This is a genomic window from Streptococcus sp. 1F3 (assembly GCF_054968985.1).
In genome coordinates this window covers 1-44041 of record NZ_JBUEQR010000093.1, presented here as the reverse complement: position 1 = coordinate 44041, position 44041 = coordinate 1, and the positions used below count along the sequence as shown (strand labels likewise).

Genomic DNA, 44041 nt, shown 5'->3' with positions numbered 1-44041 from the left:
ATATGGGACTTTTTTTCTATACTCAAAAAGGCTCCATAATCTCTACAGTGGATTTACCCACTACAGAAATTATAGAGCCAATGTTTAATGGACACAAGAAGCGCCCTTGCTAAACAGCAAGAGGCGCTTCTTTTCTACAGCTAAACAACTATATTAAAAATATGAAGTTATTTTTTCAGACTATCCGGATCTTTTTCCCAACCTAGTCCTTACTTCTACTCCAAGTCTTTTCAATATAACCAACCATATTTTCTAGAACTTCTTCACTTCCTTCAAAAACAATCAAATGAACCCGGTCTCCATCTTTAAAGAGCCAGCAAATGACATACTGATTCGACTTCAGAATAACGTTGACTTGAAAAGCTTCATTTCCTGATACAGTCGTTTTAGCACCCCATACCTTGCTCGCCTCAGGATTGTTTTCCCAGCGATACAGTATGCGGTTAGCAATTGTTTCAGCTGTTAGCTCTTCATCAGGCTTAATATCAGCATTTTCCTTGGTGAAAGCATTCATAGTAATAATATTGTAGCCAGTCCCATCGGTATATTGAATATTATCACCACCATTTATATCAGTAAAGCGAACCCAGTCTTTAGGAACATCAATATAACCATACTCATCTGAACCAATCCGCTGCTTGTCGCTACCTGTCTTTTGCTCTGTTGAGGTTGATGTCGAGGACGAGGTTGTTGTTGAAGTTGACACGGAACTTGTAGACGAAGAACTAGAAGATGTCTGACTGCTCGTAGCTGGTGTTGAATCCGTCTTTCCACACCCACTTAAGGAAATGATAGCAAGTGCAGCTAGGGTTATTATATATGTTTTCTTTTTCATCGTGTTCTCCTTTTAAGGTTTACAGTTATACTACTGTCAATAGTCTTTGAGGCGTTCTCCTTTCGCAATCTAGAAATGAAGAAAGATATATAGGGAACCTACTCCACTCTATCATTCCTAAACTTGGCACTTAGACCACTCACTGAACCTATTAAATACAGTAAAGAGGCTTTCTCTTATCATGTTCTCCTTTCTAAGTTTTAGAATGTTACTCTTCAAAAATCAAATCCTGACCTCGTTAACTCACCTGACTGAACTTCAGTTCAATCTGCGGTTTCGTAACCTAGTCAGCTATTGATGTGTATAGAGTATTAAAACTCGTTTTAATAGCCTGGGCATGCGTTTTCAAGGTCTAGGTCTAGAAACAGTCCCGTGTAGATATCTCACTATTTTTAAACTTACTACCTAAAGGATAAAACGACTACCCGGCGCTTTCTTAATGCTTGGCTTGGGGATAAAACAGTCCAATGGACTACCCGGCGCTTTCTTAATACTAGGCCTGGGGATAAAACAGTCCACTGGACTGTTTTATTCCTCGTCCATGCTCAACACGCTTAAGAAAGCTTCTTGAGGGACTTCGACGCTTCCAATCGCTTTCATGCGTTTTTTTCCAGCTTTTTGTTTTTCGAGGAGTTTGCGTTTTCGTGAGACATCTCCTCCGTAACACTTCGCTAAGACATTTTTGCGAAGGGCTTTGATATCACTACGTGCCACGATTTTTTGTCCGATTGCAGCTTGAATTGGAACTTCAAATTGCTGACGAGGAATGATTTTTTTCAGTTTATCCACGATCAACTTTCCTCGTTCATAGGCAAATTCTTTATGGACAATGAAACTGAGGGCATCAACCTTATCACCGTTTAGGAGAATGTCCATCTTCACTAATTTCGATGGACGATATTCTGAAATTTCATAGTCAAAACTTGCATATCCACGAGTAGAAGATTTCAATTTGTCAAAGAAATCAAAGACAATTTCAGCCAGTGGAATTTGGTAGATGACATTGACACGATTGTCGTCAATATAATCCATGGTCACAAAATCACCACGTTTGCGCTGGGCTAATTCCATCACAGCTCCAACATATTCCTGCGGTACCATAATTTGAGCCTTGACATAAGGTTCTTCAATCTTATCAATCTTGGTTGGATCTGGAAATTCAGACGGGTTCGATACTTCAACGGTCTCACCATCCGTCATCTTCACATGATAGACTACCGACGGAGCAGTCATAATCAAATCAATGTTAAACTCCCGCTCAATCCGTTCCTGAATGACATCCATATGCAATAGCCCTAAGAATCCACAGCGAAAACCAAAGCCTAGAGCCTGAGAAGTCTCTGGTTCAAACTGCAAGCTGGCATCATTGAGCTGTAACTTCTCTAAGGCCTCCCGTAAGTCATTATATTTATTAGAATCAATCGGGTAAATTCCTGCAAAGACCATCGGATTCATCTGCTTATAGCCCTCAAGTGGGGCATCTGCTGGATTGCTTGCAAGGGTTACGGTATCCCCAACCCGAGTATCAGCAACCGTCTTAATCGAAGCCGCAATATAACCAACATCCCCTGTTGCAAGATAATCACGACCTACAGCTTTTGGTGTGAAAATCCCCACTTCTGTCACATCGAAGGTCTTTCCATTACTCATCATTTGAATCGTGTCACCAGGCTTGACCAAGCCGTCCATGACACGTACTTGGAGGATCACACCACGATAAGCATCATAAACAGAGTCAAAAATCAAGGCTTTAAGCGGTGCTGTTACATCTCCTGCTGGAGCAGGGACCTTCTCGACGATTTGCTCTAAAATCTCCTCAATCCCAATTCCAGCCTTGGCAGAAGTCGGTACTGCCTCACTAGCATCAAGACCGATTACATCTTCAATTTCCTGACGAACACGCTCTGGATCTGCTGCAGGTAGGTCAATCTTATTGATAATAGGCAGAATCTCCAAATCATTATCCAAGGCAAGGTAGACATTTGCCAGAGTTTGAGCTTCAATTCCCTGCGCTGCATCCACGACCAAAATCGCACCCTCACAAGCAGCGAGTGAGCGCGATACCTCATAAGTAAAATCGACATGTCCCGGAGTATCAATCAGATGAAAAATATAGCTTTCACCGTCTTTAGCAGTATAGTTCAATTCAATAGCGTTGAGCTTAATCGTGATCCCACGCTCCCGTTCCAAGTCCATACTGTCCAATAACTGTGCCTGCATTTCACGACTTGACACTGTCTCTGTCTTTTCCAAAATACGGTCTGCCAAAGTTGACTTTCCATGGTCAATGTGGGCAATGATAGAGAAATTTCGAATCTTCTCTTGACGCTTTTTTAAATCTTCTACGTTCATATCTCTTCCTTTAAAAGTCTTCTATTCATTATACCAAAAATTCACCAAATTAGCACACTTGACCACATCAGATAAGCGGGTTTTTCAGCCAACATTGCTTTTATATACTACTGTTTCTTTGATTTCAAAATAGGATGTACAAATAAGTAACAAAATAAGTGGGGAAACGATACAGTCAGGAAAATTGACAAAAGATATATTGACAAGCCTCTCTTTCTATGGTATAGTGAAAACATCATATTCGGAGGTAAGGAGACATGAACAACTAAGTCTATTTGTTAAAGTTTGCAAGCGTAAATAGGCAGTTTCACTGCATTCTTTTGCGTATCACCATGCTTTACCAGTAGGCTTTTAGTTGACTTGTATCTCCTTTTTGTGCGGACTTTTGGACACATAGTAATACCACCATTCTCCAAACAGATACCCCCTCCCCACTTCTCTATAGCTTTGAGGGGATAGAAAAAGGTTCTCTGATACAAGTAAATAGCCCTACTGGTGTAGCGAGGGCTATTTGGTATAAGGAGTATCTATGTTACAAATAACACATCTAACCCTGACCCATAAAAAGGACTTAACCAACTTAGTTTGCGACCTATCTCTGATAATCAACAGAGGGGATAAAGTCGCACTCATCGGAGAAGAGGGAAATGGTAAATCCAGCCTCCTTAAATGGATGATGAAAGAAGAATCCGTCTCCTCCTATCTTCAGTTCAGTGGAAACATTCAGCGGGACTTCGTCTCCTACAGCTACATCCCCCAACACTTACCGCCAAAGCTAGAGCAACTCTCACTCAACGACTATTTCTTTGCTACAGACGAGGGAACTATCGATTATGCAGCCCTCTATCGCTACGCCAGGGAATTGCACTTTGATAGCCAGCGTTTTTCAGATTCACAATTATTAGCAAACCTATCAGGAGGTGAAAAATTAAAAATTCAGCTCATCAAAGAACTGGCAAAAGAAACAGATATTCTCTTTCTTGATGAACCCTCCAATGATTTAGATCTAGCAACCCTCAAATGGTTGGAAAACTTCATTCATCAGTCCGATAAAACCGTGGTCTTTATTTCCCACGATGAAACGTTTTTGAGCCGGACTGCAAGCAAAATCGTACATTTGGAACGCATCAAAAAACGTCAGGTCGCACGAACTACTGTTCAAGCTCTGCCTTATACGAACTATGTTCAGAACCGAGAAGCACAGTTTGAGCGCCAACTCCAGCAAGCACGCAACGAACACCTGAATCACCAAAAGAAGATAGACCGTCACCATCGCCTTCATCAAAGTGTCGAATATACAGTCCGCAATACCCATGATGCAACTGCAGGGAGACTGGTGGCTAAAAAGATGAAATCAGTCCTGGCTCAAGAAAAACGCTATGAGAAGGAAGCTGGCAATCTGACTGAAATGCCTAGCAAGGAAGATAGGATAGAGCTCTGTTTTAAAGATATTGTACCACTTCCAGCCCGCAAACTTCTTCTGAAGCTAGAGAAATTCACCTTGCAAGTAGAGCAAAAGCTCTTGGTTCCTAGCTTAAACTTCCAGTTTTTAGCCCAAGAAAAGATCGGGATTATTGGAAAAAATGGTGCTGGCAAATCGAGCCTGCTCAAGCAAGTCTATACTCTCTTACAACAGCAGGCCAGCTATCCTATCGGCTATATGCCCCAGCATTATCAGGAACTACTCGATGGGAATGCTTCTCCCCTCCAATTTCTGACATCTTCTCCCGATACAAAAGAAGGAGAACGGGCTCTCACTCACCTTGCTGGTCTGCAATTGACCCACCAAGAGGCTCAACACCCTATTTCCTCCTTATCTGGTGGACAACAAGCCAAGCTCCTACTCCTAAAAATGGTCTTAGAAGCCTGTCCCGTTTTATTATTAGATGAGCCAACACGAAACTTTTCACCGACTTCACAGCCCCAAGTTCGCAAGCTCTTTTCTGATTTCCCAGGTGCAATCCTTACTGTCTCTCATGATCGAGCCTTTCTAAAAGCAGTCTGCGATAAGATTTACCACCTAGATGAAACAGGCTTACAAGAAATCCAGATAGAAGAGTTTTAAGCACACAATCAGTAAGAAAAGTATCTACTATCATGATGTTGATTCTTGAATGCTTTGACCTATCTCCTCACAATTAGGGAATGGCTCTGCAAGCCGAACTCAGACACAGGAAAAATAAGAAAGTAGCAAACTTCTATCTACAGCTACATCGCCTAATCTGGATGTGATGTTCATTAGGTAGGAACAATTTCCTTTTGAACGGATATAGGTAATCGATACATTTAAACTAAACAACTATAAAAGAGAGGGAGGAATCGTGATCTTAAAGTCACGATTCCTCCCTCTCCTTCTTCTTACTCCTTGGTTTGCTGGTGCAATTTTTCCCGTTCCAAGCGGAATTTACGATTTGGGTTCAGCTTATTAAAGAGCTCCTCTAGTTTTTCAGCATTCCAAATATCAGCTGCTGAAACAAAATTTCCGTCCTTATCCTTATAGGATATTGGTTTATCTCCCATAGTAAAATCTCCAATTCTCTTCAATTATACAATGAACAGATGAACATTGGTCGCATTATCATAAAATCACTATCTAAAGACACCTAAACCGTGGATAGGGTAGGGCTCTACAAGTACCGGCACTCATTGGGATGAATTGGCTATCAATGATAGTCACTCATCAATCTACAAATTCAAATTCAAATGTACCAATGCGGACAATATCCCCATCCTTAGCTCCGCGAGCACGTAAGGCCTCGTCCACTCCCATGCCACGCAACTGGCGGGCAAATTTCATAACTGATTCGTCACGGTCAAAGTTGGTCATCGTAAAGAGTTTTTCCAGTTTCTCACCCGACAAAATCCAGCTGGCATCGTCAGCACGACTAATGTCAAATTCCGGCTCGTCTGGACTAAAGCCATAGTAAACTTCTTCTGCTTCAAACTCTGCTTCATCGTATAAAAGAAATTCTGGTGTCTTGTCAAGCAATTCAGCCGTAGCCTCTAGCAGATTCTCTAGTCCTTGATGTGCTAGTCCAGAAATCGGGAAAATCTGTGGTAATTCATCAAATTCATCATAGCTAGCTGCTAACTTTTTCTTAAACTCTTTGAGATGTTCTTCTGCATCGGGCATGTCCATCTTATTTGCGACAATAATCTGCGGACGTTCCATAAGGCGAAGATTGTAGGTTTCAAGTTCATGATTGATGGCAAGGTAATCTTCATAAGGATCCCGCCCCTCACTGGCAGACATATCTAGAACGTGCAGGATAACCCGCGTGCGTTCAATGTGGCGGAGAAACTGGGTTCCAAGCCCAACTCCCTGGCTCGCTCCCTCAATCAGTCCCGGTAAATCTGCGACTGCAAAAGATTCACCTGATTTGGTACGGACCATTCCCAAATTTGGCACAATGGTTGTGAAGTGGTAAGCACCAATCTTGGGCTTAGCTGCTGTAATTACACTGAGCAAGGTTGATTTTCCAACGGAAGGAAAGCCGACCAAGCCCACATCTGCCAAAACTTTTAATTCCAATTCGAGCTGACGTTCTTCGCCCGGCTCTCCATTTTCCGAAATTTCAGGTGCAGGATTCTTCGGCGTTGCAAAGCGGATATTTCCACGGCCACCACGACCTCCATGTGCTACGATAAACTCTTGACCATGCTCAACTAAGTCAGTAATGAGCCTACCAGTCTCTGCATCACGAACAGTCGTTCCCTGCGGTACACGGACAAATAAATCTTCTGCCCCGCGACCGTGCATACCCTTGGTCATCCCTTTCTCACCAGAAGCTGCCTTAAATTGGCGATTATAGCGGAAGTCCATTAAGGTACGCAAGCCCTCATCTACAACAAAGACTACATTCCCACCATGACCTCCGTCCCCACCCCATGGACCACCATTGGGCACGTATTTCTCACGGCGAAAGGCTACCATGCCATCTCCGCCCTTACCAGCCTTGACCTTAATCTTGGCTGTATCTAAAAACATACTCATCTTTTTACCTATTTCCTCCTAATCGTTCATGTCATAAAAGAAGGGCTAGAGGAATCCTCCCAGCCCCGCTACTTACATAATGGCACTGATGGCTGGCAAAATCAATCCAGCTACGGTTGCCAACACCATCACAATGACAACAATAAGGGTTATTTTCTCAAACGTATTTTTCTTGTGTTGTTTTTCTCCAAACGCCATGGCTTCTCCTTTTGATAAGAACCTGTATTCACTAGCAAAGTGCTTTTATATAAAAGATCGTTTTCATTCATCAAGGTCGTTTTTTGAGGAAATACCGACTGTACGTAAAAAACAAACGATGAACAACTTAAAAACGAGCCTTAGATGGAAGTGCTGAACTGTGAATAAAGGTTCTAACTATTCTTTCAGTATGTTCCCTCATTCTATCATGAATGACGGAATTTTTCAACGTTGACTATCCTCATTTAATTTTTCTTTTACAGATTGAGCGACTTCATAGGGAATCCCTGCTTCTGCAATCTCCTGGAAACTCGCTTCTTGGATCTTACTTAGAGATTTGAAATGCTTCAAGAGTGCCTGCTTGCGTTTCGGTCCAAGACCTTTAATGCCGTCCAATTTAGAAGAAAAAGAATTTTTTGATCGCACTTGACGATGAAAGGTAATCGCAAAACGGTGCACCTCGTCTTGAATCCGTTGCAAGAGAAAGAACTCCTGTGAATTGCGCGAGAGTGGAATCACCTGCAAGGGTTGGCCAAAGAGCAAGTCATGGGTCTGATGCCTGTCATTTTTTTGAAGCCCAGCAATGGGAATACTCATGCCAAGCTCCTGCTCAAGTACCTCCTTAGCCACATGAACTTGCCCCTGACCACCATCGATGATAATGAGATCAGGCGGAGTTAAGCCCTCTTTCTGGACACGACGATAGCGACGATAGAGCACTTCACGCATCGAAGCATAATCATCGGGACCTTCTACCGTCTTGATTTTGTATTTACGGTACTCTTTTTTATTCGGAAGCCCCTGTTCAAAGACCACCATCGCTGATACAGGGCTAGTTCCCATAATATTGGAATTATCAAAGGCCTCAATCCGAACGGGGGTCGGAATTCCCAACAACTGACCGATATTTTCAATTGCTCCTTGTGTCTTTTCTAGATTCTTCTCCAGTAAGTTAAATTTCTGCTGCAGGCTGACACGCGCATTTTTCGTCGCCAGCTGTAAGAGCTGCTTTTTCTCCCCCCGTTGTGGCTTGACAATCTTAGTATCTACCAAACTCTTCACCGCTTCTTCATCGATCCCCGATGGAATGAGCACCTCTTTAGGAATTAAATGTTGCTGGTTGCGGTAAAACTGTCCCAAATAGGTCAAGAAATCCTCTTCAGCTTCATTGTAATAAGGAAAGAGATTGACATTGCGCTCAATCAATTTTCCCTGACGAACAAAAAATACCTGCACACACATCCAACCTTTTTCGACATAGTAGCCAAATACATCCCGATCCTGCAAGTCCTTAGCCATAACCCGTTGCTTGGTGCGAAGAGTAGAGATGGATTGCAGGAGGTCACGGTATTCAGCAGCTTTTTCAAATTCCAGATTGCTAGCAGCCATCTGCATTTTTTCCTGTAATTGATGGACAATCTTATCATCATGCCCCGTCAAAAACTGGCTGACTTCGGTCACCATTTGGGCGTAATCCTTGCGACTAGGCATCTGATCACCATGTGCTAGACATTGTCCCAAGTGGTAGTACAGACAGTATTTATTTTCTGGCAACTTACATTTCCGAAAAGGATAGAGACGCTCCAGTAGTTTCAGGGTCTGATTAGCAGCTCCCACATCTGGATAGGGACCAAAATACTGCCCTCCGTCCTTGCGAACCTGACGCGTAATCATCAGACGAGGGTGACGCTCATTGCTAATCTTGATAAAGGGATAGGACTTGTCGTCCTTGAGCATGATATTGTAGCGTGGCTTGTTTTCTTGAATTAAGTTGATTTCCAACAGTAGGGCTTCAATATTGGACTCGGTCACGATAAATTCAAAGTCAGCAATTTCTGATACCAGAGCCGTTGTCTTAGTATCATGACTACCACGAAAATAAGAGCGAACACGACTGCGCAGATTTTTCGCCTTTCCAACATAGATAATCTTACCATATCGGTTCTTATGCAGATAGCATCCTGGGCTATCCGGAAGCAATTCTAGTTTATGTCTTATCAAATCATTCATCATCTTTATTGTAACAAAAAAAGCAGGACTAGCCCACTTTTTTTCTCTAAAAACTCCCTTTCTTATGTGCAATGCTTCAGCTCTAAACTAAGCAGGACTGAAAAGAACCCTTTTAGAACTTGTATTCAACTGACTGTATCTTGAAAAATGAATGATGAGGAGCTTAAAGACGAGTATTAGATGGAAGTGCTGAACTGTGAATACCGGTTCTCAATCTTCATATCCCCCACCTGACACGCCAAAGTATTCCTCTAGTGTTTGACCAGATTGATAAATATCACTGGCTTCCCTTCCGATATAGCGGATATGCCAGGATTCAGGCATATAGCCTGTAATAGCTTCTTTTCCCGATGGGTAACGGACAATAAAGCCATAGGAATGGGCATGTTCAGCCAACCATGTAGTTGCACTGGGCTCCGTTAGAAGCGCTCCACTGCTGTCTAGAATATCATAAGCCAGTCCTGTCTGGTGTTCACTGTAGCCTGCCCTTGCTGAATAGCGATCCGCCCTTTCTTTACCATCATTTGCGACATAGGATTGATAGAGACCCGCCTGCATGTCATAAGAACGAAAACCACTATATTGGGTCCTTGATACATCATAGCCCAAGGACTGCATCTGGGTTACAAGATCCTGAAAGGCAGATACTGCTTCAGGAATTTCTCCCGGAGCATAGTCGCTTGAAAGAGGATACCGTTTATTGACAACGATGACCTCCCCATACTTGCCTTCAACACTGTAATAGGAACCATTATAAGTCGGTTGGACCGAAATCGAGGCAGGTGCTGTAGACTGACTAGAGGAGGATCCTGTCTCTGCCATAGCTTGTGAATGGACAGAGCTACTAGCAAGGCTTGCCCCAGTTGAACTGGCTACTTCTTTTTCAGCTGTAGATGTTGCACAAGCTACAAGAAAGAGTAAGAAAAGACTAGATAAGATACATCTTATTTTCATAAACACACCATTTTCTATTACGAACTTGCAATCATTTGCCACGCTCACCTGTAACAAACATGGTAAACCTTGCTTTGACCATTTCTTCCTGCTTTTGATTGGTTACGGTCACATCCACTACCTTGGTCGTACGACCATCATGAACACATCTGCCATCGATGACGAGAGTATCCCCCAGTTGCCCTGGCTTAAAGTAGTTGATACTGGACTGGAGGGTCACCGCATCATAGCCTGTCGAAATCACCACCAAACCACTGATTTGATCACAGAGGGTAAAAAGATAACCTCCATGAGCAAAGCCATAGTAGTTCAAGGACTTGTCCACCACTTCCGTCGTTACCACAAGATACCCTTTTTCAGATGACAGCACCTTAACATTTTCAAAGAGGTGAATATCCTGTAAAAACTTGTCCTTCATGTTTTCCTCCTACTTTTTCTGTAATAGGGCTAGTAATTCTTGGTAATTGTTTACTTCATAAGTGGGAAGAGCCCTGGTTCGATTTTCTAGAGAAGAAGGATTGTACCAAACGGTATCAATTCCTGCATGATTGCCACCTTGAATATCTGCCGTCAAGCTATCACCAATCATCAAAGCCTGTTCTTTCGTAAAGCCTGCAATCTGCTCAGCTATTTTTTCAAAAAAGAAGGCCTCGGGCTTCTTCGTCCCCATTTGCTCTGAAATAAATATATTCTTGAAAAAGGGGTGAATCGGGGAATGTGCTAAGCGTTTTTCCTGAATATAGGTCACCCCATTCGTCGCTCCATATAACTCATACCCCTGCTCTGTCAACTCCTGCAATAGTTCAACTGCACCATCAAAGGTCTGTCCCTGCTGACTGATATACTCCTGATAAAGAAGTGCCATTTTAGCCCCATCTACTGTATGTCCAAAATGGGCAAAAGAGCGCGAAAAACGCGTATTGATAAGCTCTTGCTTGCTGATCTTCCCTTGCTCCAAATCCTTCCACATCGCTAGATTCATCGGCTTATAGTAAGCCTTAAATGCCTCTTTATCTTCCACAGCCATCGCTTCTAACAACTGCGTCAAAGCAAGCTCCTCAGCAGCTGCAAAGTCTAGTAAGGTATGGTCAAGATCGAATAATAAAAATTTGTAGTCCACCTAATTATCTCCTTGTAATCCGTTCTACTATTAGTATAGCATATTGACGCACCATCTGTTCAAAGAGTAGCTTTTCATTTAGACAAGCCTAGCTACTTCCCAAAATGACCTCATACTCAATAAAAATCAAAAGTAGACTAGCTTTCACAATGAAGAATTGTGAAAGGTTGGAAATGAGAGTAGCACCGCTCATTTCCTTATAATCGAAGCCGAAGGGAGAACGAGCCTTCACCAAGGCAAGTTGACCAAGTATCCTTTTAACTTTTAAAGAGTACAAGGCTGTGATAATGGCTACTTCTCTACCAGTCCTAAGAGTAGGTTGGATAGCGGGTGCGAATTTAGGATTGTGGTTAGCATTTGTCCAATGGCAAGTTCCATAAATCTATTATCAGTTTGTTTTTGTCTTTTGAATAGTATAACATTTAAGAAATTCGCTACTGGATCGTTTCTTCCGTATCCATAAAGTGAGTGAAGTTCACAACAGTTACCACAAAAAATATGGAATCAGACGAAGAAGTATAAACTTTGAACTGCACCTCAAAAGCTAGACACAAAATCTAACGATTGGGGTACAGTTCAAATGGACTCTTTTTCTAATCTGGATAAGCTCTAGCTTCTATGCCACTCCCTCTTATAAACACTTTTTTAGCTTCTCCACAAAGAGATAGGCTGCTGGACAATCTTATCCAAATTTTTGGGAGCTTTTTTCTTTAACATCGCTAAAAATTTGCGGTGTTCCCCTTGTTTCTGCTGGGCTAATTGCTTGTAATATTCAATGTCAATCCTTGTCTGATTCATCCTTATGTTACTTCCTTTTCTCGCCCTATTATATCACAAATAGTACGGGTAAAAAAGAACTATAAAAATAGACCTGCACCCTAATATTTTTTTGTACAGCAAGGAGCTTCTATTGCATGAAGCATGGCCGAACCGTATGCCTTAAAAGTTCTTCCATTCTGTAAAAAGAAGGGCTAGAAGTTACTTCGCTGTGACGAGGGCTGTTTACTTTAAGGCAATGAAACAACTTCAATCTTAGCACCACCTAGTAAAATGAGGTATTTTTCCACTAGATCAACCTGGTAGGCTTGTTTGAGAGCATCTGCATAGAGCTCCATTTGACCACGATAGCGTTGGACTAGCTGGCTTGGATGCTGGTAGTGATCGGTCTTATAATCAAAGAGGAGTATCCGATCTGGGTACTGGATAAATCCATCAATAATACCACGTAAAACATAGTCTTCTTCTGCATGTGTATCAGGTCGCAAGATAGCAAAAGGCTGCTCTCTACGAACCCGCTTATGCTGGGTCAATAGCTCCTGACCTAGGGGCAGTTCAAAAAAAGCAACAATCTTACTCACGTCAATCTTTTCTTTGACAGCTTCTTCTGCATGCACTTGTGCAAGTGTATCAATCACCGTGTCGGCTGTAATAGGAGATACAAGGGGCAAGCGTTGCATCAATTCATGTACAGCAGAACCAATCTGGCTTCCTGTCACCTTCTGCTTGTGGTCAAAATCAGGCAGGAGAAATTTCCGATTGGGAACATAGGTTTCCATGATTTCAAGGCCATCATCTGCGAGAACTGGCTCATAGAGTTTCTTAATTTGACTAGGGGTTCGAACACTCGGTAAATCGATGGCAGCACGGTACTGGTGGTTGATTTTCTCAACAGCTGACAGCCGATCCAGAGCAGCTAGAATATCTTCTGACTGGCGGTTGTCTTTCACATTATCTGCCGGCATATACGCCGGTACAGCCAATCGACCAATCTTTTCTGGTGTCAGTTCTTCTGCCTCTACAAAAGTCTTTTTGAAATGGAGATCCTGTCCCTGAAAGGCTTCTTCAATCGCCAAAATCCAATCTTGGAAATTGGTCATGGATTCCCGTGTAGACTGGGCTAACACACCGAAACGAGATTTACCGTCATATTTATTGGACAATTTTTCCCGACTTCCTTTTCCAACCAGATAGAGCTTTTGTTCAGCCCGCGTCATGGCAACATAGAGCAGACGCATCTGCTCAGATAAACTCAAGCGTTTTAATTCTTCTTGATTGAGCTGATAGGGTAGAGTATTCATCTGAACGCGGACATGGGGCAAGGGCGTTTCAAATTTATCTTTCATATCAGCCAAATACTGGGCCCCAATTCCATTTTCCCTGCTAAGGACAATCGGGCTCCTACTTTCTTGACGACTAAAATCCTTGTCCATATTGAGAAGAAAGACATATTTAAATTCTAAGCCCTTACTCTTGTGAATGGTCATGAGCTGAACCGCATTTTCTGGAAGGGCAAGCTCTACATCAGCCAAATCATTGTCGCTCGCAATCAGCTTGTCAATCATGGTAATGAATCTCGCCAAGCCTTTAAAGCCTGTCTTTTCAAACTGATTTGCCCGCAGACCGAGAGCGTATAGATTTGCTTGGCGCTTGTCACCATTTGGCAGGGCACCGACATAATCATAGTAAAACTTCTCATTGAAAATCTTCCAAATCAGGTCATAGATCGAATGGTTCCTAGCATAGGCCCTCCAATTGACCAGATAGGTTTCAATATGCGCTAGCTTTTTCTTTAATCTAGGAGAGATCAAGTGAGGATGATCACCACTAGCACTCAAAGCCTGCTGCAATTTCTGATAAAAATAAGCCGAATCAGCCTGCAAGGCAATCCGTGTCAGTTCATCTTCTGTCAAACGAAACATCGGTGATTTCAAAAGGGCAATGAAGGGATAGTCGTTGAGCGGATTGTTAATAACGCGCAAGGTATCAAGCATAAGCATGACTTCCAATGACTTCAGATAGTGGGCCTCCCCGCCGTCAGATACCAAGGGAATCCCATGTTGCTCAAAACTGGTCAAAATACGCTCATTGCGAGTCCTTGAAGATACAAGTAAGGTGATGTCTGAAAACGCAACCTGTTCTTCATTGTGCAAACGGATGATTTCCTTAGCGACTAACTCTACCTCTCCAGCACTGACTTCCCCCTGCTCTAGCCTTTCTTCCTCTTCCACATCGGTATTGTAAATCAAATACTCCATTTGATGATGAGGCTGTTGTATTTTCTGACGGTCACTGCCTGCAACTAGACAATGGGTCTCATCGTAAGTGATTTGACCAACCTCCTTGTCCATGAGGCGGGTAAAAATGGCATTGGTTGCATCCAGTACCTCGCACTGGCTTCTAAAATTCTCTTTAAGAAGAATCAATTTACCAGCAGTTGGATCTGATTGATAGAGTTCAAATTTCTCTTGGAAAATACGCGGATCTGCCTGACGAAAACGATAGATAGACTGCTTGATATCTCCTACCATGAAACGATTATAACCGTTTGATAACAAATCTAGCATTCGCTCTTGAATATGGTTGTTGTCCTGATACTCATCAACCATGACCTCGTGATAGGTCGACTGGTAGAGCTTACGAATCTCTGGATACTCTTCCAAGATTTGAATAGCAAAATGGCTAATATCTGTAAATTCATAGCTATTTTCCTGCATCTTCCGCTGCAGATATTGGCTTGAAAAATCAAGGACAAAATCTCGCAAAAGACGAAGAAGAGGAACTAGCTGAGGCTGGTAGGTTAAAACAGTTTTCAGGTGCTTTAAATTGGTCAAGCGTGCCTGCAAGTCCTTAAAGACTGGGTATTTTTCACCTGCCACTGTCACTTCTGCACCTGACGGTAAAATGTCTACCACCTGTGCAACTACTGCTAAGAGTTGCTCCATTTCCCTATAGTTAGTATGTGCTACCAGTAATTCCCTCAATTGACCAATGATTGCTAGGTGCTTGGTATAGTTTGCCGTTGGCTTACCTGCCTTGGTCTCTTTTTTATAGGTAGGTAAGTCTGTCACATCCTGCAAGTCATTCGCAGCCCGCTCCATACTATCTAAGAGTCCTTCAAAAGTCGAAGCTGGAAGACTGGCAAGGCTCGTAAACTGCTCATACCCCTTTAAAAAGGTTGTCCTTAACCACTCCTTAGGATTGCTTGTCGATTGACTAAAGGTATGAACCTGATAGACAACCTCCTGAAATCCTTTCATGTCCTTACGATTACTCGAAAAATTTCGCACCAATTGCTGAAAGACTACCTGATCTTTTCCAGCCATATAATCGCTTACTAAGTCCGAAAACACTTCCTGCTTGAGCAAGTCCTGCTCATTTTTATCCTGCAAAATCCGGAAAGTCGGTGCAATTCCCAAAAGATAGCCATAGGTCACCACTAATTGTTGGCTAAAGGCGTCCATGGTTCCAATAGCAGCATTGGGAAGATTGGTCAACTGTTGTGATAAATGGCGTTTCAATTCTTCATCTGGGCTATCAAGAATTGCCTTGGTCAGCTGGCGCTCGATCCGCTCTCTCAGCTCCCCTGCTGCCTTAACTGTAAAAGTCGAGATAAAAAGCTGATCCACACCAATTCCTCGCTTCAGCTTGTCCAAAATCCGCTCCACCATGACAAAGGTCTTTCCAGAACCAGCAGAAGCCGACACCAAAACATTTTGCCCATTGGTATAAATCGCCTCGATCTGCTCAGGTGTTCGTTTTTGCATCTTCTCTGACTGGGCTTCTGCTCGTTGCAAGTCTGCAATTTCAGCTGAACTTAAAAATGCTTCAAACCTCATCTGCCACTCCTTTCTTCATCCTGTCTAACCAATCCTCTTTCTTACCACCTTTCAAAAGCGGGCGGGCTAATGAAAAATGGCGATCAGCCTCAAATCCTGTGATAGCCTTTAATTGCTCACCTGCTACTGACCGACCATCTTCAGTATAGGGATTGACTGCAAACTGACCTGCCACAATCTTCTCTGCAGCTTGCCGATACAAGGTCTGATTATAGGCTAACATCGTATCCAAATCCTGCTTCGTAAAGAGTGAAGCCTTGGTCTTGGCATATAAGTGGTTGAGGCGATTGCTCTCCTCTTCCAAAAATAAGCCCTTATAAACTAAAGATTTATAGGTGTTGGCAAGAATCTGATCTTCTGATTTGGTGTCTGTCAATTTAACAATCGGATCGAACATATGCAAATACATAGCACCAAAAATCTTCTCCGATTGACTAAATTCTGGCAACTCTTGCACTGCTGCAATATAGGTCATCAACTGTGGACTAAGCCCATTGTAAAATCGATCAATGTGAAACTGGTTATTGCTTGATTTGTAATCCACCACTCCAAAAGCCTGATCCGAAGTCAATTGATCCAAACGATCCATTTTCCCCACTACTTGAACAGGACGCCCCTTTTCTAAGGTCAAAAAAGGGGCTTGTTCCCAATGAAAGACTGCTTCATTTGCCATAACTTTTGTAACAGGCTCCGCCTGTAAGACCAAGGACGTTGCCCGTGCAATGTCCAGCAAGACAGTCTCTGAGAACTGACTTTCAGCATTGAATTGGTACAGGGCTTCAAAAGAGGGCTCCTTGCGGGTCTCACTGATGGCTTGTTGCAATTTGTCATCAAAAGATTGAGAGCTATGGTCACTTGTCACTCGTTCAAAAATCCGGTGCAAAAAATTTCCATGGCTACGTGCATCAGGATAGATACTATCTCGCTCCCTCAAACGCAAGACATGCTTGATAAAATACAAGTACTCATTCTGATAGAAATCTGTCAAACTAGACGCAGATAAAACGAGAGGGGTACCTGCTGGATAAAGGACATCAAGTGTGTCAACCTCCAAGGGACTAGTCTCGACTTCACCTGTAATAGCTGGAATGACAATCTCTTCTTGTTCCAATTTTTTACGCAGATAACGGATCGCAACCAACCAAAAAGTTTCCTCTTCCTTAGTCCACTTCTCTTCAAACGGCAAACGATTCGCCTCAATCACACGAGCTAACAAACTCTTATAGTGTGACAAATCGTCTAGCTGAAAACCAGTAGTATTTCCTTTTTCTACTTTTGGAATCCCTATTGCCTGCAAGACTTGTAGATAGGGGGATTTCCCCTCTTCGGTTTCATTAGCGAGTTGTGGAGCTGATAGGACTAGTTGGTCACTAGCTGCATTGAGCAGCGAAATCATCGCAAAATGATTTTTCTTGACATTCTCACGACTCACCACATCGAGCTTGGTCAACCGACCAGTCGCTTCATTTATCCGTAGTCGTTCTGCATCAGTCAAGAGACTGGTATTCTTTGTTAGTTTTGGAAAATTGGTCTGGGTCAAACCAATAGCAAAGATATATTTGGCTGTATGAGGCTCAATCAAGTCATAGGATTTGACCCGCACCACATCAACAGTCGCAGGTACAGTTCGGTAGGTACTTGCTAGCATTCCAGCACGCAAAATAGCTAGAAAATCAGCTAGTGTTACCTTCTCATCTCCAAAAATCTGGTGCATATCCTCTAAGAGATGAACAAAGCGATTCCAGACCTGCTCGTCCTTTTCCTGCTCTATTTCCCCAAAGGAGGCAGATAGTGCCTTCATAGTATCCGGCAGGGCAGTTGCTTCACAAAAAGTGCGAAACTTCCCTAGCAGACTTTTGCCTAGTTGGGGACCTGCCTTAAAAAAAGCTGTCAAGGGGGCCATAATCTGCTCCCGAATCCGATTAAGCTCTTTCAAATCATAGCGATTGCCATTTTTTACTGTAAATACCCGTTCAAATTGTGTCTGCCCCTTCACATCTGCAAATAAAAGATATTGCTCAAATCGATCTAGTTCTTCCTGATTCAGGTGCTGATAGAGACCTGATTTCAAGAGATTGAGCATATCCTCTGTTCTAAACCGATAGCGCTTCAAGCGTTCCAAGGATTCAATCCAATGCACCAAAGGGTGATGGCTCATCTCTTCAGCTCTTCCTAAATAATAAGGAATATCATATTGGTCAAAGATCTTTCCAACTTGCAAATGATAGCTATCCACATCTCCTAAAAGAACGACAATATCTTTATAGCGTATCCCTTGATGAAGGAGCCGTCGAATGGTGAGAGCTACCTGTCGAACTTCCTCTCTCTGATTGGTCACCTCCCATAGCTGAACCCCTTTTTGATCGTCAGCTGTTAACGCCACCTGACGGCTAGAAAAATCATAACGTCCTTCAATATTCCTCGAAATCTTTCCAAAGGTATCTAACTCATCTGAAGCCGCTAAGTAGCTGGGCTTACTCTGGAAAGTCTCCGCCAAATGGCGGAGAAACTCCACACTAGCTTGATAGATATTCCCCTCGATATAAGTCGCTTGATAGGCTTTTTGGCTCGCATAAGTTGCGATAACTAATTCTCCTACACGTCCATCCAAGGCTGCAATCAGTGCCTCTTCTTCTGCTGAAAAACGAGTAAAGCCGTCTACAACAAGGACAACACCTGCTAGTTCCTGATCTAGCTGGCCAGATTCAACAGCCTTACGAAATTGAGCTATTGGAGTAGAAATTTGAAAACGTTCTGAGATCATTAGCTCTTCAAAAGCCCGTAAAATCTTGACCAAGTCCGCCTCTTTATCCGGTGAATCCAACTGTACTAAATCTGTAACTGTAAGATTGGAACGCTGCATTTCCTTATATAAAGCAACTAGTTGCTGGATAAAGGCGATATCCTGCTTAACCTTGCTATAGACTTGAAATTCTGTATCATCCATCTGGGATAAAAGCCTAAAAAAGAGCATAGCGAGACCGGTATCATCCAAGTTTTTCATCTGTTCTACCTGATTAAGCGTAAAATAGCGCGCCAGCTGTTCAAAACGGGTCACCATCATATCAAAGGACCCCTTTTCCTTTAAGAGGGTCAATACTGCCCTTTCCTTTTCAAAAGAGAGGGAGTTGGGAGCAATATAAAAGACCCGCTTCCCTGCTTGTGTATAATCCCTTGCCAGTTTGGCTAGAAAGCTAGTCAAGGGATAACGAATATCTGCATAGTATAATTTCATAGGCTCTTTCTCCTATCATCTGTCCTGGGTATATCTTTGGCTCTATTATACCAAAAGTCGAAAAAACATGCCTCTTTACCAGATTCCTTGGAATACTGTAAAAATAGGATATTCTTATACTCAATAAACATCAAAAGTAGACTAGCTTTCACAATGAAGAATTGTGAAAGCTTGGAAATGAGAGTAGCACCGCTAATTCCTTATAATCGAAGCCGAAGATAGAACGAGCCTTCACCAAGGCAAGTTGACCAAGTATCCTTTTGATTTTTAAAGAGTATTATTTTGAAGAGGATAGTATTTGACAAGCATTGCGTCCGTCTTCTATTGTTACTCGGATCGCTTCATGGCTTTTGTATCTTGGTTTAATTGAGTTCGGATTAAGAGTTGTGTAAAAAAGAGTGCGGAAAATCGTGATTTCATCGTCTCGTTTTTCTGCACTTTTTATTTTTGTAGTATAGTTGTTTCGTTTACTTTTAGTACTAGGCAACGAGCTGCAGGCTGCTTCAACAGTCTAATGACTGTTGAAGGTTGGAAATCATACTGACGATAGTCAGTAACAATCGTAGAGTACGGCAAAGCGAGTTCCAATCATCTTCCAGATGATTGGAAGTAGGAAATAGGGAAACGGAGTTTCCACAATCGTCGAAGTAATAAAAGTTAAACTAAATGAGTATATTTTGGTTTAAATGTAAATCAAACCACCATCAAGCTCCTATTGTTACTTGGCTCTTGATGTCCTCACATCTTATGTAAATGAGTTCAGCCTAAAACCTCGGAAAAAAGATAAAAAATGAATAAGATACACTAACTTGTTTTATTGGCGGTAGCTAGCTGACTATTCACTGCATTTCATTTGTGACTAGCCTAGCTAGCTTCGCCGGGGTCTCGCAACGAAGTTGCAAGCAACTTCTGTTCGGCCGCCTATTTTTCAGTCGGTTTTTAACGGATTCACATCTTATGTAACTGAGTTCGGACTAAGAGCTGTGTAAAAAAGATAGATTTCCTCGTGTTCATCGAACACTGCGTCAAGCTCCTATTGTTACTTGGCTCTTGACGTCCTCACATCTTAATTGAACTCGAGCTAGGAGTTGTGCAAAAAAGATAGGTTTTTCTAGAACCTAAAGGTTCTTCGTCAAACCTTCTATTTTTGCTTTACTCGTTTCACGCTCTCGTGTCCTGTTATAACTGAGTTCAACCTAAAACCTCGGAAAAAAGATAAAAAATGAATAAGATACACTAACTTGTTTTATTGGCGGTAGCTAGCTGACTATTCACTGCATTTCATTTGTGACTAGCCTAGCTAGCTTCGCCGGGGTCTCGCAACGAAGTTGCAAGCAACTTCTGTTCGGCCGCCTATTTTTCATTCGGTTTTTTAACGGATTCACATCTTATGTAAATGAGTTCGGACTAAGAGCTGTGTAAAAAAGATAGGCAGCTGTTTTGGCTTTAGCTGATTACAGCTGAGAATCCTGTAAGGAGAGATTTCCTCGTGTTCATCGAACACTGCGTCAATCTCCTATTTTTACTTGGCTCTTGACGTCCTCACATCTTAATTGAACTCGAGCTAGGAGTTGTGCAAAAAAGATAGGTTTTTCTAGAACCTAAAGGTTCTTCGTCAAACCTTCTATTTTTGCTTTACTCGTTTCACGCTCTCGTATCTTAATTCTCCTTTTCAATCGGTGCAAGACTTGCTAAAACTTTTTTTAGTCCCATCTCTGGAAAATTGATTTTCAACTCTTGGCTGCTACCACTACCTGTGACTTCAAGGACAGTCCCTCGTCCCCATTTGCGGTGAATAGCAATATCTCCCACAGCCCAATCAGCTTGAGGTGTACGATTCGAGTTGCTAAATGGTAGATTATCTCCCAAGCTACGCGGCTGAATCTGAGACTTGCGGGATTGAATCGCCTGTTGTAAACTCATGCCTTGCCCAAACTGACTAGTCTGACCATTGACATAGGAGGCCTTAAAGGCAGTATTCGCAGGTCTAGCCAAGCCTTGATAATCCAGTAAATCACTCGACACTTCCCGGATAAAACGACTTGGTTGATTATAGTTGCTTCGCCCAAATAAAAGGCGTGAGTTTGCATTCGTCAGGTAAAGTTGCTTTTCCGCACGAGTAATACCTACATAGGCAAGACGACGTTCTTCTTCTAATTCGTCCTCATCTTCAGCTGCCCTACTGAGCGGAAAGACATTTTCTTCCATACCGATAAGAAAGACGACTGGAAACTCTAGTCCCTTAGCCGCATGCAAGGTCATCAAGGTCACTTCAGAGTTCTCCCGATCACTATCATCTGTATCTGCGATCAAAGCCAAATCATTGAGGAAACGGCTCAAGATTTCCAAACCTGCTTCTCCTTCTACCTTGTTTTCCTCATCAAAATGCTTGGTTACAGAGAGAAACTCCTGCAGGTTTTCAATTCGAGCATTAGCCTCCAAGGTTGCCTGAAGCGTGAGCGTCTCGATATAGCCAGTCTTACTCAAAACAGCCTCCACCAACTCCGTAATCGACAGATCATCCAATTGTTCCCGCAACTGATAAAGAAGAGTAGACAGGTCAAAAACTGCCTGTGCTGCCTTCCCCTTAATCCCTGATAACATGATATTCTGGCTTGCTTCTAGTAAAGAGGTAGCCTGCATTTGAGCAAAATCACGGATTTTATCCACCGTACCAGGTCCTACGCCACGTTTGGGTTCATTGACAATTCTCTCAAAAGATAGGTTATCTGCTGGGTTTGCAATCACATTTAGATAGGCAATAACATCACGGATTTCCTTACGGCTATAGAACTTGGTTCCACCGACCATGGTATAGGGGATATTCGCCTTTAAAAGAGCTTCTTCAATCGTCCGGGATTGGGCATTGGTCCGGTATAGTACGGCAACATCACGATAGGAGTGACCTGCTCGTACTAATTCATCAATCTGACCTGCCACATAAATGGACTCATCTTGCTCATCACGAGCCCGGTAGTAGATAATCTTATCTCCTTCATCGTTTTGTGTCCAGAGATTTTTCGGACGGCGGTTACGGTTGTTGTTGATGACATCATTGGCTGCCTGTAAAACGGTCTTGGTTGAACGATAATTTTCCTCCAGTAGCACTACCTTACTTTCTGGATAGTCCTTTTCAAAATCAAGAATATTTTGCATATCCGCCCCACGCCAGCCATAGATGGACTGATCAGCGTCTCCCACGACACAGATGTTCTTAAAACGGGAAGCAAGGAGCTTGACTAACTGATACTGGGCATGGTTGGTATCCTGATACTCATCAACATGGATATATTGGAATTTCTGTTGATAATAAGTCAATACATCTGGTTTCTGATCAAACAGGCGCAAGGTCAGCATAATCAAATCATCGAAATCTACTGCCTCACTCATACGCAATTCTTTTTGATAGGCACTATAGCATTTGGCTACAATCTGCGTGTACAGATCTCCTGCCTGACTTTCATAGGCTACTTCATCCACTAAGTCATTTTTAGCATTGGAAATTGTACCTAAAATAGAGCGTTCACTCCATTTTTTCGGATCCAGATTCAGATTCTTTAAAATCCGCTTCATCAAGGTTCGCTGCTCCCCCGGATCCACAATGGTAAAATTACGATTATAGCCAATCTGATCAGCATCTCGGCGTAAAATCCGTACACACATGGAGTGAAAAGTCGCAATCAAACAATCCTGAGTTGCAGGATTGAGCGCAAAAGCCCGCTCTTTCATCTCCCGAGCTGCTTTATTGGTAAAGGTAATCGCTAAAATATTCCAAGGATTCACCAATTTTTCATCAATCAGATACGCAATACGGTGAGTTAAGACACGGGTCTTACCAGAACCTGCCCCCGCCATAATCAACAAAGGACCTTCTGTCGTTCGTACTGCCTCTACCTGTTTATCGTTCATTCCATTTAATAAGGGATTCATCTTCTCTCCTCCAACTCCTATCATTCAAGAAAATCAACACTCCTACTCCTCCAACTACCAGCTTCTAGCCCTGTGAACAATTGGAAGCAGACCTCTTACGACTTCCAAGAACTCCATCCTCTACTAGCTAGTAGTTCAGCCAAGCATCGATTGGCAACTTATGGATACCATACAACGTTATAAGGTGGTTCTTTGACCCAATCTTGCTGAATCATGATTCTTTTAGAAAACCATAACCAGCTAGAGCAGCTGCCATTCTTTTCTATTATGCAGTAGCCTTCTTGCTGTTCATCAGATGTTGATTTATAGAATATCCATAACAGACTAGCCTCTGTCTTCCTAGACTTCCAATTTCTCTATTATATCAAAAACGAGACAAAGGAAAAAGCCAAAGCAAAAAGAACTGGACAATTGTCCAGCTCCTTCATAGACTATTGCTTATTCCGCACCCAAAGCTGCCATTGTGATGTAGTTGTATGGCTTATTGAAATGTGGTAGGAAGAAGATATCAAGAAGCGCCAAGCGTTCGATTGTAACTTTTTCCTGAATAGCAAGTGAGAACATGTGGATTCCCATTGACATATCTTCCTTAGATGCCATCTGTGCTCCAAGAACAACACGTGTATCCTTGTCATAAACGATTTTAAGAGTTACTGGGAAGTTATCATGTTCAATAAATTCTGGTTTTTGATTATCTGTGAACTCAGTCACTACTGCATTGTAACCAAAGCGTTTCGCTTTTTCAAGTGTCAAACCAGTTGAGACCATCTTAAGGTCGTAAATAGCGATACCATTAGAACCTTGCACACCGATTGATTCAAGCTCAGTTCCACATACATTGTGAGCTGCTACGATACCTGAACGTACGGCATTTGTTGCAAGGGCGATATAGTTTGTATCACCGATTGAATTATCATAAACAGTCGCACAGTCCCCGATAGCATATACATCTTTCATGCTGGTTTCTTGTTTTTTGTTTACAAGGAAAGCACCATTGCGGAAGAGTTCAAGCTTCCCATCTCCAAGACCTGTATTTGGACGGAATCCAACTGCCAGGATGACCATATCAACATCAAAACTTTCTTTATCTGTTACGATACGTTCTACCTTACCATCACCTTCAATCGCTTGAACCGTTTGACCAAATGCCAATTTGATACCGTGATCTTCAAGGTTCTTGCTCATCATATCTGTCAAATCGCGGTCATAGTAACCTGCCAAGCAAGTGTCCACAACATCGATCAAGATAACTTCTTTACCTTTACGCTCAAAGGCTTCTGCAAGTTCCACACCAATATAACCCGCACCAACAACAGCTACACGCTTGATGTCTTCATCTTTCAATTTTTCAATAACATCTGCTGAGTTTTGGTACAATTTAACGAATTGAAGATTTTTAAGAGTCGCTTCAAATTCGCGTGAACCTTCTTTGATTTCTGCACCTTTAATAGGTGGCAAGATTGGTTGTGAACCTGTAGCAAAAATCAATTTATCATAAGATTCAACGTGTTTGCTACCATCTTCTAAAAGAACATGTACTTCTTTCTTATCATAGTCTACAGACTCAACTGGTGAGTTCATGTATACTTTTGCGCCAAGACTTTCCAACTGTTCTTTATCGGAGTAGAACAAACCTTCTGGACCAGAAATTTGCTCACCAATCCATAGCGCCATTCCACAACCAAGGAATGAGATATTTGAGTTTTGGTCAAATACAACAATCTCGTTATCAGCACCATAATTGGTTAGCATAGTTTTGATACAAGCTGTACCAGCGTGGTTTGCACCAACAACAACAATTTTAGACATAAGTAACTCTCACTTTCCTAAAAAATATTTTTTTACATTCTACATTATACTAGAATTTGATACCGATTACAAAAATTATGCTCAAGAAATCACAACATTTTTAAGAGGAAATTCAAGGCATAAAAAATGATGCTAGATTTGACCTAGCATCATCCTTTTATCAGTGACTTATTTGCCAAAAACATTTTTAAGGCCTTCTACGGCACCTTCTACAGCACCCTTGGCATCTTCAGCAAGGTCTTTTGCTGTATCCACTGCATCATCAGCCAATTCTTTTGCCTTCCCAGCTGTTTTTTCAACTAGGCCTTCAACTTCTGTCTTTTTATCTCCAACAATTTTTCCAGCTGTCTCTTTCAAGCCACCGGTCACTTGGTCTAATGTTGCTGACAATTTTTCTTCTGACATAGGATTGTCCCCCTTTTTATTTGTTGTTATTATAATAACATATTATTGAAGGCGCTTCAACTATTTTGTCGTAAACAAGATTTTTTAGAAAATTTGGACTTAATTGTCCATTTTTATTTTTTGGGAAAAAAAAGCGAAATAATCGTATGAGAGCCTTCTTTAGAATCAATCAACATCTGGTACGGTTCTCCAAATTGTAAGCGCAAGCGCTGATTGACATTGGTAAGTCCAACCCCTCCTAGTTTGACCAGAAAATTTTCCACCGTATCCTGAACGATCATGCCACGGCCATTGTCATAGATAGAAACGACCAGAAAATCACCTTGTTCCTGAACAGACACACGCACCAAGCCCTGCCTTTTTATTTCCTTGATTCCATGGTAGATAGCATTTTCAACCAGAGGCTGCAAGACTAATTTAGGCAATTGAAAATCATCAAATTGTGCATCTTCTTCAATTTCAAAAGCCAACTTATCCCCGTAACGCTGCTTCTGGATAAAAAGGTACTGACGTACATGGTCAATCTCATCTTTTAAAGAAATCTGCTCATTTCCCTGATTGAGAGCCAAGCGAAAATACTTAGCAAGTGACTTGGTCACTTCGACCACTTTTTTGCCTTTGTTAAACTCTGCCATCCAAACAATGGTATCTAGGGTATTATAAAGAAAATGCGGATTAATCTGACTAGAGAGAGCTTGAAGCTCATATTTTCGAACGTTTTGCTCCTCTTCTTTGACAGCTAACATCAGTTTATCAATCTGATCCAACATGCCGTTAAAGTGATGAGCCAAATCGACCAATTCAGGTGCCCCCTCTTCACGCGCACGCAAGCTAGCATCGCCATTTCCAATAGCCAGAATCGTTTCCTGCAAATCTCGTAAAGGCTTAATCCAATGACGCAAGATAAACCAAATACCTAGAAAACTAATCCCCAAGGCTAGGAGGCCTGTTCCTACAAAAGACAACATCATCTGACCTTGTAACTGATGAAGATTCTCCATAGAAGCGACCCCAATCATCACCCAATCGCTCTGTGGAATCTTGTACTGATAGATATAGGAAGCATTGACGTAGCCATTTTCGATAAGAATATAAGGCTCCAAGGCTTTCATCTCTTGACTAGATGAATAAACACTTTTTTCGGGATGATAGACAAATTCATGATTCTTATTGATGATAAAGGTAAAGCCAGCTGCTCCCAATTGCAAACTGTCCAAATAGCGCGATAAGGTATCATAGGCAATATCAAGACGGATTACTGCCAGATTGTCCCCCTTTTCATCAACCACTTCTTGGGTAATAGATACAACCCACTTATCACTTGATTCTGATAAATTCTGACGGGCAGGAGTGAGGACAGGCATAGCGTCCTCACGGATAGCTGCTTGATACCATGCCTCTTTCATCATATCACTAGAGGTTTTCATACTAGTCGCTTCATCTGTTGCCAGCAAATGACCAGATTTAGTCACAAGAACAGCTGAAACCAAATCGCGATCCGTCGATAAAACCGTATCAAATAATTTCCGAAGATTTTCCTCGTTTTTCATAGTAGCGTTTTCTGCATAGAGTTTGACCAAGTCATTCCCTGCAAGACTACCGGTTGTTTCTTTTAGCTTTTCCAAACATGACTGGACAAATTGTCCTCCTTGGGAAATAGTATTTTGTGTACTTTTCTCAGTAGTTTCTCGGATAATATTAGAACTCGTATGATAGTAGAGTGCTCCGACTATACCTAAGAGAAAGAGCATGATGGTCGCAATATAGACGACCAACTGAACGAAGAGAGAGTAACGCTTCATTCTTGTTCCCCCTTCTTAAATTGGCGGGGTGTTACTCCCACAATCTGCTTGAATCGCTGAGAAAAATAGTTCATATCCTCAAAGCCCACCTGCTCTCCTATTTCATAGATCTTTAAATCTGTCGTTAGCAATAAGAGCTTAGCCTTTTTCATACGCTCCTGAATCAGATAGTCTTGAAAAGGGATACCCAACTCTTTTTTCAAAACAACACTAAGATGAGAGGGGCTAAATCCCATATCCTGGGCTAGGGACTTAAGGGATAAATCTTGATCTGCTAAACGCTCTTGAATCAGCTGGGCTAGGCTAGATTCTTCACGTTTCTGAAGTAAGTCATGAATTTGCTGCCGCTTTTCTTCCCTATCCAGTTTATCCCGAACCTTGAGTAGCATCTCCTCTACATCAGCTTTAGAGAAAGGCTTGAGAAGATAGTCATCTGCCCCTAGTTTGACAGCTGATAGAGCATAGTCAAATTCATCATAACCAGTCAAAAAAACAATATGAGTATCTGGATAGTGTTCCTTAACCAATTGCGCCAAGCGAAGACCATTCATAAGAGGCATGTTAATATCTGTTAAAAGGATATCCGCCTGCTCTTTCTGAAACAGTTCCCAAGCCTCTACACCATTTTCTGCCTCTGCCAACACTTCCATATTCAATTTTTCAAAATCAAGCAAGGATGAAAGCCCCTGTCGAACGAGGTATTCATCTTCTACAATCATCAATTTATACATCTACTTCTCCTGTCCCTATACTTAAAAAACAACCTAGCTAACATCCATTGAAGGCTTTTTAGCGATGGAACGGTATAATCTATCTCTAGTATAGCAAATTCTAGCTGAAACCACTCCTTTGTTCGCAACAAATAAGACGAGTTTCCCCGCCTTATCATTCGTATCATCAAATGAAACTGATCATTTTGCGACCTTGCTCAAATCGCAAGCATCCTGGGAGTTAAACTACGAGGACACCGTTTCAAACGAGAAGATTAAACATAATCTAAGAGATAGCCATAGCCCTTACTTTCCATTTCTGATTTTGGAATAAATTTGATTGAAAGACTATTGATACAATAGCGGAGACCTCCCTTATCTTTAGGACCATCTGTAAAGACATGACCTAGATGAGAATCCCCAACGCGACTTCTCACTTCCGTCCGTACCATATTGAAGCTCTTATCCTCTTTATAAGTTGCTACATCTGGGCTAATTGGTCTTGAGAAACTTGGCCAACCGCAACCAGAATCATACTTGTCTTTTGAGGAAAAGAGGGGCTCTCCAGTTACAATATCCACATAGATTCCCTCTTCAAATTGATCCCAATAACGATTTGAAAAGGCACGTTCTGTGTCATTCTTTTGGGTCACAGCATACTCTTCTGCTGTCAGCATTTTCTTGATTTCTTCATCACTTGGCTTGGAATACAAATGTTCATCAATGACAGGATAGCTTGCCTGATTGACATTGATATGGCAATAACCATTCGGATTCTTCTTGAGATAATCTTGATGGTACTCCTCAGCTTCTACAAAGTTTTCTAAGTTCCCTTTTTCAACAGCAAGTGGTTTATCAAGTTTTTGTGCCTGCTCATTAAAAACTTCTTCGATGACTGCTGAATCGTCCTTGTCAGTATAATAAACTCCTGTCCGGTACTGACTTCCACGATCATTCCCTTGCTTGTTTACACTCGTTGGGTCAATAATCCGAAAATAGTGAAGCAAGATTTCACGGAGAGATATTTGATTCCTGTCATAAGTAACTTTAACTGTCTCAGCGTGACCTGTCTGGCTAATCAACTCATACTTGGTACTACTTCCTTTTCCATTGGCATAGCCAGATACGGCATCTACTACGCCCGAAATACGTGAGAAGTATTCTTCTACTCCCCAAAAGCAACCACCTGCAAGATAAATTTCCCTAAGATCTTTTGTCATATTGTCTTTTTTATCCTTTCTTGTGACTTCATTACTTTGACTCATCGTAGCAGCCTTGATTTGGGACGGAGACGCCGAAGAAAAATTAGTCAACAGACGACTTCCCAATGCAAAAACAATCGCCACGATGAACACTCCACCAAGGAGGAGGAATACTTTTGACTTATCTTCCATATGCTACTCCTACTTGATTTCATTCAATTTTGCTTCAATACCAGCCTTGTCCATAAAACCTGGATGGGTTTCTACCAATACTCCATCGCTACCGATAAAGGCTGAAGTTGGATAGGCACGAATACCATACTCTTGTAATAATTTTCCACTTGGATCCAGAAGGACTGGCGCGTGCTTGTAACCAAGTCCATCATACCATTTTTTAAAATCTTCTGCAGACTTTTCACCCATATGATTAGGGGAAACAACCGTCAAAATAACATAATCTTTCCCCTCTTCTTGGCTCGCAAGTTCATCTGTGTCATGCAAGGTTGACAGACAGATGGAACACCACGAAGCCCAGAATTTTAGATACACTTTTTTTCCTTTGAAATCAGATAGCTTATAGGTATTTCCGTCTACACCTTCTAAATTAAAATCAGGTGCTGGTTTTCCATCGTTCATCGCTTGACTTGCTCCTTCTACCATCTCATCTTTTTTCATATTGTCTGTATCAGACATTTTTTCATCAGACATCTGATCTTCTTTTTTCATCATGGAGCTATCATCCATTTTTTCCATATTCTCTGCCCCTTGATGAGAGCAAGCTGTTAATACTCCTACTGATAGGAGGCTAGCCAGTAGTAATGTTTTGGTTTTCATGAAATTTCTCCTTTTCCATCATTTTATTTTATTGTTATGATTTATTTATTTGGTTTATCCAAACAATTGCGCCAAAATATTTAAGTTACCCAACATGAGCAAGATTCCCATTAAGACAATGAGGGCTCCCCCAATTTTCTTTAAGGTTCCCATATAAGGCTTAAGTTTACTGAAGTAACGTAGAATAACTGATGATGCTAAAGCTACCAGTAAAAAAGGTAGAGCAAGCCCTAATGTATAGAGCAACATTAAGAGTGCTCCTTGCCAAGCACCAGCTCCTCCAGATGCTGCAACTGCAAGCACCGAACTGAGAACCGGACCGACACACGGCGTCCAACCAAAGCTGAAAGTCAAACCGAGTAAAAAAGCATTGTAGAAATCATTGCGTTTCTTAGATTGTTTGAATGGAACACTTCTTTGTTTCTGCAACTGGGCAATATTGATGAGCCCCATTTGGTGGATTCCAAGAACAATAACGATTGCTCCCAAAACATATCGGAACCAATTAGCATAAAGTAGATCGCCGAGAAAACCCGCCCCATATCCTAAGGTGATGAAAACCACGGATAATCCTGCAACGAAACATAAGGTTTTGACAATACCATACCAAGCAATCTCAAGACCTAAAAATCGTACCGTTCGTGGCTCATCTGAATCCAGTAAGACCCCAACATAGACTGGTAGAAGGGGTAAGATACAGGGTGAAAAGAAGGATAAAATTCCTGCTAGAAACACCGATAGTAGAAATACAACTGAAGTCATTTCGTTACTCCTTATTTTTTTGTAACTCTAGTATAATCTTCTTTGACACCAAAAACTAGAGAATTTGATGTGAAAAAACTTGAATTTGATAAGAAAAAATCTACCACTTTCGTGATAGATTGACAGTACTATTCCAATTCAAAACTTTCTGCTATCTGTTTATCAGGTAATAAGAAAGCAATCACCAAACCAATCAAAGCTGGCACTAACCATGGAAGAGAGGCATCTGCAAATGGTAAAGTAGCAATCAGTTGTTTTAAGAGGTCCAATTTGAATTGTTCTCCAACAATTGTCACCAAGGCGATCACCGTAACTAAGAAAATAGTGATCTGCATGCCAATTTTTGATAATGGGACCAAGCGATTAACAATGACTAAAAGAACAATAGCAATGGTAATCGGATAGAGAATCTGTAAAACAGGTATTGAATAAGCAATAATGGCGGACAGACCGATATTGGCAATTCCAAAGCCAATCAAAGTAAAGAGGGTCGCATAAACTTTATACCCTAAACGTGGGAATGTTTTTACAAAAAACTCTGATGTTGATACAATCAAGCCAACTGTCGTTGTAAAACAAGTCATGGTCACCATAACGGCTAAGAAAATCTGAGCAGTTGAGCCAAAAATCGCCTGTGTTGCTTGTGAGAGTACGTAAACACCCTTATGAGCGTCGGATGCCATGACTTCTGCTGGAATCGGGAAGTGATTCCCTAAGAATCCAAGACCGATATAGAGGGCACTGAAACCTAGAGCCACTACGACCCCAACAATCCAAATTGTAGAGACATATTCTTTTTTAGAAGTAAAGCCCAGTTGGCTCATCGTCTCCACTGCAATCACACTAAAAGCAACAGCTGCAAGGGCATCTAATGTATTATAGCCTTCTAAAAATCCTGTTCCAAAAGCTGCTGTTACATACGTTCCAGATGCCGACATCGGACTGGCACTACCGTATTTTATAGCCCCTAATACCACCAAGACTACAATCAAAAGGGCAAAGACCGGAGTTAAAATGCGACCGACTAAGTCTAAGATTTTAGAGGGATTGAGCGAGATCAGGTAGGCAGCAATAAAATAGACTACCGTAAAGATAAGCAAGCTCCACTGGCTGTTACTAGCTAGAAGCGGAGCAATTCCCACTTCATAAGCTGTCGTAGCTGTCCGAGGAATAGCAAAGAAAGGACCGATAGACAAATAGAGAGCTACCAAATAAATCGTTGCAAACCAGGGCGCAATTTTGCGTGAAATCTCATAGACATAACCTTTGGGGTTTAATGTCCCAATAATGAGAGTTAGGACCGCAATTCCTACTCCTGATAAGACAAATCCGCTAATGGCAGACCAGAAATGCTGCCCCGATAACACACCAAGTGTGGGTGGAAAAATCAAATTTCCTGCTCCAAAAAAGATACCAAATAGAAGCAAACCCGTTAAGGAACCTTTTTTAATCATGAACATCTCCTTTTCATATAATAGGCTTTCATTATACCAAAAAGTCTGCGTAAGATAAACGTACTTTCACTATTTTTAAAGGTTTTGTAAATTCAGAATCTTCATATAAATCGATACTGGAGTAATCAGTAGCTAGAACAGGGTTTCTCCTGTATCAGCTGGCTCCTTTCCACACTCGGTGCAATACTATAAATTGTGTATTAGAGATTACGGATAAACCAAACGCAATCCATAACAACAGGTATCGGCTCGCAAAGTAAGTTCCAATACTTCCATGGAGTATTGGAACTAGAAAACTACAAGCATTTAAGTAATAAAAGAGATACGGGAATTTCGACTTTAATCCATTACAGCTACAGTTATAGACCAAATAACTTGATACACTATTTATCCTGCCACTACCACAGCAAAACTTAGATTACCTTGTGAAATTTGCTAGTTTACTTCATTCTCAACAATCTCAAACCATTTAGGATAACGAGAATGGTGGACATTTCATGAAGAAAGACACCTTCCGTCAAATCAAGAATTCCCATGAAGTTCAACAATATTAACAGAATAATCACAGCAATCGAAAAGCCGATATTAAAGCGTGTAATTCTGCCATATTTTTGGCTAAGTTGATACAGTAAATGTACCTTAGTCAAATGATTATGAATGATGATAACATCGCTCATCTCAAGCGCCATATCTGTGCCACCACCCATGGCGATTCCAATATCTGCATGAGCTAAAATCGGTGCATCGTTGAGACCATCACCAATCATACCAACCACTTTTCCCTCTTTTGCGTAGGATTTTAAATAAGCCACTTTATCCTCTGGTAGACACTGGGCATGGACTGTTTCAATTTGCAACTGCTCAGCGACAGCTTGGGCTATCTCCCTTCTATCACCCGTCAGCATGACAACTTCTACATTTGATTGTTGTAAAGCTGCAACTGTTGCACTTGCTTCATCTCGCAAGCTATCAACCAGTTCGATAAAACCGACAATCTGATTGCCCTGTGCAACCAACAATAAGGTCCCTGCGCTTTCTTTTTCCAAATACCCCTGTGGGTCTATAAAAGATTGAACAAACTGCTGATTACCAATCATTATATCCCCCATTTGAATCCCTTTTCCTACATATTCCTTGACAGGTAGGACAGATTTAGGGATATCATAGGCTATATCTTTAAAATGAGCCAAAATAGAGGTCGCTAAGGGATGTGTAGACCTGCTCTCCATGTATAAGAGTAGGGGAAGAAGGGCTGGATTTTCCAACTGATAGTCGCTGACCTGAAATTCCCCTTTCGTTAGGGTTCCTGTTTTATCAGTACAGAGGACAGATAATTGCATCATATTTTCCAAAACCTGACCATCTTTAATCAATACTCCATTTTTGGCACTAAAGCTCATGGCACTGAGCATAGCCGGTGTAATAGAAGCAATCAAAGCACAAGGGCTTGCTACCGTCAATAAAATCATACCACGATAAAAGGACTCGCTAAAAGATTGCTTTTGGATAAACATCAAGCCTAGAATAAAAATGATAACTCCTATTAGGACCATTAAGACATATTGCTTTTGCAGTTGATGGATTTTCTGATCCCGCTTACTTTGACTACTACTAGCTGCTTGAATCAACGAGACAATTTGGGTATAACGGCTCTCACTACTTTCTTTCGTGACCTGATAGGTAGCAGTATCTCCTACATTCAATGTCCCAGCAAAGACCTGATCTCCCTTATCTTTTGCAACTGGAAGGCTTTCTCCGGTCAAAAGGCTTTCATCTACAAGCATAGGCTCTTGAGCTCTCCCATCTAGGGCAATTTGTTGTCCCTTTGCCACTACAAGGACATCATAAAGGTGTATCTCTTCAATCTCTCGCAACTCCACTTGTCCATCGCTTCGTAAAAGACTGGCTTGTTTAGGAACCTTAGTCATTAGGTTTTCCATCGTCACTATAGATTTTCGATAAACATAATCTTCCAAAACTTCAGAAGCCGCAAAGATAAAGAGCAAAATCGCTGCTTCACTAAAATAACCGATAAGAAGTGCTCCAAAAGCGGATAGAATCATCAATAAATCAACCTGAAAATCTCCTGTATCAAACATCTCCTTGAAAACATCTTTTCCAATTGGTCCTCCAAGTAATAAAATGGCTAAGAAAAAAGCACCAATACTCCCGCTTCTCAAAACATTCTCCAAAACCAGTCCTATTCCTAGACTAAGCGTTCCGATAAGAAAGAGGAATCCTCTTTTCCTTTTCATAATAGCATTCATGTTACTCCTCCTTTTGATATGAAAACAGAAAAAAGAGCACACCTATGGACAGTTTGTACTGTCTCACAGATATGCTCAGCTTGATACCAAACTACTTCTGCTGTCTACACACTTATAGACCCGGCTACGTAAAAAATTTACTGCTTGTTCATATTCTATTTGATTTACAGTATTAGTATAGCATTGATCATAACAAAAGTCAAGGAAATAATATCATTTTCCCAACCTTAGACTTCTTCTGAAACTCCTAATACTCAATAAAAATCAAAAGTAGACTAGCTTTCACAATTAAGAATGGTGAAAGGTTGGAAATGAGAGTAGCACCGCTCATTTCCTTATAATCGAAGCCCAAGGTAGAACGAGCCTTCACCAAGGCAAGTTGACCAAGTATCCTTTTGATTTTTAAGGAGTATAAGGTGATAGGCATAGAAGACCACTCTCATACGCATCAGATACTCTACCTCTCCTATTGCTTTATTCTAGGAAACTAAGGAGGATATTCTCGAAGAGCCGCATAACGGCGGCTTATCCAATCAATCCTAAAGAATCAGGAGACCCCATTTTGGCTTATCTCTTACTATCCCCTATTTTCACTAGTATAAAGGGGACTGACATCAAAAAAGCACCTCGGGATGATACCCCAAAGTGCTTTATATCAAGACTTTACAGCCCTTAACCTCGTAAAGAGATTATTTTTTTAAATTGTAGAAAGAGTTCAATCCTTTGTAAACTGCAACATCACCAAGCTGATCTTCGATGCGAAGTAATTGGTTATATTTCGCAATACGGTCAGTACGTGACAATGAACCTGTCTTGATTTGACCAGCATTTGTTGCAACTGCAATATCTGCAATTGTAGAATCTTCAGTTTCACCTGAACGGTGTGATACAACTGCAGTATAACCAGCTTCTTTCGCCATTTCAATTGCTTCAAAGGTTTCAGTAAGTGTACCGATTTGGTTTACTTTGATAAGGATTGAGTTTGCAGCTCCTTCTTTGATACCACGTGCTAGGTAGTCAGTATTTGTAACGAAGAAGTCATCACCAACCAATTGAACACGTTTACCAAGACGTTCAGTAAGAGCTTTCCAGCCATCCCAGTCATTTTCATCCATACCATCTTCAATCGTGATGATTGGGTATTTGTTTACCAATTCTTCAAGGTAGTCAATTTGCTCTTCAGAAGTACGTACAGCCGCTCCTTCGCCTTCAAACTTGGTGTAATCGTAAACTTTACGCTCTTTGTCATAGAATTCAGATGAAGCACAGTCAAAACCAATCATAATACCATTCTCACCAGCTTCATAACCAGCTGCTTCGATTGCTTCGATAATGGTTTCAACGCCATCTTCTGTTCCTTCAAATTTAGGAGCGAATCCACCTTCGTCACCAACGGCTGTTACCAAACCACGAGATTTAAGGATTTTCTTCAAAGCGTGGAATACTTCAGCACCCCAACGAAGACCTTCTTTAAAAGTTGGTGCACCAACTGGCAAGATCATAAATTCTTGGAAAGCGATTGGAGCATCTGAGTGAGAACCACCGTTCACAATGTTCATCATTGGTGTTGGAAGAACTTTTGTATTGAATCCACCAAGGTAGCTGTAAAGTGGGATTTCAAGATAGTCAGCAGCAGCACGCGCTACAGCAATAGACACACCAAGAATTGCATTCGCTCCCAATTTACCTTTGTTTGGAGTACCATCTAGAGCGATCATTGCACGGTCGATAGCTTGTTGGTCGCGGACATCGTAACCGATGATGGCATCTGCAATAACGTTGTTTACGTTATCTACAGCTTTTTGTGTACCAAGACCAAGGTAACGAGATTTATCTCCATCACGAAGCTCAACTGCTTCATGCTCACCAGTAGAAGCTCCTGAAGGAACCATACCACGACCGAATGCACCTGATTCAGTGTAAACTTCTACTTCAAGTGTTGGGTTACCGCGTGAGTCTAGGACTTCGCGAGCGTAAACATCAGTAATAATTGACATTTTTTACTCTCCTTTGAGTTAATTTTATTTACTAAACCATGTTACCTCAAAAACGCATTTTTTTCAAGGAAAAACTTATTTTTTTCGCATATTTCGAATATATCACTATGAGAACGCTTCCTCATTTCTGGCTTTTAGCTAATACGAAAAACTAGGATGAATACTAGTGCTATAGCCAGCTGAAAGAGACCGATTAAGCCCATGTAAACCAGAAATCTTGGACCTTCTTGAAGGAATTTCTTAAAGTCTAATCGAAGACCAATAGCAGCAAGGGCAGTCATTTCAAACCAGGAACTAACCCATTTTGAACCTGTATCCAAAAAGACAGGAAGCGATAGACTGCTATTCAATAGACAAAGAAGCAAAAATGCTAAAATGTACCAAGGAATACTCGCAAAAATAGACCTTGTAGAGATAGTTTCAGGTGTCTGATTCTTTTTTCTCGTAGTCATGAAGCGTTCAAAGGCAAAGACGACAAGCACAAGAAAGAGAATGCGGGTAATTTTAAACAAGGTAGCATATTGGACAACCCTTGTGTTAATGAGGCTAGCAGAGGCAACCACCTGTCCAACTGACTGTAAAATACCTCCTGTCAGAGCACTGTTAGCTAAATCTGAAAACCCAAAAAACTGCACACCAACTAAGGGCAATACAAACATCAAAATGGTTCCTAAGAGATTGATTAAGACAATCGCCTGCCCCTTCTCCTTACTATCAGCCTCAATTGCCGGTGCGATTGCTCCAATAGCTGATGAGCCACAGACTGCATTTCCACCTGCAATCATGAGAGACATTTCGTCCTTAAAGCCCAATCTTCGACCTAAAAAATAAGTAAAAAGAATGACACTAAGCATCATAAGGATAATATAAAATAGACCTGAAATACCTAGGTGTCCAATGGTTTGAAAGGTTACTGTCAGTCCCAGTAAAGCTACTGAAAACTCCAATAACTTACTTTCTGAAAATTTTGTTCCTTTTTCCAGTCGCTTACTTCTACAGATTGTATTTCCCAAGATAATGCCAATACAAATCGCGAGACTAGCTGCACCGATACTGGGAAAAAAGACTGCTAGTCCTTTTGCAGTAACCGCTACTAGAAAGGATAGAAAAAAACCGGGTAGAATTTCCTGATTGAGTAGCTTCATAAATGCCTCCTTTGTTATATGTGAGCCTATTGTACCACAGTCCCTCCTCTTTTTCTAGGGTAAGTAAGCTTTACAGGCTAAATTCAGAAAATTTCCTTGAATGAAGTCTCCATTTTCTGGATTTGTACATTCCTTATTTTCTGAAAAATAGGGAGACCAATCCAATTTCTATGGGATTGCCACTTATCCAGTTCTTGATAACTTGAGCTTCGAAAATGGTATTGTATAATTGTTTCGTTTACTTTTATACTCTTTAAAAATCAAAAGGATACTTGGTCAACTTGCCTTGGTGAACACCAGTTCTACCTTCGGCTTCGATTATAAGGAAATGAGCGGTGCTAATCTCATGTCCAACCTTTCACAATTCTTAATTGTGAAAGCTAGTCTACTTTTGATTTTTATTGAATATTAGTACTAGGCAAGGAGCTGTAGACTGTACTGGAGTAGGGCAAAGCGAGTTCCAATCATCTGGAAGATGATTGGAAGTTGGAAATAGAGAAACGGAGTTTCCACAATCGTCAAAGTAATAAAAGGTAAACGAAATGAGTATAGCGCCTTTTTATACCTATAATCCCTCCCTATTTCCGAAGTTCCTCTCGTATGGTATACTAGAACTATGAAAGATATCAACAACGTCATTATGCAGCAAGCATCTGGTGGCTTGAAACTCAATCCAGGTGAGCAGCGAAAATTTTTGAACACTTTTGAAGAACGTGTGATTGCCTTGTGTAGCATTGAAGAAGCCAATTCACAAGAAATTTCCACCCATTTTAAAGAAATACTAACGCAGATTCTCCAGGATTACAAGCCTGTCTTGGTCAAAATTTCCCCCTTTATCGACAGTCAAAAGCAGATTTTCTATCTAAAAACTGCCCAAGAATCTGGATGTGAAGCCACTATCGTTGCTGAGAATTGCCTCCATCTCTTTGGATTGGTAATCCATACTGATCGTCCGAGTCAAGTCAGAGAGCAGGAACTCACAACTCAATTTGCAGCACTTCTGTACCCTACTCCCACCAAGACAAAGACTAAAACCTCTTTTTGGAAAAAATTATTTGGCTAAATCCACTATTCTCGTTTTATAGTTGTTTATACTCTTTAAAAATCAAAAGGATACTTGGTCAACTTGCCTTGGTGAACACCAGTTCTACCTTCGGCTTCGGTTATAAGGAAATGAGCGGTGCTACTCTCATTTCCAACCTTTCACAATTCTTAATTGTGAAAGCTAGTCTACTGTTGATTTTTATTGAGTATAAGAACTTTTAGCCCGAGTTCAATTAAGATAAAAGACACCAGAGCTATTCAGAAATGATCCAGCAGATCATTTCTGAATAGCTCTGGTGTCTTTTTATATCTTACTGGACTGTATCTATCAATTCAAGGACCTTGGCAAGGTTCTTGTCATCAATCTGATAAGGAGCTTGCGCCTGTACGATCGGTTTAGCACAAAAGGCTATTCCAAGACCTGCCGCCTGTATCATTGGCACATCATTGGCCCCATCTCCTACTGCAATGGTCTGGCCTAAATCTAAGCCATTTTCTCTTGCCCATTGTTGTAAACACTCTTTCTTGGTTTCCTTGGTGACAATATCGCCTAGAACACGCCCTGTGAGCTTTTCCTCTTCTACTTCTAGCCTGTTTGCCCTGACATAATCAATGCCTAGTTTTTCAGCTAGTACATCTACCGTCTCATGAAAGCCCCCTGAAACAAGCCCAACCTTGTATCCTCTCTGATGTAAGGTATCGACCAATTCTCTTGCACCAGGGGTAAAATGAATCTTCTTTAAAGTCCTTTCAAATACGCTGACAGGTAACCCTTTTAACAGGGAAACTCGTTCAGCGAGTGCCTCTTCAAAATCAAGCTCTCCCTGCATGGCACGTTCAGTAATGGCTACCACCTCACTGCCAACACCTGCCGCTTCCCCCAGCAAGTCAATGCCTTCCTCCAAAATGAGAGTGCTATCTACATCCATGACTAATAATCCTTTTACTGTCATTTCTCCTCCTTATCTGTATAAAACAAAAAGCCCAAGGGCTTTTTAGTTTAGTAACGAATGGTTTCTCTTGTCTTTTCATATGAACGTACGAAGCGCTCAGTTACACCAGGCTCCACAGCTTCCAAAGCAAATGAAATTTCTTCAAAGGCTGCCTGATAATCATAGTCTTTCTCAAAAATTGCTAACGAGCGGGTAAATGCCTGCTGAATAGAAGCATTTGATGAACGATAGCGGTTTGAATATTGAAGCAATTGCTCTGTTAGAGCTGCATTCTGAACAATGGTATAGGCTACTTCTTCCAACTCGTTCATATCAAAGGTCGCATTTTCTAACAAACGATTGACGATTTCAATATTGATCCGTTTATAATTCAATTCTGCCAGCAAGGCTTCTACATGATTACTTGTCCTAAAGAAAACAGATAAAAAGTCCTCTGGAATACCTGGTAGGCTACGTTTTTCCATATAGCGCTTCAAGGTATGCAAGTGGTTAATATAAAGAGTTGCCTTCTTACGAGCATTTGTTTCAGATATTTCTTGTGATTTCAGGTAATCTGCCAATACTAATTGCTCTTCCTCCATTTGCTTGAGAGTCATCAGAGCATGATCCAAGCGTTCTTCTAAAATCGAATAAGCAACTTGTGGTGTTTCTAACTCTGCAATGCTATCATGTACGATGGTTTCCATCGAGGATAGCTTAGCAGCGAGTTTTGAAATACGGGATAACTTGCTATCAACCAAAATATAGGAATGATTCAAACGTTCTGCTTCTTCTGTCAAAATACCTGTATTATGGACAACATGCTCAAGGAATTTTGGTAGATTCTTACTCATTTTGACAGCTCCCTTGTGCGCTTCAATTTCCCGAGTAAAGATCTGATATAAGGAATCAATCTTCCCTTGGATTTCTCCAATTTCTGCCTCCGCAGCATCCAAATCAAATGATACGATAAGAGCAGTTGTCTCACGAACAGCTACTCGAATTTCTTGGAAGCGAGATTCGACACCCTCTTCTGTAAATAGATAGCCTTCCTCGACCAATTTCCGGTAGCCAGCTTCCAAATCTTCTAGGTGATCTGGAAAGACTTGATTCACTTTCTCAATTAAGGCAGGAATCCGGTCCATAATTTGATTGAGTGCAATCATATGCTCTTCTGTCTTGTCCAAAATGCCTGCTGCTTCAATCGGGTCACCAGATGAATTGAGCATCACAAATTCCGAAAATTCAACTTCGATATTCTTAAGTTGTTTTTCCAACTCTGGCAGGGTTTCACCGTATTGTTCGGCATGCTCACGGACAGATTCTTGCAGACTATCAAAGAGATCCAAGGCATGCTTGACACGACCTGAATTCCTTTCTTCCTGTTCTTTTAAGTCTTTTAATCCTTGACGAATAGCAATAATATCTTCTTCAATCAAGTCAATTTGGCTTTCAATGCTACCAATAGCACTCTTTGCACGGACAAATCGGAAAGAGTTATTAAAGGCTTCTGCTTCAAAAATATGGTTTTCAATATCCGCAAAGGAGTTGAGGGATAAATCGACCCATTTCTGATTCCATTCACGGAAAGAGACTTGACTTTGACCAATCAAATGCAAACTCTTCACCGCTTCGACTTCATCGTTCACAGGCAAATTGAATAAGTCTTCTTTTCGCTCCTCTAACGCAATCAGTAAATGGTCATTTCGTTTACGGGCAATCAGACAGGCAATATAAGCAATAATTAAGATAACAACAATCGCAACGATTAAAATGATTGTTCCTCTAGACATGTAAATCTCCTTAGATAATAGTTTGTACTGGAAAATATCGCTTTATTATATCATACTTTTGGGCGATATGCACTTGTTTTTTAGAAAATTAAACATCAAGTGTCGAATAGACCGCATTTTCTTCGATAAATTCGCGACGAGGTTCCACCTTATCTCCCATGAGCATATCAAAAATCTTATCTGCCTCTGCTGCATCATCAACGGATACACGAGCCATTAGGCGATTTTCTGGATTCATCGTTGTTTCCCATAATTGATGATCGTCCATTTCTCCAAGCCCTTTGTAACGTTGAATGGTTGGCTTAGAACGTCCTTGACTATAGCGTTCAAGCGCTTCCTGCAATTCCTGCTCTTGATTGACACCTGGTTGAATGTATTCTTTGACATCACTGCCAACCTTAACACCATAAATTGGTGGTTGAGCAATATAGACATAGCCAGCCTCTACAATCGGACGCATATAGCGATAAAAGAGGGTTAAAAGAAGGGTTCTGATATGAGCACCATCGACATCCGCATCGGTCATAATAACAAGTTTTTGGTAGCGTGCCTTACTCACATCAAATTCAGCACCAAAGCCTGTTCCCATAGCGGTAAAAAGACTACGAATTTCCTCATTGGCCAGTATTTTATCCATGCTTGCTTTTTCAACGTTAAGGATTTTCCCGCGGATTGGTAAAATGGCTTGAAATTCACGATTGCGCCCTGACTTAGCTGATCCCCCCGCTGAATCTCCCTCTACGATAAAGAGTTCCGTTTGGGCTGGATCGTTTGAGGAGCAATCTGCCAATTTACCGGGTAGATTGGAAATTTCCAACCCTGACTTCTTACGGGTTACTTCCCGTGCCCGCTTAGCTGCAATCCGAGCCTTACTTGCCAAAATTCCTTTTTCGACAATGCGACGAGCAATCTGCGGATTTTCTAATAGAAATTCTGAGAAGGCTTCTGAGAAAAGACGGTTTGTAATTTTGACAACTTCACTATTTCCTAGTTTAGTCTTGGTTTGTCCCTCAAACTGCGGTCCAGGATGTTTTACAGAAATGACAGCTGTCAATCCCTCCCGAACATCTTCACCCGTCAAGTTATCTTCGTTTTCTTTGAGAATTTTATTTTTCTTAGCATAGTCATTGATGACACGGGTCAAGGCTGTACGGAAACCTTGCTCATGAGTTCCACCTTCGTGGGTATGAATATTATTTGCAAAGCTGACCACATTTTCATGGTAGCTTGTTGTATACTGCATCGCTACCTCAACGGTAATATCATCCATTTCGCCATCAGTATAGATGGGAGTTTCAAAAATGACATCCTTGTTTTCATTTAGGTATTCAACGTAAGAAGCTATCCCACCTTCATAATGGTACTGCTTACTTTGCTCTAAGCCCTCACGCTTATCGATAATTGCCAAGTGCAATCCACGATTGAGAAAAGCCAATTCCTGCACACGCTTGTTGAGTTTAGCAAAGTCAAATTCTGTCGTTTCAGTGAAAATTTCTGGATCTGGTGTGAAGTGAACAGTCGTTCCTGTCTTATCTGTCTGATCAATGATTTCAAGATCTGCCACCACTTCTCCACGACGGTATTCCTGGTAGTAGACATGCCCATTCTTGTAGACCCGCACATCTAGTTGGGTGGACAAGGCATTTACAACCGACGACCCTACCCCATGCAAACCACCAGAGACCTTGTAGCCACCACCGCCGAATTTTCCTCCAGCGTGAAGCACAGTAAAGACCGTCTCAACCGCTGGACGTCCTGTTTTTTCTTGAATATCAACTGGGATACCGCGTCCATTATCAACAACTGTAATCGAATTGTCCTTCTCAATAGAAAGCTCAATATGGGTCGCAAACCCAGCCAATGCCTCATCAATAGAGTTATCAACAATTTCCCAAACCAAATGGTGCAAGCCTTCTTTGGAGGTTGAACCAATATACATTCCCGGACGCAAGCGTACCGCTTCCAGCCCCTCTAGGACTTGTATCTGGCTGGCGTCATATTCCTGAACTTTTTCCTGTAAGTTATTGATTTCTTCTGTCATTCTTCTTCCTTTATTTCTGGTAAAACAGCCCTGTAATCCCTTAGTTATACTTCATCATTTCAATATTGAGCCTTTTTGATTGCTTTTTCAGATAACGCCAATACAAGTCACCTTCATCTTTGTCACCCTCACTAGGCTATGAACACAGGTAAACGAAATCCTTTGTTGTTCCTAAGACAAGAAATCTGCCTTACTTAGTAGCTCTTTTGCTCTTATGAAACATGAGGCATGCTACAGAAACCTCATTGTTAAACTCTCTTGATTGCCACTTTTCTAAAAGAGGGCTATTTTGATTTTTTCAGTATGATAGTCTTTTGGTTTACTTTTATTACTTGCTCCACTAGTCTAGGAGACTAGTGGAGCAAGTAATAAAAAAGACGCAACTGTGGCTATAGGTATAAACGAAACGACTATATCTTGGTTTCAAGGGCTGTTCTACACTTTATCGATTCATAATCAAACTAGTAGAACTAGTACCTCTCATTATACCATATTTTTCACCACATTCCTACAAAAAAAAGAGGAGAACCACGCCGTACGCATGAAAACTTTCTTCTCTCCTTTTACACCTGTAAATAACTACTTTAAACTTGGTATCTC

The 44041-nt window shown here is 41.3% G+C and carries 28 protein-coding genes, 2 pseudogenes and 1 riboswitch; of the genes and pseudogenes, 2 read left to right on the top strand and 28 right to left on the bottom strand.

Annotated features, from left to right (window positions below):
- Nucleotides 1-202: 202 nt before the first annotated feature.
- Entirely contained in the window at nucleotides 203-835 is a 633-nt protein-coding gene (locus ACVPON_RS08560) for a hypothetical protein (RefSeq protein ID WP_462878208.1), read from the bottom strand.
- A gap of 528 nt (nucleotides 836-1363) precedes the next feature.
- Entirely contained in the window at nucleotides 1364-3187 is a 1824-nt protein-coding gene (gene lepA / locus ACVPON_RS08555) for a translation elongation factor 4 (protein WP_462878207.1), read from the bottom strand.
- A gap of 529 nt (nucleotides 3188-3716) precedes the next feature.
- On the opposite strand from lepA, the gene ACVPON_RS08550 reads away from it, so the two are divergent.
- Complete coding sequence (locus ACVPON_RS08550; RefSeq protein ID WP_462878206.1) at nucleotides 3717-5252, top strand: ATP-binding cassette domain-containing protein; 1536 nt, start codon at nucleotides 3717-3719, stop codon at nucleotides 5250-5252.
- A gap of 293 nt (nucleotides 5253-5545) precedes the next feature.
- On the opposite strand, the gene ACVPON_RS08545 is transcribed toward ACVPON_RS08550, so the two are convergent.
- The 23 genes and pseudogenes from ACVPON_RS08545 to ACVPON_RS08435 form a co-directional block, all read right to left on the bottom strand.
- Complete coding sequence (locus ACVPON_RS08545) at nucleotides 5546-5707, bottom strand: hypothetical protein (protein ID WP_462878205.1); 162 nt, start codon at nucleotides 5705-5707, stop codon at nucleotides 5546-5548.
- 160 nt (nucleotides 5708-5867) lie between these two features.
- Nucleotides 5868-7181: a GTPase ObgE gene (gene obgE / locus ACVPON_RS08540; RefSeq protein WP_462878204.1), complete on the bottom strand. Its 1314-nt coding sequence runs from the start codon at nucleotides 7179-7181 to the stop codon at nucleotides 5868-5870.
- A gap of 72 nt (nucleotides 7182-7253) precedes the next feature.
- Complete coding sequence (locus ACVPON_RS08535) at nucleotides 7254-7379, bottom strand: DUF4044 domain-containing protein (RefSeq protein ID WP_462878203.1); 126 nt, start codon at nucleotides 7377-7379, stop codon at nucleotides 7254-7256.
- A 225-nt stretch (nucleotides 7380-7604) separates the two neighbouring features.
- Nucleotides 7605-9389, bottom strand: a complete 1785-nt coding sequence (gene uvrC, locus ACVPON_RS08530) for an excinuclease ABC subunit UvrC (RefSeq protein WP_462878209.1) — start codon at nucleotides 9387-9389, stop codon at nucleotides 7605-7607.
- Between the two features lie 210 nt (nucleotides 9390-9599).
- On the bottom strand, nucleotides 9600-10343 hold the full coding sequence (gene ldcB, locus ACVPON_RS08525; RefSeq protein ID WP_462878202.1) for an LD-carboxypeptidase LdcB/DacB: 744 nt from the start codon (nucleotides 10341-10343) through the stop codon (nucleotides 9600-9602).
- A gap of 31 nt (nucleotides 10344-10374) precedes the next feature.
- The gene (locus ACVPON_RS08520; RefSeq protein ID WP_462878201.1) at nucleotides 10375-10761 is read right to left on the bottom strand and encodes a PaaI family thioesterase; all 387 of its coding nucleotides are present in this window, start codon (nucleotides 10759-10761) and stop codon (nucleotides 10375-10377) included.
- Between the two features lie 9 nt (nucleotides 10762-10770).
- Nucleotides 10771-11463 carry a pyrimidine 5'-nucleotidase PynA gene (gene pynA / locus ACVPON_RS08515; RefSeq protein WP_462878200.1) on the bottom strand — a complete coding sequence of 231 codons (693 nt, stop codon included), beginning with the start codon at nucleotides 11461-11463 and terminating at the stop codon, nucleotides 10771-10773.
- 669 nt (nucleotides 11464-12132) lie between these two features.
- A pseudogene (locus ACVPON_RS08510) lies at nucleotides 12133-12261 on the bottom strand (YkgJ family cysteine cluster protein); the annotation flags it as partial.
- A gap of 209 nt (nucleotides 12262-12470) precedes the next feature.
- Nucleotides 12471-16079: a helicase-exonuclease AddAB subunit AddA gene (gene addA / locus ACVPON_RS08505; RefSeq protein ID WP_462878199.1), complete on the bottom strand. Its 3609-nt coding sequence runs from the start codon at nucleotides 16077-16079 to the stop codon at nucleotides 12471-12473.
- Nucleotides 16069-19314, bottom strand: a complete 3246-nt coding sequence (gene rexB, locus ACVPON_RS08500; RefSeq protein ID WP_462878198.1) for an ATP-dependent nuclease subunit B — start codon at nucleotides 19312-19314, stop codon at nucleotides 16069-16071. Before rexB ends, addA begins: the two co-directional genes overlap by 11 nt.
- A 1659-nt stretch (nucleotides 19315-20973) precedes the next feature.
- The gene (gene pcrA / locus ACVPON_RS08495) at nucleotides 20974-23244 is read right to left on the bottom strand and encodes a DNA helicase PcrA (protein ID WP_462878197.1); all 2271 of its coding nucleotides are present in this window, start codon (nucleotides 23242-23244) and stop codon (nucleotides 20974-20976) included.
- A 438-nt stretch (nucleotides 23245-23682) separates the two neighbouring features.
- Complete coding sequence (nox, locus tag ACVPON_RS08490; protein WP_462878196.1) at nucleotides 23683-25053, bottom strand: H2O-forming NADH oxidase; 1371 nt, start codon at nucleotides 25051-25053, stop codon at nucleotides 23683-23685.
- Between the two features lie 168 nt (nucleotides 25054-25221).
- A complete protein-coding gene (locus tag ACVPON_RS08485) occupies nucleotides 25222-25458 on the bottom strand; it encodes a CsbD family protein (protein ID WP_462878195.1) in 237 nt (78 codons plus the stop codon).
- A gap of 113 nt (nucleotides 25459-25571) precedes the next feature.
- Nucleotides 25572-27260 carry a cache domain-containing sensor histidine kinase gene (locus ACVPON_RS08480; protein ID WP_462878194.1) on the bottom strand — a complete coding sequence of 563 codons (1689 nt, stop codon included), beginning with the start codon at nucleotides 27258-27260 and terminating at the stop codon, nucleotides 25572-25574.
- Nucleotides 27257-27991: a response regulator transcription factor gene (locus tag ACVPON_RS08475; RefSeq protein WP_462878193.1), complete on the bottom strand. Its 735-nt coding sequence runs from the start codon at nucleotides 27989-27991 to the stop codon at nucleotides 27257-27259. Before ACVPON_RS08475 ends, ACVPON_RS08480 begins: the two co-directional genes overlap by 4 nt.
- A 254-nt stretch (nucleotides 27992-28245) precedes the next feature.
- A pseudogene (gene msrB, locus ACVPON_RS08470) lies at nucleotides 28246-29259 on the bottom strand (peptide-methionine (R)-S-oxide reductase MsrB); the annotation flags it as partial.
- A 114-nt stretch (nucleotides 29260-29373) separates the two neighbouring features.
- Nucleotides 29374-30006, bottom strand: coding sequence for a TlpA family protein disulfide reductase (locus ACVPON_RS08465; protein ID WP_462878192.1), 633 nt, complete (start codon nucleotides 30004-30006; stop codon nucleotides 29374-29376).
- A 54-nt stretch (nucleotides 30007-30060) separates the two neighbouring features.
- On the bottom strand, nucleotides 30061-30768 hold the full coding sequence (gene ccdA2 / locus ACVPON_RS08460; protein WP_462878191.1) for a thiol-disulfide oxidoreductase-associated membrane protein CcdA2: 708 nt from the start codon (nucleotides 30766-30768) through the stop codon (nucleotides 30061-30063).
- A 128-nt stretch (nucleotides 30769-30896) separates the two neighbouring features.
- Entirely contained in the window at nucleotides 30897-32222 is a 1326-nt protein-coding gene (gene brnQ / locus ACVPON_RS08455; protein ID WP_462878190.1) for a branched-chain amino acid transport system II carrier protein, read from the bottom strand.
- A 440-nt stretch (nucleotides 32223-32662) separates the two neighbouring features.
- Complete coding sequence (locus tag ACVPON_RS08450) at nucleotides 32663-34489, bottom strand: heavy metal translocating P-type ATPase (protein WP_462878189.1); 1827 nt, start codon at nucleotides 34487-34489, stop codon at nucleotides 32663-32665.
- 56 nt (nucleotides 34490-34545) lie between these two features.
- Nucleotides 34546-34651: riboswitch (NiCo riboswitch) on the bottom strand.
- 85 nt (nucleotides 34652-34736) lie between these two features.
- The gene (locus ACVPON_RS08445; protein WP_462878188.1) at nucleotides 34737-34916 is read right to left on the bottom strand and encodes a hypothetical protein; all 180 of its coding nucleotides are present in this window, start codon (nucleotides 34914-34916) and stop codon (nucleotides 34737-34739) included.
- A gap of 262 nt (nucleotides 34917-35178) precedes the next feature.
- A complete protein-coding gene (eno, locus tag ACVPON_RS08440; protein ID WP_462878187.1) occupies nucleotides 35179-36486 on the bottom strand; it encodes a surface-displayed alpha-enolase in 1308 nt (435 codons plus the stop codon).
- Nucleotides 36487-36620: 134 nt separating this feature from the next.
- Nucleotides 36621-37631 carry a YeiH family protein gene (locus ACVPON_RS08435; protein WP_462878186.1) on the bottom strand — a complete coding sequence of 337 codons (1011 nt, stop codon included), beginning with the start codon at nucleotides 37629-37631 and terminating at the stop codon, nucleotides 36621-36623.
- A 616-nt stretch (nucleotides 37632-38247) separates the two neighbouring features.
- Between ACVPON_RS08435 and ACVPON_RS08430 the strand changes: the two genes are divergently transcribed.
- A complete protein-coding gene (locus tag ACVPON_RS08430) occupies nucleotides 38248-38694 on the top strand; it encodes a DUF1694 domain-containing protein (RefSeq protein WP_462878185.1) in 447 nt (148 codons plus the stop codon).
- A gap of 292 nt (nucleotides 38695-38986) precedes the next feature.
- Here the strand turns inward: ACVPON_RS08430 and serB are convergent, their stop codons facing one another.
- The 3 genes from serB to gyrB form a co-directional block, all read right to left on the bottom strand.
- Complete coding sequence (gene serB, locus ACVPON_RS08425) at nucleotides 38987-39628, bottom strand: phosphoserine phosphatase SerB (RefSeq protein WP_462878184.1); 642 nt, start codon at nucleotides 39626-39628, stop codon at nucleotides 38987-38989.
- Nucleotides 39629-39675: 47 nt separating this feature from the next.
- Nucleotides 39676-41400, bottom strand: a complete 1725-nt coding sequence (gene ezrA, locus ACVPON_RS08420; protein ID WP_462878183.1) for a septation ring formation regulator EzrA — start codon at nucleotides 41398-41400, stop codon at nucleotides 39676-39678.
- Between the two features lie 88 nt (nucleotides 41401-41488).
- Complete coding sequence (gene gyrB, locus ACVPON_RS08415) at nucleotides 41489-43441, bottom strand: DNA topoisomerase (ATP-hydrolyzing) subunit B (RefSeq protein WP_462878182.1); 1953 nt, start codon at nucleotides 43439-43441, stop codon at nucleotides 41489-41491.
- Nucleotides 43442-44041 lie beyond the last annotated feature (600 nt).

Coding starts and splice junctions, on each gene's coding strand:
- ACVPON_RS08560 (WP_462878208.1), bottom strand. CDS start 835: ATGAAAAAGAAAACATATATAATAACCCTAGCTGCACTTGCTATCATT.
- lepA (WP_462878207.1), bottom strand. CDS start 3,187: ATGAACGTAGAAGATTTAAAAAAGCGTCAAGAGAAGATTCGAAATTTC.
- ACVPON_RS08550 (WP_462878206.1), top strand. CDS start 3,717: ATGTTACAAATAACACATCTAACCCTGACCCATAAAAAGGACTTAACC.
- ACVPON_RS08545 (WP_462878205.1), bottom strand. CDS start 5,707: ATGGGAGATAAACCAATATCCTATAAGGATAAGGACGGAAATTTTGTT.
- obgE (WP_462878204.1), bottom strand. CDS start 7,181: ATGAGTATGTTTTTAGATACAGCCAAGATTAAGGTCAAGGCTGGTAAG.
- ACVPON_RS08535 (WP_462878203.1), bottom strand. CDS start 7,379: ATGGCGTTTGGAGAAAAACAACACAAGAAAAATACGTTTGAGAAAATA.
- uvrC (WP_462878209.1), bottom strand. CDS start 9,389: ATGAATGATTTGATAAGACATAAACTAGAATTGCTTCCGGATAGCCCA.
- ldcB (WP_462878202.1), bottom strand. CDS start 10,343: ATGAAAATAAGATGTATCTTATCTAGTCTTTTCTTACTCTTTCTTGTA.
- ACVPON_RS08520 (WP_462878201.1), bottom strand. CDS start 10,761: ATGAAGGACAAGTTTTTACAGGATATTCACCTCTTTGAAAATGTTAAG.
- addA (WP_462878199.1), bottom strand. CDS start 16,079: ATGAGGTTTGAAGCATTTTTAAGTTCAGCTGAAATTGCAGACTTGCAA.
- rexB (WP_462878198.1), bottom strand. CDS start 19,314: ATGAAATTATACTATGCAGATATTCGTTATCCCTTGACTAGCTTTCTA.
- pcrA (WP_462878197.1), bottom strand. CDS start 23,244: ATGAATCCCTTATTAAATGGAATGAACGATAAACAGGTAGAGGCAGTA.
- nox (WP_462878196.1), bottom strand. CDS start 25,053: ATGTCTAAAATTGTTGTTGTTGGTGCAAACCACGCTGGTACAGCTTGT.
- ACVPON_RS08485 (WP_462878195.1), bottom strand. CDS start 25,458: ATGTCAGAAGAAAAATTGTCAGCAACATTAGACCAAGTGACCGGTGGC.
- ACVPON_RS08480 (WP_462878194.1), bottom strand. CDS start 27,260: ATGAAGCGTTACTCTCTCTTCGTTCAGTTGGTCGTCTATATTGCGACC.
- ACVPON_RS08475 (WP_462878193.1), bottom strand. CDS start 27,991: ATGTATAAATTGATGATTGTAGAAGATGAATACCTCGTTCGACAGGGG.
- ACVPON_RS08465 (WP_462878192.1), bottom strand. CDS start 30,006: ATGAAAACCAAAACATTACTACTGGCTAGCCTCCTATCAGTAGGAGTA.
- ccdA2 (WP_462878191.1), bottom strand. CDS start 30,768: ATGACTTCAGTTGTATTTCTACTATCGGTGTTTCTAGCAGGAATTTTA.
- brnQ (WP_462878190.1), bottom strand. CDS start 32,222: ATGATTAAAAAAGGTTCCTTAACGGGTTTGCTTCTATTTGGTATCTTT.
- ACVPON_RS08450 (WP_462878189.1), bottom strand. CDS start 34,489: ATGAATGCTATTATGAAAAGGAAAAGAGGATTCCTCTTTCTTATCGGA.
- ACVPON_RS08445 (WP_462878188.1), bottom strand. CDS start 34,916: ATGCCTATCACCTTATACTCCTTAAAAATCAAAAGGATACTTGGTCAA.
- eno (WP_462878187.1), bottom strand. CDS start 36,486: ATGTCAATTATTACTGATGTTTACGCTCGCGAAGTCCTAGACTCACGC.
- ACVPON_RS08435 (WP_462878186.1), bottom strand. CDS start 37,631: ATGAAGCTACTCAATCAGGAAATTCTACCCGGTTTTTTTCTATCCTTT.
- ACVPON_RS08430 (WP_462878185.1), top strand. CDS start 38,248: ATGAAAGATATCAACAACGTCATTATGCAGCAAGCATCTGGTGGCTTG.
- serB (WP_462878184.1), bottom strand. CDS start 39,628: ATGACAGTAAAAGGATTATTAGTCATGGATGTAGATAGCACTCTCATT.
- ezrA (WP_462878183.1), bottom strand. CDS start 41,400: ATGTCTAGAGGAACAATCATTTTAATCGTTGCGATTGTTGTTATCTTA.
- gyrB (WP_462878182.1), bottom strand. CDS start 43,441: ATGACAGAAGAAATCAATAACTTACAGGAAAAAGTTCAGGAATATGAC.